This window comes from Streptomyces sp. NPDC052114 (genome assembly GCF_040680155.1).
In the GTDB taxonomy this organism is placed as follows: domain Bacteria; phylum Actinomycetota; class Actinomycetes; order Streptomycetales; family Streptomycetaceae; genus Streptomyces.
Genome location: NZ_JBFAWC010000025.1, coordinates 57672 through 104301, shown reverse-complemented (window position 1 = coordinate 104301; position 46630 = coordinate 57672). Strand labels below are relative to the sequence as shown.

40 protein-coding genes and 1 pseudogene (1 of these 41 running past the window's edge) are annotated in these 46630 nt (G+C 70.6%); 21 read left to right on the top strand and 20 right to left on the bottom strand.

The annotated features are described in order from the left end of the window. The 6 genes from AB0L89_RS37080 to AB0L89_RS37055 form a co-directional block, all read right to left on the bottom strand. Positions 1-702: hypothetical protein (locus AB0L89_RS37080; protein WP_365151610.1), on the bottom strand; the 702-nt coding region annotated here is incomplete at its 3' end. Continuing rightward, on the bottom strand, positions 696-1595 hold the full coding sequence (locus tag AB0L89_RS37075) for a helix-turn-helix domain-containing protein (RefSeq protein WP_365151616.1): 900 nt from the start codon (positions 1593-1595) through the stop codon (positions 696-698). The genes AB0L89_RS37080 and AB0L89_RS37075, both read right to left, overlap by 7 nt. Positions 1596-2137: 542 nt before the next feature. Continuing rightward, positions 2138-3334 (bottom strand): serine hydrolase domain-containing protein, encoded by a 1197-nt coding sequence (locus AB0L89_RS37070; protein ID WP_365151608.1) that lies wholly within the window; start codon positions 3332-3334, stop codon positions 2138-2140. 157 nt (positions 3335-3491) lie between these two features. Further along, positions 3492-6275 carry a hypothetical protein gene (locus AB0L89_RS37065; RefSeq protein ID WP_365151606.1) on the bottom strand — a complete coding sequence of 928 codons (2784 nt, stop codon included), beginning with the start codon at positions 6273-6275 and terminating at the stop codon, positions 3492-3494. Positions 6276-6362: 87 nt separating this feature from the next. Continuing rightward, the gene (locus AB0L89_RS37060; RefSeq protein WP_365151614.1) at positions 6363-7511 is read right to left on the bottom strand and encodes an MFS transporter; all 1149 of its coding nucleotides are present in this window, start codon (positions 7509-7511) and stop codon (positions 6363-6365) included. A 188-nt stretch (positions 7512-7699) separates the two neighbouring features. Further along, on the bottom strand, positions 7700-8260 hold the full coding sequence (locus tag AB0L89_RS37055; protein ID WP_365151604.1) for an isochorismatase family cysteine hydrolase: 561 nt from the start codon (positions 8258-8260) through the stop codon (positions 7700-7702). A 396-nt stretch (positions 8261-8656) separates the two neighbouring features. On the opposite strand from AB0L89_RS37055, the gene AB0L89_RS37050 reads away from it, so the two are divergent. Together AB0L89_RS37050 and AB0L89_RS37045 are read left to right on the top strand one after the other, a co-directional pair. Beyond that, positions 8657-10039 (top strand): MBL fold metallo-hydrolase, encoded by a 1383-nt coding sequence (locus AB0L89_RS37050; RefSeq protein ID WP_365151602.1) that lies wholly within the window; start codon positions 8657-8659, stop codon positions 10037-10039. A 296-nt stretch (positions 10040-10335) separates the two neighbouring features. Continuing rightward, positions 10336-11085, top strand: coding sequence for a sulfite exporter TauE/SafE family protein (locus AB0L89_RS37045; RefSeq protein ID WP_365151600.1), 750 nt, complete (start codon positions 10336-10338; stop codon positions 11083-11085). 60 nt (positions 11086-11145) lie between these two features. Here the strand turns inward: AB0L89_RS37045 and AB0L89_RS37040 are convergent, their stop codons facing one another. Beyond that, positions 11146-11424, bottom strand: coding sequence for a metal-sensitive transcriptional regulator (locus AB0L89_RS37040; protein WP_365151598.1), 279 nt, complete (start codon positions 11422-11424; stop codon positions 11146-11148). A gap of 107 nt (positions 11425-11531) precedes the next feature. On the opposite strand from AB0L89_RS37040, the gene AB0L89_RS37035 reads away from it, so the two are divergent. Beyond that, on the top strand, positions 11532-12128 hold the full coding sequence (locus tag AB0L89_RS37035; protein WP_365151596.1) for a rhodanese-like domain-containing protein: 597 nt from the start codon (positions 11532-11534) through the stop codon (positions 12126-12128). Positions 12129-12196: 68 nt separating this feature from the next. Then, the gene (locus tag AB0L89_RS37030) at positions 12197-12739 is read left to right on the top strand and encodes an AAA family ATPase (RefSeq protein ID WP_365151594.1); all 543 of its coding nucleotides are present in this window, start codon (positions 12197-12199) and stop codon (positions 12737-12739) included. Between the two features lie 51 nt (positions 12740-12790). On the opposite strand, the gene AB0L89_RS37025 is transcribed toward AB0L89_RS37030, so the two are convergent. Further along, on the bottom strand, positions 12791-13291 hold the full coding sequence (locus AB0L89_RS37025) for a DinB family protein (RefSeq protein ID WP_365151592.1): 501 nt from the start codon (positions 13289-13291) through the stop codon (positions 12791-12793). A 91-nt stretch (positions 13292-13382) separates the two neighbouring features. Next, complete coding sequence (locus AB0L89_RS37020) at positions 13383-14054, bottom strand: class I SAM-dependent methyltransferase (RefSeq protein WP_365151590.1); 672 nt, start codon at positions 14052-14054, stop codon at positions 13383-13385. An 89-nt stretch (positions 14055-14143) separates the two neighbouring features. On the opposite strand from AB0L89_RS37020, the gene AB0L89_RS37015 reads away from it, so the two are divergent. Then, positions 14144-14752, top strand: a complete 609-nt coding sequence (locus AB0L89_RS37015) for an XRE family transcriptional regulator (RefSeq protein WP_365151588.1) — start codon at positions 14144-14146, stop codon at positions 14750-14752. Positions 14753-14853: 101 nt separating this feature from the next. Here the strand turns inward: AB0L89_RS37015 and AB0L89_RS37010 are convergent, their stop codons facing one another. Continuing rightward, positions 14854-15723, bottom strand: coding sequence for an SDR family NAD(P)-dependent oxidoreductase (locus tag AB0L89_RS37010; protein ID WP_365151586.1), 870 nt, complete (start codon positions 15721-15723; stop codon positions 14854-14856). 58 nt (positions 15724-15781) lie between these two features. On the opposite strand from AB0L89_RS37010, the gene AB0L89_RS37005 reads away from it, so the two are divergent. Next, complete coding sequence (locus AB0L89_RS37005; RefSeq protein WP_365151584.1) at positions 15782-16528, top strand: TetR family transcriptional regulator; 747 nt, start codon at positions 15782-15784, stop codon at positions 16526-16528. A gap of 28 nt (positions 16529-16556) precedes the next feature. Here the strand turns inward: AB0L89_RS37005 and AB0L89_RS37000 are convergent, their stop codons facing one another. After that, the gene (locus tag AB0L89_RS37000; protein WP_365151582.1) at positions 16557-16991 is read right to left on the bottom strand and encodes a peptidoglycan-binding domain-containing protein; all 435 of its coding nucleotides are present in this window, start codon (positions 16989-16991) and stop codon (positions 16557-16559) included. Positions 16992-17486: 495 nt separating this feature from the next. Between AB0L89_RS37000 and AB0L89_RS36995 the strand changes: the two genes are divergently transcribed. The 3 genes from AB0L89_RS36995 to AB0L89_RS36985 all read left to right on the top strand — a co-directional run bounded on the left by AB0L89_RS36995 (position 17487) and on the right by AB0L89_RS36985 (position 20004). Next, the gene (locus tag AB0L89_RS36995) at positions 17487-18251 is read left to right on the top strand and encodes a polysaccharide deacetylase family protein (protein ID WP_365151580.1); all 765 of its coding nucleotides are present in this window, start codon (positions 17487-17489) and stop codon (positions 18249-18251) included. Between the two features lie 88 nt (positions 18252-18339). Then, the gene (locus tag AB0L89_RS36990) at positions 18340-18801 is read left to right on the top strand and encodes an NUDIX domain-containing protein (protein WP_365151578.1); all 462 of its coding nucleotides are present in this window, start codon (positions 18340-18342) and stop codon (positions 18799-18801) included. Between the two features lie 144 nt (positions 18802-18945). Next, on the top strand, positions 18946-20004 hold the full coding sequence (locus tag AB0L89_RS36985) for a vWA domain-containing protein (RefSeq protein ID WP_365151576.1): 1059 nt from the start codon (positions 18946-18948) through the stop codon (positions 20002-20004). 144 nt (positions 20005-20148) lie between these two features. On the opposite strand, the gene AB0L89_RS36980 is transcribed toward AB0L89_RS36985, so the two are convergent. After that, positions 20149-20988 carry an SDR family oxidoreductase gene (locus AB0L89_RS36980; RefSeq protein ID WP_365151574.1) on the bottom strand — a complete coding sequence of 280 codons (840 nt, stop codon included), beginning with the start codon at positions 20986-20988 and terminating at the stop codon, positions 20149-20151. A gap of 92 nt (positions 20989-21080) precedes the next feature. Between AB0L89_RS36980 and AB0L89_RS36975 the strand changes: the two genes are divergently transcribed. Together AB0L89_RS36975 and AB0L89_RS36970 are read left to right on the top strand one after the other, a co-directional pair. Continuing rightward, positions 21081-21965: a helix-turn-helix transcriptional regulator gene (locus AB0L89_RS36975; RefSeq protein WP_365151572.1), complete on the top strand. Its 885-nt coding sequence runs from the start codon at positions 21081-21083 to the stop codon at positions 21963-21965. Between the two features lie 170 nt (positions 21966-22135). Next, entirely contained in the window at positions 22136-22576 is a 441-nt protein-coding gene (locus tag AB0L89_RS36970; protein WP_365151570.1) for an OsmC family protein, read from the top strand. Between the two features lie 102 nt (positions 22577-22678). On the opposite strand, the gene AB0L89_RS36965 is transcribed toward AB0L89_RS36970, so the two are convergent. The 3 genes from AB0L89_RS36965 to AB0L89_RS36955 all read right to left on the bottom strand — a co-directional run bounded on the left by AB0L89_RS36965 (position 22679) and on the right by AB0L89_RS36955 (position 30476). Further along, a complete protein-coding gene (locus tag AB0L89_RS36965; protein ID WP_365151568.1) occupies positions 22679-25804 on the bottom strand; it encodes a family 16 glycoside hydrolase in 3126 nt (1041 codons plus the stop codon). A gap of 219 nt (positions 25805-26023) precedes the next feature. Further along, positions 26024-27055, bottom strand: a complete 1032-nt coding sequence (locus AB0L89_RS36960; protein WP_365151566.1) for a sulfotransferase — start codon at positions 27053-27055, stop codon at positions 26024-26026. 223 nt (positions 27056-27278) lie between these two features. Beyond that, positions 27279-30476 carry a BTAD domain-containing putative transcriptional regulator gene (locus AB0L89_RS36955; RefSeq protein WP_365151564.1) on the bottom strand — a complete coding sequence of 1066 codons (3198 nt, stop codon included), beginning with the start codon at positions 30474-30476 and terminating at the stop codon, positions 27279-27281. A 252-nt stretch (positions 30477-30728) separates the two neighbouring features. Here AB0L89_RS36955 and AB0L89_RS36950 point away from each other — a divergent pair, with 252 nt between their 5' ends. From AB0L89_RS36950 to AB0L89_RS36920, 7 genes are all read left to right on the top strand, one after another. After that, entirely contained in the window at positions 30729-32252 is a 1524-nt protein-coding gene (locus tag AB0L89_RS36950; RefSeq protein ID WP_365151562.1) for an FAD-dependent oxidoreductase, read from the top strand. A 79-nt stretch (positions 32253-32331) separates the two neighbouring features. Continuing rightward, entirely contained in the window at positions 32332-33000 is a 669-nt protein-coding gene (locus tag AB0L89_RS36945) for an SGNH/GDSL hydrolase family protein (protein ID WP_365151560.1), read from the top strand. Positions 33001-33178: 178 nt separating this feature from the next. Continuing rightward, the gene (locus AB0L89_RS36940) at positions 33179-34252 is read left to right on the top strand and encodes a hypothetical protein (protein ID WP_365151558.1); all 1074 of its coding nucleotides are present in this window, start codon (positions 33179-33181) and stop codon (positions 34250-34252) included. A gap of 2 nt (positions 34253-34254) precedes the next feature. Continuing rightward, positions 34255-35364 carry a hypothetical protein gene (locus AB0L89_RS36935; protein WP_365151556.1) on the top strand — a complete coding sequence of 370 codons (1110 nt, stop codon included), beginning with the start codon at positions 34255-34257 and terminating at the stop codon, positions 35362-35364. Between the two features lie 190 nt (positions 35365-35554). After that, positions 35555-35878 carry a hypothetical protein gene (locus AB0L89_RS36930; RefSeq protein ID WP_365151554.1) on the top strand — a complete coding sequence of 108 codons (324 nt, stop codon included), beginning with the start codon at positions 35555-35557 and terminating at the stop codon, positions 35876-35878. A gap of 117 nt (positions 35879-35995) precedes the next feature. Then, positions 35996-36475, top strand: a complete 480-nt coding sequence (locus AB0L89_RS36925; RefSeq protein ID WP_365151552.1) for a hypothetical protein — start codon at positions 35996-35998, stop codon at positions 36473-36475. A gap of 387 nt (positions 36476-36862) precedes the next feature. After that, entirely contained in the window at positions 36863-37690 is an 828-nt protein-coding gene (locus tag AB0L89_RS36920; RefSeq protein WP_365151550.1) for a class I SAM-dependent methyltransferase, read from the top strand. 1035 nt (positions 37691-38725) lie between these two features. Here the strand turns inward: AB0L89_RS36920 and AB0L89_RS36915 are convergent. Continuing rightward, positions 38726-39510: pseudogene (locus AB0L89_RS36915) on the bottom strand (transposase). A gap of 143 nt (positions 39511-39653) precedes the next feature. After that, positions 39654-40646, bottom strand: coding sequence for an aldo/keto reductase (locus AB0L89_RS36910; RefSeq protein ID WP_365151548.1), 993 nt, complete (start codon positions 40644-40646; stop codon positions 39654-39656). A 303-nt stretch (positions 40647-40949) separates the two neighbouring features. On the opposite strand from AB0L89_RS36910, the gene AB0L89_RS36905 reads away from it, so the two are divergent. Together AB0L89_RS36905 and AB0L89_RS36900 are read left to right on the top strand one after the other, a co-directional pair. After that, complete coding sequence (locus tag AB0L89_RS36905) at positions 40950-41429, top strand: diadenosine tetraphosphate hydrolase (protein ID WP_365151546.1); 480 nt, start codon at positions 40950-40952, stop codon at positions 41427-41429. 183 nt (positions 41430-41612) lie between these two features. Next, positions 41613-42725, top strand: coding sequence for an ABC transporter substrate-binding protein (locus AB0L89_RS36900; RefSeq protein ID WP_365151545.1), 1113 nt, complete (start codon positions 41613-41615; stop codon positions 42723-42725). A 73-nt stretch (positions 42726-42798) separates the two neighbouring features. Here AB0L89_RS36900 and AB0L89_RS36895 read toward each other — a convergent pair whose 3' ends face one another. Further along, positions 42799-44016, bottom strand: a complete 1218-nt coding sequence (locus tag AB0L89_RS36895; RefSeq protein WP_365151543.1) for an MFS transporter — start codon at positions 44014-44016, stop codon at positions 42799-42801. Positions 44017-44079: 63 nt separating this feature from the next. Beyond that, on the bottom strand, positions 44080-44835 hold the full coding sequence (locus tag AB0L89_RS36890) for a GntR family transcriptional regulator (protein ID WP_365151541.1): 756 nt from the start codon (positions 44833-44835) through the stop codon (positions 44080-44082). A gap of 450 nt (positions 44836-45285) precedes the next feature. Here AB0L89_RS36890 and AB0L89_RS36885 point away from each other — a divergent pair, with 450 nt between their 5' ends. Next, on the top strand, positions 45286-45762 hold the full coding sequence (locus AB0L89_RS36885; RefSeq protein WP_365151539.1) for a hypothetical protein: 477 nt from the start codon (positions 45286-45288) through the stop codon (positions 45760-45762). A gap of 86 nt (positions 45763-45848) precedes the next feature. Here AB0L89_RS36885 and AB0L89_RS36880 read toward each other — a convergent pair whose 3' ends face one another. After that, a protein-coding gene (locus AB0L89_RS36880) for an XRE family transcriptional regulator (protein WP_365151537.1) crosses the window boundary here: on the bottom strand, positions 45849-46630 show its 3' portion. The gene runs 181 nt beyond the window's last position; the window shows 782 of its 963 coding nt (coding positions 182-963); its start codon lies beyond the right edge, outside the window; the stop codon is at positions 45849-45851.

Sequence of the window (46630 nt, the reverse complement as noted above, 5' to 3'; positions counted from 1 at the left end):
CAGGGAGCCGGCAGCGGTCAGAGCCCGGATCCGCGCGATGAACTCGGGCCCGGGAAGCGGCAGTTCCACGTCGTCGTCCACGAACTTCACGGCGGAGACGACGTAGTCCATCACCGCGCCGATCACCGGCTGACGGGTGCGCAGCCGACGGTCGGGCCTGAGTCTGCTCAGGATCCGCAGCGTGGTCGGCAGACTCGCCGGCCGCCGGATGGGGGGAAGCCGTCCGGGCACCGCCCGCACCTGCTCGTCGGGCTCGGAGGCGCCGGGAATCTGCTCGAACCACCAGGCGGCGGCGGCCTCTTCCCCCAGCGAGCGGTGCTGGAGGGCGAGGCAGTACGAGGAAGGGTGGTCACCGGCACCCGCGGCGAACTGCCACCAGAAACGCGCCGCGTCCGGTACGTCGCCGAGGTGGAGGATGCAGCCCAGCACCCGGGCGGCGGCCGGTTCGGCGGGCAGGGTCTGGGTGAGGAAGCCACGGCTCAGCGAGTCGACGGCCGCGCGGGTGACGACGGTCTCGCACAGGGTGCGCAGATCCCAGGCGGCGTCCCTCGCCCGGCTGTCCCGTCCGCGCCGCCGGGCCGGCCCGTGGGGGCGGGGCATCGAGGCGAGCGGTGCCGAGATCTCGTCGACGGCGCGAGCGGCGGGGACGGTGTCGACGAGGCGGGCTCTGGCGAGTAGGTGATCAATGGGTGAGGTCACCATGGTCCCTCCTGGGTGGGGCGGTCGGGGAAGAGGCAGTTGGTCAGACTGCGTTTGGCGTGCCGCTCCGTGGAGCGGACCAGGCCGAGGGAGAGGCCCAGGACGTCGGCCACGTCGACGTCCCGCATGCCGCGCAGATGCATCAGGACGATGACGTCCAGCTGATCGGGCGGCAGTCGGCGGACCGCCCCGAACAGGTTCATGGACTCCTCGACCTGGTGCAGCTCGGCGGCGCTGTCGTGGGCCCGGCGCAGCGCGACGGAGTCGAACGCTGCCTCCACCAGGGCCGGATAGCCCTCCCGGTGCGGCGTGCGTTCCAGGACGGTGTCGCGCAGCATGCGCCAGGCGAAACGTTTCGGGTTCGCGCTGGACAGCGCCTCCTCCCACACGATGAAGAGCAGGGTGAACACCGCGTCGACGGCGCGGCGCGCCTCGGCCTGGCTGCGCAGGAACGTATGGGCGTAACTGAAGTAGGTGCCGTAGTAAAGATCCTGGAAGGCGCTGAGATGCACGGGCCGCTCGCTGTCCGGGATGTCCTTGGCCACGCAGCCGTTGATCCACCCGGTGCGCTTGTTCGCCTCGATCGCGGCCAGCACCCAGCGGCTGCGCAGGGTGACGACCGACTCCTCGGGCAGTCCGAGGGCGAAGAGCAGCGCGCGCAGGCACTCCCAGCGCGGGTAGCGGCCCACCGCGCGCAGCAGCTCGCTGATCTTGGAGCGGGGCCAGCCCGTGCTGCGCTCCAGTTGTTCGATGGTCATGCCGCTGGCCCGGTAGGCCTCGCGCAGCGGCTGCAGCCAGGCCCGGTGGGCCGGGGAGGCCTCCTTGGTGATCGGGCCCAGCTTGCGGCCCGGCCTGGTCTGCGCCGGGCCCCGTGGCCCGGTCGGCGGCATCGGCATCGTCACCGCGGACGCTCCTCACCGTCGCGCGGGCCGGGGGCGGCCGTGCGACCGGCTTCGGTGGTCCACTTCAGGCACAGGGTGACGAGTAACACGAGGGCCGTTGTGACAACGGCCGTTCTGCCTATCATGCGTTTCCTTTGACTGCGGTTCCGAGTCCGTGGTGGGGCGGCTCCTCGGACGTTTGCCGCGTCCCCCTGTTCGAGAAGCCAGGCCCCAGCATGGGGTGTCGGCGACCGCGCTGACCGGCCGATCGGCGATCCGGGAACAATGCGAGCGTTCAACGACCGGGCAGAGTGGGCCATTTCGGTGTCGTCTTTCGCGCGAAGCTGCACACTGTGGCCCGCAAAGGGCGATGTTCCCCGTTCCGCTTGCGCCGTCCGGCCGCCCCGGCGCCCAATGGGCGGCGAAGGGCACCTCGCCGTGCCCCGTGCGGGATCCCTGTCCGGGAGACGGCCCCCTCGTTTGCCGCGAGGGGGCCACCGGCTGTTTGCCGCGAGGGGCCACCGGCGCGTGGCGCCAGGGCCCCGGAAGTGCCGTGCCTACTCGCCCGCGCAGAGGGCGTTGTCGATGAGACCGCGCATCGCGTCCTCCTGACGGGCCGCCGCGTCGGGGTCCGCCGGGCGGCTGTGGGCGGAGACGGTGAGGGTGCGGCGCCCGTCGACCGTGACGGCGCCCCGCATGACGTACCCGAACCCGCTTCCCCCGTGCCCGAGGTACCCGCCACCGCAGGACAGCGGGGTGAGGAACAGCCCCAGCCCGTCCCCGGTGCCCGCGGGGTGACCGTGGCCCTCGGGCACCGGGACGGTGGTCCGCATCGCGGCGAGCGAGGCGGGCTTCAGCAGCCGCCCGCGGGCCAGGGCGGAGAGGAAGCGGTTCAGGTCACGCGCCGTCCCGGTCATGGAGCCGTCGGCTCCGTTGTCGAAGGGGAGGTAGGGGACCGTGGTGTCGACGAACGGCCCGCCCGGGGCGAACTGCTGATAGTCGGCCGCGTAGGGCCGGGGCAGGAGCGGCGAGACACCGGGGGCCTTCGTGTGCCGCAGCTTGAGGGGCCGCACGATGCGCTCGTGCACCTGCTGCTCCCAGGAACGACCGGTGACCTTCTCGATGATCATCCCGGCGAGTACGTAGTTCGTGTTGGAGTACGCCCAGTCCGTGCCCGGCGCGAAGTCCGGCTCGTGACGCATGGCCAGGGCGACCAGCTGCGCGGGCCGGTAGGTGCGGCCGCGGTTGGCGAAGTACGTCTCGGCGTTCTGCTCGGGGAAGACATCCCCGGTGTAGTCGTGCAGACCGCTGGTGTGGCGCAGCAGATCGCGGACGGTGATGGCGCTTCCGTCGTTCCCCGCGCCGGCGACGACCCCGGGCAACACCTCCTCCACCGTCTGATCGAGTGTCAGCCGCTTCTCGTCGACGAGCTGGAGCACGACGGTCGCGACGAACGTCTTGGTGATACTGCCGAGACGGAGATGACCGTTCTCGGGAACGGGGCGGCCGCTGTCCAGATCGCCGACTCCGGAGCGAGCGGTGAGGCTCCCGTGTGGCGTGTCCACCCGGACGGAGACACCCGTGACCCCGGCATCGCGCAACGCGTCGGCGTCACGCTGCAACGACCGTTCTGCGGGGGCGGACGGAGAGGGCGCGCCCGCGGACTCCGCGGCAGCCGCGGCGTCCCCGACCGGCAGAGCGGACACGACCAGCGCGAGAGCGGCGGAGGACAGCCAAACACGACGAATGATCATGCTCCGAGGCTAGAAAGCGCCACATCGGTCGGCGATCCGGCCGACCCCCTGACGTAGCGGGTGCTACCCGTATGGACATCACCCCACGAGCGCATGCACTCCATCCCGCGCCCCCACCGGCCGGCACCGCGGGGGCGCGCCGCGATGAAGCGTTCCCTCAGCTGCCGCGCATGACAGGGGGACGATGCGTGGGACAGTCACGCCTCGGCGAGGGCACGCGGGCGTGGTCCGGTCGGAGCGGCAGGGACCACGCCGTGCGGATGTCGTCGATCACGGGGCGGGCGCTGTAGGCGGAGATGCCGAGCTCCCGCCGGGCCTGGGCCAAGCGGTCCGGTTCGCCGTCCGGGCCTTGTTCCACCGCCAGAGCGGCGCGTTCCGTGAGGCGCTTGACCGTGAAGATGTCGAGCAGCGTGAGCGAGAAGTGGGCGTACGCGGAGGCCTCGTCGATGAGGTGCAGCGCTTCTGGCGCCAATGGCCCGGCGACGGCGGGGGAGAGGCGTTCGCTGGCGGGCCGGAACGCGAACTCCTCCAGGATCGACCGGATCTTCTCCTGGGTGCAGGGGCAGGGATCCTGTTCGCTCAGATAGGTGTCCAGCGTGCCGAACGCACGCAGGATGTCGCTGGTCTCGTGGCTCCACTGATGCCTGCTCAGCAGCGTCCTGAAACCGGCGAGGGTCTCGCACAGCTCCTCCAGGACGAGGTGCCGGGAGATGTCGGTCAGTTCGTGGCTCCGTGACTTCTCCTGCATCTCGCTGATCTGGATTCCGTAGCGCAGCAGGTCCCGCGGAATTCCGCCGGACAGGGCGTGGGCGAGCATCATGTAGGGGTCGGTGAGCCGGTCCGTACGCTTGGCGAGGATCTTCCGCGATTCCTCGAACGTGCTGGGCTGCACGTACACGATGTCGTCCAGCGAACTGTCCGTCACGCCCCGGTGCGGCAGGCCCCGGCGCACGAAGGTGGCGCCGACGTCCTCGGCCACCGAGATGAGGTAGTACACGTAGGGGACCCCGAGGACGGCCTTGATCTCGCCGAGGAAGGCCAGGGCCTCGGTGTCCGAGCCCAGCCGGTCGACCTCGTCGACGGCGATCACCACGGTCTTGTTCCTCCCGGCGTACGCGGCCCCGATCCGGGTCAGCAAGTCCCTGAGACTGTCGACCAGTTCGGGGAAATTGGGCGGAATCGTGGACACGGACGTGGCGTGGGAGCCGCCGAGGGACAGGAGCTGCGCGGTTCCCGTGGCGTTGAAGGTGTTGCTGGACGTCTGGATGGTCTGGAGCCGGTAGAGGTGGTCGCGGCAGCGGGTCACCAGCTCCGGTACGTCCGGGCGCGGCTTCCGGTCACCGAGCTTCGCCATGACCAGGCCGGCCACGAAGCCGGTCATCCGCAGCGGATTGTCCTCGTCGGCGAGCAGGGGGTGGATCTCAGGGCTGTCGACCAAGTAGAGGACCAGGCAGCAGGCGGCCCCAGCCGCGACCGGCTGGAACAGGCGCCGCAGGTCGACGCGCCGGCGGCCCAGCGAGAACCCGACCCCGGAGTCGCGGACACCGGCGCAGATCCTCCACCCGAGGAAGAGCAGGCCGCCCGTCATGAGGGTCCCGGGGCTCACGGCTGTGGTGAGCCTCGCGATCTGGTCGTCGAAGACCAGGCTGACGAGCGACACGAACATCAGGAGGAAGCCCAGGTGGACGCAGGCCTGCCGCCAGCTCGCCCCGACCATCCGGGGCAGCCAGGCCGCGTGCCGCGACCGCCACCACACCACGCCGGCCGCGGTGACGAGCAGGCTCCCCACTACGGCGTGTCCCTCCCAGATCCCCACGGCGCGCCCGCGGAGGGAGTCGCCCTGCTCGCGGGCGGTGTCGCCCAGGGAGTCGGCGTACAGCGCGTACAGAGAACGGGCCGACGCCGACACGCCGAGCACCACCAAGGCGGCGGCGGGCAGCGCGAACGCGCTCCACCGGCCCAGCCGCCGCGCGCCCGCCCGGAGACGACCCAGCATCCGCCGGGCGGGCGAGAGCCGGGTGAACTCCGGTACGTCGTACCCCTCTTCGCGTACGTACGCCTCGCACAGCCGCACCGACAGCGAGAGCAGGAAGTCGTGCGGAGCATAGGTCGCCGGAGCCTGGGCCAGCAGCCCCAAGTCGGCTTCCTCCACGCAGTGTTCGAGGAGCGTCGTCTTGCCGGAGCCGCGCGGCCCGCACACCGCGATGGTTCCGTACTCGACCTGCGCGAGCTTGCGCTGCAACTGGGACTTGGCCCGGTTGTCCACGACGTGCTCGGGCGATCGGGGCGTGCGCAGCCCCGAGGAACGGTCCGGGAGGAAGAGCGCGTCGGGCTCGTCCCCGATCAGGCGGCGGACGGTGTCCGGAACGGCGGGCAGTGTCCCCTCGACCAGCAGCGTCCTGCCCCACCGCAGCGCCTTCACCCCGACGATCGCGCGCCAGAGCACCCACGCGGCGGCGAGCGCGGCGCCCCGCAGCGCGTCCGCCCCGTGATCACTGACGGCCGAGCGGCGCAGGAACAGCACGCACCACACCGCGGCCAGGGCCGCCACCGCGCCACCCAGCCAGAGCGGACCTCCGATGAGGAGCACCACGAACATCCCGCCGACGAGCAGGGCGACGGCTGCCCGCCAGTCCCACCGGGACCCGCTCGCAAGAGTGCGCCGATCCTCCTCCAGGTCCTCCAGGAACTCGTACGCGTAGCGATACTCGGTGTACGCGCTGCCCCGGCACCGCTCGACGACGAGCTGCTTGGTGCGCGGTCGGAGCATGTCCCGCTCGGCCTCGGTCCACGACAGGTCATGCGTGGCGAGCAGCCGTTTGGTCCCGGGGTCGTACAGCGCCTCGCTCACGCACCGTTGGTAGATGTGCTCCTGGTCCGGCCGCGTGAAGTCCGCGAACTTCAGGCGCTGCAGGTCGCGCCAGACTCTGAACGGCATCATCCGCGTACGTCTCCTCAGCCCAGATTGCGGGACCTGCGGATGTTAGCGATCTTGAGGGGGGTCCGCGCAACGCGCGCCGTACATCCCTTACGCGACAGGGGAGTTGTCGGGCTGAGCGGTCCCGAGGTCCCTGCGTCGCAGCAGTCGCGCGCCGAGCTGGACGCCGCAGGCCGCGACGGTCAGCAGTCCGCCGACGAGGAACGTGCCCCGTACGTCGGCCAGTGACAGGGTGAGTGCCCCGAGCGCCGCGCCCGCCGCGATCCCCGCGTTGTACGCGCCCGAGTTCGCCGCGAGCGCGATGTCCGTGCGGCCCGGCGCGCAGTGCAGCATCGCGTTCTGCGTGGTCATGAACACCGGCCCGAGCGCACTGCCCATCACCATCAGGAACACGACCGACGCCACCGGATCGCCGCCGACCGCGTACAGGCCCAGCATGCCCACCGCCTGAGTGACCACGGCAGCGGTCAGCGCGGACTGCGGGAAACGGTCCAGGAACGCCCCGGTGACGCTCACGCCGGCCAGGCACGCGACGCCGAAGCCCACGAGGAGCGCGCTCACCGCGCCGGGCGAGAACCCGCTCACGTCCCCCAGGAACTTCACGATGTAGGTGTATCCCGTGAACGCCCCCGTCGCGGACAGCGCCCCGGCCGCCAGCACCGTCGCGAACCGCCGGATGTCGGGACGGGTTCCGTAGGCGGCGGACTCCTCCTCCGGCCGTGTCGTGGGCAGCAGGGCGGCGATCGTCACCAGAGCGGCGAGCCCGAGTGCCGCGAGCACGGCCAGGGGAACACGCCAGCCGCTGTGCTGTCCCAGCCACGTCCCGGCGGGCACCCCGAGCACCAGAGCGAGCGAACCGGCCACGGACAGCGCACCGACCACACGCCCACGGACCTCGGGCGCGAACAGGCCCACCGCGACCGGCCCCATCACCGCCCAGAACAGCGCCTGGGCGAGCGCCGTCAGCAGCCGCGCCACCAGGAGCTGCCAGTAGGAACCCGCGAGCGACGCGGCCAGACTGGAGATGACGAGTGCGGCCAGCAGCGCCGTGAGGACATGGCGCCGGGGGACGGCCCGCACGGCATGCGCGAGCGGCACGGACGCGACGGCCACGGTCACGCCGTACCCGGTCACCAGGAGGCCGACCGCGGAGAGGGACACCCGGAGGCTCTCGGAGATCAGCTCCAGGAGGCCGACAGGCAGGTTCTCCGCGGTGTTGAAGGCGAACGCGGCCAGCATCAGCGCCGCGAGCACCGCCGGCCCGCGCCATCGGGCCGGTCGCCCCGCGCTCGCACGGTCCGCTCCCGCCGTCACCCGCCGTGTCCGCTCCATGGCACCGTCCATGGAGGTACCTCACCGGCCCCGTCGGTCCCACCGCAAGCGATTTCGCGGTCGGCCGGAACCAGTTCAGGCCCCACCGCAAGCGACTACTGGGGCGCGCTCGCCTTCAGCCAGTCGTCGACGGTGACGACGTCCGCCCACTGCGGGAACAGCCGCTCGACGAGTACCCGGTGCACTTCCGGGTCGGGGTCCAGGCAGGCGTCGGCGAGGACGGTGAGGCCGAAGTCGAGGTCGTTCGCCTGGCACAGGGTGGACAGCACCACGGCGCTGGTGGCGATGCCCGTGAGGACGAGACGGTCGATGCCGCGCGCCCTCAGCACGACGTCGAGGTCGCTGCCCGAGAACGCGCTCGCCCGTCTCTTGGTGACGATCACGTCGCCCGGCAGGGGCGCGATGTCGGGGTGGATCTCGGTTCCGGGGGCGCCCTCGACGTAGAGCCCGTTCTCCGCGATGGCGGCGAGGGGCTTGTTGTGTGCGCCGACCTCCGGGAAGCCCGGACGCAGCGCGATGACCACGTAGATCACCGGCATGTCCGCCGCCCGCGCACCGTCGATCGCCCTGCGCACGCGCGGCAGGTATCCGGAGCCGTCGTCGACGGCGTCCACGATGGCCTGCTGGACGTCCATCACGAGAAGAGCGCTGCTCATGCCGCCTCCAGGGTCGATGCCAATTCGGCCTTGCGGAGGCCGGGTTGATCTGGTGTTCGGATCCTATGCGGCTCAGGCTCCGGCTCCAGTTCCGGCTCCGGCCCTGGATCCGGCCCCGGCCCTGGATCCGGCTTCCGGCCTCCCGCCCGTCCTCGTCCTCGGCCTGCCTCGGTCTGCCCTCGGCCTCGACCAGGGGGCATCAGGACAACCGTGGACGCCCCAGTTTCCCGATACCCCACCGGGTACCCGGCCGGTGGGGGAGGTGATGCCGATTCGTGCCGCGAAACCCTCTTGAATACCCCCCTGGGTATACCTGTTACTGTGGAGCACAGATACCCCCCGGGGTACACCGATTACCCCCGCGGGTAGACCGACTCAAGTGGAGGAGCCGTAGCCGTGTTCTTCGCCGACACCCTGGAACTCGAAGGCCTGGGCAACCGCAGCTACCTGGCCGGCGGCGCCCGTGGCGCGGTCGTCATCGACCCGCCGCGCGACATCGACCAGGTGATCGCCGCCGCGGCGAGGCGCGGGGTGCGCATCGCGTACGTGGCGGAGACCCATGTGCACAACGACTACGTCACCGGAGGGCTGGAGCTGGCCCGCGTCAGCGGCGCGGTCTACCTGGTGCCGGCCGCCGCCCAGGTGTCCTTCGCCCGCACTCCGGTCGCCGACGGCGACACCGTCGAGGTGGACGAGGGCCTGCTGCTGCGCGCGGTGGCCACTCCCGGTCACACCCCGCACCACACGTCCTACGTCCTGGAAGAGGACGGCCGCGGTGTGGCCGCGTTCACCGGCGGATCTCTGCTGATCGGCACGGTGGGCCGCCCCGACCTGGTGGAGCCACGGCTGACCGAGCAGCTGGCCCGCGCCCAGCACGCCTCCGCCCACCGCCTCGCGGCCGAGCTCGACGACGACGTGCCGGTGCTGCCCACGCACGGGTTCGGCAGTTTCTGCTCCTCCTCCCAGGCCGAGGGGGACGCGACCACGATCGGCAAGGAGCGCGCCACCAACGACGCGCTCACGCTGGACGTGGACACCTTCGTCGCACAGATGCTGGCCGGACTGGAGGACGTGCCCGCCTACTACGCGCACATGGGGCCCGCCAACGCCGCCGGGCCCGCGCCACTCGACCTGACCCCGCCCGAGCGGGCCGACGCGGAGCAGATCGCCCGGCGGCTCGCCGCGGGGGAGTGGGTGGTCGACCTGCGCAGCCGGGTCGCTTTCGCCGAGGGGCATGTCGCCGGGTCGTTCAACTTCGAGGGCGAGGGCAAACTCGCCACGTATCTGGCCTGGTTGATCCCGTGGGGCAAGCCGGTCACCCTGCTCGCCGACACCCCGGAACACATCGCCGACGCGCAGCGTGAACTGGCCCGGGTGGGCATCGACCGCCCGGCTGCCGCCGCTTCCGGCGATCCGGCCGCGTGGCTCCGCGAGGGCGAGGAACTCCGCTCGTTCCCCCGAGCGACCTTCGCCGACCTTGCCCGGGTGCGCGAGAGGGGTGACCGGGGAGCGCGGGGACCGCAGGTGGTGGTGCTCGACGTGCGCCGTGACTCGGAACGCGCCACGGGGTACGTCGAGGGATCCGTGCACATCCCGATCCACGAACTGCACGGCCGGACCGCCGAGGTGCCGCCCGGCACGGTGTGGGTGCACTGTGCGGGCGGGATGCGGGCGGCGATCGCCGCGTCCCTGCTGGACGCGGTGGGGCGCGACGTGGTGGCGGTGGACGACGGGTTCGACGCGGCGACGGAGGCGGGGCTGACGGTGGCTCGCGGCTGACCGTCGATCTGGTCCTGCGGCGCCTGATGGCCGCGCGCTGCCCCATGGCTGACTGGTGCCCCATCGCCGTGCGGCGCCCGATGGGCGTGTGACGCCTGAGGGCCGCGTAGCGCCTGATGGCCGTGTGGCACCCGATCACCCATCCGTTCACCCGAGTGAGAGCACGTCATGTTCCTTTTCCAGGCCTCTGCCTGTGCCCCTGCCTCTCCCTTCGCCCCCGCCCTCGGCGGTGCGAGTGCCTGGTCGAGGGCCGGTCTGCCGGTCGTCGACGAGCGCGGGCAAGAGGAGCACGCCGTATGAGCGCGCTGATCCTGGCCCTGAGCGCGGGAGCCGTGGTGGGCCTGGCGCTCGGCGCGCTCGGCGGCGGAGGCAGCGTCCTGGCGGTGCCCGCGCTGATCTACCTGCTCGGCTTCACCCCCGCGGCGGCCACCACGGCAAGCCTGATCATCGTCACCGCCACTTCGCTGACCGCCCTGTACGCCCATGCCCGTGCGGGGAACGTGCGATGGAAGGCCGGGGCGGCGTTCGCGGCGGCGGGGCTCCTTCCGGCGGCGCTTGCCGGAGCGGCGGCGGCCCGCCTGCCCCAGACCGCCCTCACCGTGGCGTTCGCGGCCATCGCCGCCCTCGCCGCGGCCAGGATGCTCCGACCGGCCCGCACGGCCGACGCCGCGAGCGACGGCGTACGCCCGGTCAAGGCGGCCGGAGCCGGGGCGGGCCTGGGCGCGCTGACCGGACTCCTGGGGGTGGGCGGCGGCTTCCTCGCCGTCCCGGCCCTGGTCACCGTTCTGGCCTTCGACATGCAGGCCGCGGTCGGCACCAGCCTGCTGGTCATCACGGCCAACTCGCTGGCCTCCCTGGCCACACGCTCCGGCTCCGCCGTCTCGCTCGACTGGGCGGTGATCGGCCCCTTCATAGCCGCTGCCGTCCTCGGCGCCTGGGACGGCAAACGCCTGTCGTCCAAGGTCTCCGGCCCACGACTGCAACGCGTCTTCGCGGTCGCGCTGCTGGCCGTGGCGGCTTTCATGCTCGCGGACGCGGTCGCATGAGACACCGGCACCGGCACCGGCACCGGCTTCGGCATCGGCGCAGGCCATCGGCGGGCAGGCTCACGCCAACGACAGGAAGAGCTTCTCCAGACGGGCCCGCATCTGATCCCGGTCGCCCGCCGCCTCCCCGCCCTCGGCCATGCAGTGCTGCAACCCCGTGGCGATGATCGCGAACCCGGCCCGGTCCAGCGCCCGCGAGACCGCCGCGAGCTGCGTGATCACGTCCTCGCAGTCCCGCCCGTCCTCGATCATCTTGATGATTCCCGCGATCTGCCCCTGCGCCCGCCGCAGCCGGTTGAGCACGCTCTTCAGCTCGTCGGCAGCCATCTCCAGCTCCACACTTCCTCCTCCGTAGATACCCCCTAGGGTATGCTATTCGGCTCGGGACGCCCCGGCCGAGGACGCGGAGGGCATCGGCACAGAGAAACGAAAGGCCACCGCCCCGAATGAACACCCCTGCCGTCACCACCGTCACCACGCCCGTCTCGATCGACCCGGCGGAGGCCGCCGAGCACCTGAGTGCCTACACCGTCATCGACGTCCGCACTCCCGGCGAGTACGCCGGCGGCCACGTCCCCGGCGCGCACAACATCCCGCTCGACCACCTGCACACCGCCCTGCCGGTCCTCAAGGCCGCGGCGGCCCGCGGCGACCTGCTGATCGTCTGCGCCTCCGGCAATCGTTCCGCCGCGGCCCGCGCCCAACTCGCCGCCGCCGACATATCCGCCGTCGACCTCGACGGCGGCACCGCCGCGTGGACCGCCGAGGGCCACCGCGTGGACCGCGACGAGACCGTCAGGCCCGTCTGGCCCATGGAGCGCCAGGTCCGCCTGGCCGCGGGGGCGCTGGTCGTCACCGGTCTGGCGCTCGGCACCCGCTACCGGACCGCGCGCTGGCTGTCCGCCGCGATCGGAAGCGGCCTGGTCTTCTCGGCCGTCACCAACACCTGCGGCATGGCGGCCGTCCTCGCCAGGCTCCCGCACAACCAGCCGCGCGCCGCCGACCTCGACGCGACCCTGCGGGCGCTGTCCGAAGAGCCGTAGGCCGTCTCGGAGCCGTGCGGCATGCTGGGGCCGACACACGGAGACGACCACGGGGTGGGGAGATCGTTTTGATCGTCTGGGTGAACGGTTCGTTCGGAAGCGGGAAGACCACGCTGGTGGACACGTTGCGTGGCCGTCGGCCGGATGCGCTGGTGTTCGACCCCGAGATGGTCGGGAGCCTGCTGGGCCGGATCGTGGAGTTCCCTACCGGCGACTTCCAGGATCTGACGCTGTGGCGGCGGCAGGTCGCCGACCTGGCGGTGGGGCTGGTAGAGGAGTATCGCCGTCCGGTTCTCGTTCCCATGACCCTGGTCGACTCCGTGTACGTCGATGAGATCTTCGGCGTACTGAAGAAGGCCGGCATCCCCGTCCACCACTTCTTCCTCAAGGTGCCCCGAGAGGTACTGGAACGGCGCATCGACGGCCGGAGCTTCTACCCCGACGCCCCCGAGAAGGACGAGGACGTCCGGCGTTGGTGCAAGGGCAGGATCGAAGCCTGCACGGCCGCCGTGGACACCCTGCCCGGTGACACCGTGTTCCTGGACGGCGAGTCGACTCCGGAGGAACTGGCCGAGCAGGTCCTGGCCCGGATCGGCGAGACTCCGGCCTGACGCCACCGAGCCCCCTCCGGGCCGCCACCGCCACCTTCACCCCCACCGCCGTCAGCGTCCTGTCGAGCCGTCGATCAGCTCACGCAGGATGTCGGCGTGACCGGCGTGGCGGCCCGTCTCCTCGATCATGTGGGTGAGCGCCCAGCGGACGGAGGGGGCGGGCTTCCCCGGCCGGGAGCGGGGGAGTTCCGCGCCGAGATCGGCGCACTCGTCGAGCACCTCGTCGGCCAGCGTGACCGCCGCCCGGTAGCGGGCCACCACGTCGGACACGGTGTCCGCCGGTGCGGCCCGGAACGTCGCCTGCCAGTCGGTGACGTTCTCCCCGAGGAACAGCGCGCGTTCGACGCAGGTGAGGTGGTGGAGCAGACCGAGCAGGTTCGTGCCCGACGGCACCGCGGCCGTGCGGACCTGCGGTTCGGGCGCACCCTCGACCTTCGCGGCGATCGAGGCGCGGAGGTAGTCGAGGAATCCGCGCAGCACCTCGGTCTCGTTGTTCGCGGTGCGGGGCGGCGGGGTGTCGCGGCGGCGGCCGGGGCGCGTGGGGGCGGGCATGACGGTCTCCTTTCAGGGGAGTCAGGTTTCAGGAGAGGTCGGGTTTCAGGGGAGGTCGGGTTTCAGGGGAGTCAGGCGACTTTCAGGGGCATCAGCCGACGCGGCGGACGACCAGGACGTGGTCGGTGACCTCGGCGGTGCGCCCGTCCGGTCCCGTCGCGGTGCGGGTCAGGGCGTCGGTCCGTTCGACCGTCCAGTCGCCCGGGTCCAGGTCCATGTCCGCCGCGACCTCCTGCGGGCTCGGGTACCGGACGTCCGTGCCCGCGGTCCACGACCACGGCGCGGTCGAGCCGTGGTCGACGACCAGCAGCCGCCCGCCCGGGCGCAGCGCGTGCGCGGCCGAGCGCAGGACGGCCGACCTGTCGAGAGCGAAGGGGGTGTGCAGATAGTGGGCGCAGACCAGGTCGAACGCGCCGTCCGGGAACGACGTACGCAGGTCGTGCCGCACGGCGGTGACCCGGCCGCCGAGCCCGTGCGAGCGCGCGAGAGCGGCGAGCCGTTCGACCGCCACGGCCGAGATGTCCGTCGCCGTGACGTGCCACCCCTGGCCGGCGAGCCACAGGGCGTCGCCGCCGTTGCCGCACCCGAGGTCGAGCGCGTCGCCGGGCGTCAGACCCGTGACGGTCTCGGTGAGGCGGACATTGGGCCGCGGTGCGTCGGCCGCGGGCCGGTCCGCGTAGACGCCGTCCCAGAACGTCGCCGGATCGTTGGTGGTCGTGTCGCCGGTGCGCGGATCGGTGATGCCGGGGCCGTCGATGCTCATCAGGAGCCTCCTTCTGTCGGTGTGCGCCAAGCCTCACCGGACCTCCCGGGATCTGGCACGGAATCTTGCGGTTATGGCAAGGTGGGCCCGTGGATCACCGGACGGACGACGAGGTGCTGGACGCGGTCGGCCCGCGGCTCCGCGCGCTGCGTCGCGACCGAGGCATCACCCTCGCCTACCTCGCGACGGCGACCGGAGTGTCGGAGAGCACGCTGTCCCGACTGGAGAGCGGCCAGCGCAGGCCGAGCCTGGAGCTGTTGCTTCCGCTGGCCCGCATCTACGACGTACCGCTCGACGACCTGGTCGGCGCGCCGCGCACCGGCGATCCCCGGATCCATCTGAAGCCGATCCGACGATTCGGGATGACCTTCGTCCCCCTGTCGCGGCGCCCCGGCGGCGTGCACGCCTTCAAGATGATCATCCCCGCGAGGCCGGAACCGCTCGATCCGACCCCGCAGACCCACGAAGGCTTCGAATGGCTCTACGTCCTGAGCGGCCGCCTGCGGCTCGTGCTCGGTGAGCGGGACCTGACCTTGTCGCCCGGCGAGGCGGCGGAGTTCGACACGTCGCTGCCGCACTGGCTGGGCAGCGCCGACGGCGGAGCGGTCGAGGTGCTGATCCTGTTCGGCCAGCAAGGGGTACGTACGCATCTGCGGACGTCGGCCGACGGGTCGTCAAACGACAGCAGCCACCAGTGAACGCGGCCTGCCGAAAGGTGACTTGAGCTCGAACGCCGTCACGACGACCGCCACTGGACCGCTGCTGGGGCTGCCGCTGAGGCCGCCACGACGGCGACGCCCTACGCGGCGTCTTCCGGGAGCTCGACGGGGTACTGCTCGCCGAAGTCGGCGGAGAGGGACACCGCCTGCCAGGCTTCGGCCTCGGCGATCTGTCGGCGCGAGTGGTCGAGCGCCATCCGGGCCGCGTTCGTGCCCAGGGGCAGGTGGGTGGGCAGGTGGTCGCGCTTTGCTACGCGTACGAGGATCTCGGCGGCGCGGTCCGGGTCGCCGGCGTTGCGGCTGTCGCGTGAGCGGTCGTTGAAGGCGCCGACGGTCTCCTTGTACTCCTGCGGGACGTCCTGGACGTCCATGGAGGAACCGGCCCAGTCGGTGGCGAAGCCGCTGGGCTCCACGACCAGGTAGCGGATGCCGAACGGCGCGGTCTCGGTGGCCAGTACGCGGGTGAGACCGTCGATGGCGAACTTGGCCGCCTGGTAGGAGCCGAGGCCGGCGCTGCCGCCGACGCGTCCTCCGATGGAGGAGAACTGCACGACGATGCCGCCGCCCTGCGCCTTGAGCAGGGGCAGCGCTGCCTTGGATACGTTGTACACGCCCCAGAAGTTGGTCTCGAACTGGCGGCGGAAGTCGTCCTCCGGGGCCGTCTCGACGGGGGCGACGTTCGCGTAGCCGGCGTTGTTGACGACCACGTCGATGCGGCCGAAGCGGTCGCGGGCGGCGTCGAGCGCGGCGGAGGCCGCGGCGGCGTCGGTCACGTCGAGCGCGACCGGCAGTACCTGGTCGCCGAATCGCTCGACCAGGTCGGCCAGCTGTTCCGGCTTGCGGGCCGTGGCGACGACCCGATCGCCCGCCGCGAGGGCGGCGATCGCGAGGGAGCGGCCGAAGCCGCGGGAGGAACCGGTGATGAACCACGTCTGAGTCTGGGTTGCCATGGCGTTAGCAAAACACGGTTGCGTTAATAGTGCAACCTGGTTGCGTTAGAATTCCGGCATGGCGAGCCGAAGTCAGTCCAGTCGGAGTGGTCAGCCCGTACGCGCCCGGAGCCCCGAGGCCAAGCGGGCCCGCGAGGCCGCCATCCTGGAGGCGGCGACGCGGCTGGCGACGGAGCGCGGCATCCGGTCGGTGACCTTGACGGACATCGCGGCGGAGGTCGGCATGCACAAGTCGGCGATGCTCCGCTACTTCGAGACGCGGGAGGAGATCTTCCTCCGCCTGGCCGCGGCCGGGTGGGTGGAGTGGTCTCGGGCGGTACGTGAGGATCTCGCCGCCGCGGATCCCGCCGAGCCCGCGGGCCGCCCAGCCGCGGAGGGTGTCGGGAGGAAACCCGGAGTGCGTGCCCTGCACGCGATCGCAGGTGTCCTCGCCCAGTCCCTGGTCGCGCGCCCCGTCTTCTGCGACCTGCTCGCCCACACGCCGATGAACCTGGAGCGCAACGTCTCCCTGGAAAGCGTCCGTTCCTTCAAAGTGACCGCCCTCGCGGAGGTCGCGGCGGTGAGCGAGGCGCTGTGCGGGGCGGCCGGGCTGAGCCCGGAGCAGGCGGGCAACGTCGTCGCCACGGCCACGTCGATGGCCGGAGCCCTGTGGCAGATGGCCGCCCCGGGAACCGAACTGCGCCGCCTCTACGAGTCGGACCCCGACCTGGCGCACGCCGTGGTCGACGTCGCCCCCCGGCTGACCGACATCCTCAGTGCCCTGCTTCAGGGTTACAGGGCCACGGGCGAAGAGGTGCTGTCGTAGAAGGCGGGGCCGGGGAGGGCGCGCTACCTCAGAAGTTGGCGCAGGCGGCCCCCTGAGGTCCCGTCACGAGCCAGTCGAAGACCTTCCGCGTCTTGGGGCCGTAGAGCCCGTCGACGGGGGAGACGCCCTTGGACCGCTGCACCTTGGCGACGGCCGCCTTGGTCTGGGGTCCGTAGATGCCGTCGACCGTGTCGAGGGGCGCCGAGTTGCAGCGCCGCAGGGAATTCTGGAGGGCCTTGACCGCGGGGCTGCTGTTGCCCACGCCCAACTGGCAGTCGAGGGAACCGTTGGCCGCGGCGGCCACGGGCCCGGAGAACCCACCGCTCGACTTGGTCACGGTCTTCGTGCAGACCGGCGCGGCGGCGTGGGCCTGACCGGCGCTCAGGGCCAGGGCCCCGGACGCGAGGAGAGCCGAGCCGACGCCGACGGCGGCGAAGCGCCGGATGCCTGTGGTGATGGACATGAGTACCCCCGTACTGGTGCGTATTGATGCGTAGGGATGTTGGTGCACTTGGTCGGTGTGCACAGAGGCGCGCCGGTATGTGCAGAGACACAAGGCGGTCGAGCCAGAGCCAGCATGGGTGACGTTCCGGGGTGTGTCGTCCAACGAGGTGGGTAGCGCGAGTAAACCCTCGTGGTAGCGGAAACCGAACGGGCGGCCACAGCTGAGGGTTCCGTTCGGCTGGCGATGGCTGCGGTCGAGTACCGGTGCCGGCTGGTGCGACGACATTCGCTGCCCAGCGCCAAGCTGCACACCAGGCTGCGCGCGCCCGCGAGTTCCTCGCGCCGGAGGCCTGACCGTCGCTGTTCCGGCCGCCGATCGCCGGGAGTTGTCCGCGAACGCTCCCGGAATTGTCCGTGATCGGTAACAGAGGGATCCCTTTGACGCCGAGCCCCGTCCTGTCAGGTGGTCACAAGGTGACCGGAGATCGGCGAGGAACTGCGCAAAGGGGCGGACATGGCACGGCACAGCGGTGGGCGGGGCTGGTACGGCAAGACGATCGGGGCGGCGGTCGGCGTGACGATGCTCGCCGTGGGTGCCTCGGTGTGGACCGCGCAGGCCGGCGACGCGTCGTCGCAGGAAGCCCCGTCGCCCGCGCCTACCAGTTCCGTCAAGCCCGTCTCGGCGACCATCGCGCACGCCTCGGACGCGGGGAAGCGCGGCGTCAACATCACCATCGACGACGGCCCCGACCCCAAGTGGACGCCCCAAGTGCTGGCCCTGCTCGAGGAGTACGAGGTGAAGGCCACGTTCTGCATGGTGGGGACGCAGGCGCAGGCCCACCCGGACCTCGTGAAGAAGGTCGTCGCGGCGGGGCACCGGCTGTGCGACCACTCCGTGTCGCACGACACCGGCATGGACAAGAAGTCCGACGCCTACCAGTCGAAGCAGATACTCGACGCCGAACGCATGATCACCAAGGCGTCCGGCGGTGTCCGGCCGATGTACTACCGGGCGCCCGGCGGCGCCTTCACCCCCCACAGCCGCAAGCTCGCCTCGTCCCGCGGCATGCGCCCGCTGGGCTGGAACGTCGACACCAAGGACTTCGAACGCCCGGGCACGGACGCCATCGTCGCCACCGTCGAGCGGGAACTGCCCAACGGACCGACCCTCCTCTTCCATGACGCCGGCGGCGACCGCACCCAGACCGTCGAGGCCCTGCGCATTCTTCTCCCTCGGCTCAAGGAGCAGGGCTACTCCTTCGGCTTCCCGGTGCGTTGAACACCTGTGTGCGGCAGGTGTTCACATGTTGCTGCCCAGGCGAGGGGCGTCCTTGGGCAGCCGAGGCGGCCGCTGCCATGATGGGGGAGTGCTGATCCCCAGGGCGGTCGCTGTTGTCGTTGACAGGCAACGGGTGTTGGTCATGAGGCGCTTCCTCAAAAGGGAGGCGTCTTCGGACTGTGTGATGTGCCAGTACGTCGGCTGGGGCGGGCCGAGCTGTCCGGGTCACCACTACTCGATCCTGCCCGGTGGACACGTCGAGGCCGGCGAGAGCACGGAGCGGGCGGCACTGCGGGAGCTCTGGGAAGAGACGACGCTGGAGGCCCGGATCGATCGCCTCCTGTGGACCGGCCGACACAACCGCCGGCCGGCCACCTACTACCTCATGAAGGACGTGCAGGGGAGCGCGCTCCTGTCCGGCGAAGAGGCCGAGGCGAACGCACCTGACAACAGCTACGCGTTGGCATGGGTGACGTCCGAACAGTTCCAAGGCCTGAACCTCATACCGGAAGACATCCGCGAGCCGCTGGCGCTGCTGCTGGGTGGCTGATCGGCCGTGCGGCCAGCCCTGCGGTGCCAGGGTGCGCAGGACGGTGGTCCCGGTGGTGCGCGGCCTCGCGGTGAGGCTCCGTTGTCAGTGCCTCCCTCTAGTGTGAATACATCACTCGGGGACCTTTGGAGGGGGAGCACAAACATGTCCGCAAACAGGATCCAGCACAAGGTGAATCACGTGGCGCTGGTGGTGGACTGCTCGGGCTCGATGCGTCCGCACCAGGAGCAACTCATACGTGTGGTGGACGAGTTCGTGGCGGGTCTGAAGGCGGAATCGGACAGCCTGGGTCACGAGACCCGGATCAGTCTCTATTCCTTCGACCACAGGGTGGAAAACCTGGTCTGGGACATGGACGTGAAGCACCTGCCGTCAATGCGGGGCCTGTATCGGGTCAACAATGGCGCGACGGCCCTCATCGAGGCTTCGGTGAAGTCCCTGGAAGACCTCGGCCACATCTGGGAGGAGTACGGCGAGCACAGCTTCCTCCAGATCGTGGTGACGGACGGCGAGGAGAACGCCTCCGGCGGGGACAGGCGGCACGACGGCGACATGACGATCCTCGGCCCCTGGCTCGACCGGATCACGGCGAAGATGGGCGGCCTTCCGGGCCACTGGACGTCCGCGATCCTCGTCCCGAACTCGCTGGCCAAGCGCACGGCTCAGAACTACGGCTTCCCGGCGGGGAACATCGCGATCTGGGACGCGGATTCCCAGAAGGGCGTCGAGGAGGCGATCGGCACGGTGCGGGCCGCGGCGACGAGCTTCCTGCGCGGCCGTGAGCAGGGCGTGCGCGGCACGAAGAACCTCTTCGCCGTCGGCCAGGACATATCGGTGGACGAGGTGCGGGCGAATCTCGAACCGATTCCGGCCGACAAGTACCGGCTCCTGAAGGTCGACCAGGAAATCGAGATCCGCCCCTTCGTCGATTCCCACCCGGGCGTCACCTATGAACGCGGATCGTGCTACTACCAGTTGGGCGCACGGGCCCAGGTGCAGCAGAACAAGGAAGTCGTCGTGGTCGAAAAGGACACCGACCGCGCCTACACCGGAGACGCGGCGCGCAGCCTTCTCTTCGGTACGGGAATTCAGGGAACGGTCTCGGTGAAGGCGGGCAACAACCCCAAGTTGGAGGTATACGTGCAGAGCCGCTCGGTGAACCGAAAGCTCAAGCCGAATACGCGGCTGCTGATCATGCTCTGACGCCGATGTGCGGGCCGTGCAGACGGCCCGCACATCCCGCTACGAGAGGAGCCGGAACCCAGGCAGGCCGGCGCGGCGCACGACTCGCCGCCTACCTGCGGAAGGTCCACGGCCGTGCCATCCGTACTGGCGCACCACGGGAACCTACGCGGTCGTGGCGATGCCGCCGTCGACGGGGATCACGGCGCCCGTCAGGTATGCGCCTGCCCGGCTGGCGAGGAACACGGCGACACCCGCCATGTCGTCGTCGCGGCCGATCCGGCGCAGTGGGGCGGACGCCGCGATCGCCTCGCCGAGCTCATCGAGGGTTGCAGCCATCATCGCCGACGGGAACGGTCCCGGCGCCACGGCGTTCACGGTGACGTGCTGCGGTCCCAGCTCCCTGGCGAGCACCCTGGTGAGTTGATGCAGTGCGGCCTTGCTGCTGGAGTACGAGTAGTTGGGCCGCTGGGGGACGTGGATGGCGGCGATGCTTCCGATGTTGATGATCCGCGCGGGATCGTCGGCGGTGCCCGCTTTGCGAAGTGCGGGCAGCAGCGCCTGGACCAGCCAGAACGGCGACTTCAGGTTGAGGTCGACGACCGTGTCCCAGGCCGCGTCCGGGAACGTGGCCAGCGGCTCGTCCCACATGGCGCCCGCGTTGTTGACGAGGATGTCGAGACGCTCCGAGTCGGCGGTGACGAGGTCGGACAGCCGCCGACACTCGTCGTGTCGGGACAGGTCGGCGGGGATGGCCCGCACCTCACCAAATCTGGACAGCCGTTCCTGCGCCTGAGCGCACGCTTCCGCGTTGCGTGAGCTGATGACCACGCGGACGCCCGCCTGGAGAAGGCCACGCGCGATCATCATCCCGATGCCTCGGGTGCCACCGGTGACGAGCGCGCGCTTTCCGCTCAGATCGAAGAGTTCTGTATGCGCTGTGAATTGGTTGTCCACGACTTGGCGCCTTTCCGCTGTGTCGCTGTGTCGCTGTGTCCCGGCCATGGAACCCGCGTCCGTGCGAGGGTGGGAGTGACTGCTCTTCCGGGTAACGGCAGTACCTCCCAGCACACCGCCGCACGACCTACGGTGGTGAGGTGACCGACAGCGAGAGGCATGAGCAGGCCGACCAGGTGCGGGAGTTCCTCAGCACCCGTCGCGCCCGCATGTCGCCCCAGCGGGCAGGGCTGCCCGTCTTCGGCGGCAATCGACGTGTGACCGGGCTGCGCCGGGAGGAGGTGGCACTGCTGGCCGGGATGAGCGTCGACTACTACATCCGCCTCGAGCGCGGGAACTTGAGGGGCGCCTCGGACTCGGTACTGGACTCCTTGTCCCACGCGCTCCAGCTCGACGATGCCGAGCGGGCCCACCTCTACGACCTGGCCCGCGCGGCCACCGCGTCCCAGCGCCGGTCACCTACTGCGCCGGGGCGGATCCGACCGGTGGTTCTGCGGGTGCTCGACGCGATGACCGACCTACCGGCCTACATCCGTAACGGCCGGTTCGACATTCTCGCCGCCAACTCTCTCGGCCAGGCTCTGTATGCCCCGGTCTACGATTCCCCGTTGTTCGCGCAGCGTGGTCCGGTCAACACCGCGCGGTTCCTGTTCCTCGACCCTGGTTCTGCCGATTTCTGGCCCGACCGGGAGAAGGCCGCCAACGACTCGGTCGCCTTCCTGCGCACCGAGACCGGCCGCTCGCCGCAAGACAAGGGGCTGATGGACCTGATCGGCGAGCTCTGCACAAAGAGCGACGAGTTCGCCCAGCGGTGGGCCAGGCATGACGTGAAGTTCCAACGCTCCGGCGTGAAGCAACTCCGCCACCCCCTCGTCGGGGACCTGGCCCTGCCCTACGAAGCCTTCGACCTGCCCGCTGACCCCGGGCTCCATATGACCGTCTACTCACCCGAGCCCGACTCGCCCGAACGCCAGGCACTCGGTCTTCTGGCCAGCTGGACCGGCTCGACCCCACTTGAGCGCTAACATTGGCACCCACACGTGTCAGCGCGCTCGGCCGCTGAGGTGATCGCGTGGGCCGGGGCGGAGAACTGTCAGGCCGCAGTCACGCAGGCACGCCAGACGCCCCGACTCACTCGACCGCCCCCGGCGCCCGCCTCCGCGGCCCCGCGCCCGTCCCGGGCTACCGTTCCGCCATGGCCGACTACCGCATCGAGACCGTACGCAATGGCGAACGCGACTGGACCGCCCGCAACGACCGCGGCGCCGAGGTCCGTATCGCCGCCGCCGACAACCCCGACGCCCAGCCCTCCTTCACCCCCGTCGAACTCCTCCTCGCCGCGCTCGGCGGCTGCGGGGGACTCGTCGTGGACCGCACGGCCCGCACCGTCGAACACGACGGACTGCGCATCGTCGTCGATTCGGTGTCCCGGCCCGAGGACGACGGCCGTGTCGGCGTCGTCCGGGTCTCCTACGAACTCGAACTGCCCGAAGACGACGACAAGGCCGCCGAGACGCTGGAGCGCGCCATCCGCCTGACCCACGAGAAGTACTGCACCGTCAGCCGCACGGTCGAACATGGCGCGCGCGTCGAGGCGCAGGGGCCCGACGGGACCACTCTCTTCGCCGGCGGATGAGCAGGCAAAGCCCCTGCCGACGACCCGCGAGTCGTCGGCAGGGGCAGAGGGAGGGGCAGAGGGAGGGGCTCACGCAAGCGCAGCGCCCCCCCCGGAAAGCCGTCAGGGCAGCGGCTTCACCCACACATCGCGGAAGCGAACCTTGTTGCCGTGGTCCTGGAGCCGAAGGGCACCGGCCGCCGCCGACTCCGGATCACCCGCACCCGTCGGACCGTCGACGGCCACGTCGTCGTGCACCTTCTTGCCGTTCCAGACGACCGTGACCCGCGCGTCCGACGTCTTCTTGCCGTCCGTGTCGAAGCGCGCGGCGCGGAAAGTGATGTCGTACGTCTGCCAGGTCTCCGGCGCCGTGGACGCGTTGAGGTCGGCGGCCTTCTTCTGGTAGATCGCCCCCGCCTCGTTGTTCGCGAGCTTCTCCACGCCGTACGAGTCCAGGATCTGCACCTCGTAGCGCTCCTGGAGATAGACCCCGCTGTTGCCGCGGTCCTGCCCGGTGACGTCGTCCGGGAGCTTCGGGACCCGGAACTCGACGTGCAGCTCGAAGTCCTTGAAGTGCTGCTTGGTGCGCAGGTCGCCGCAGCAGACCTCCATCGACTTCTCGGCGGTGTGCGGCCATGCCGCGCTGCGGCCGTCGGAGTGCTGCCACGCGGTGGAGATGCTGCCGCCCGAGAACAGGTCGATCCGGGCACCGGGCCTGCGCACGTCGATCGCGTCGAGGTTCACATGGCCGGTGTCCTCGGCCCCGACGGCGTAGGTGATCGTATTGCGGCCCTTGCGCAGGTCGAGCCGCTCGGTCTCGGTGGACCAGCGTTTCCACTCGCCGGTGGACGGCAGGCTCGTCTGCTTCGCCGCGCCGCCGTTGACGCTGACCCCGATCGTCTTGGTTCCGGGCGAGGGGTGCGGGCCGTTCGCGTACCGCAGGCCCACGTCGTACGCGCCCGCCTTGTCGACCACGACGTCGAAGCGGGCCTTCGCGCCCTTGTCGCCGAAGCCGTCGACGAAGCCGCCGCCGGTGTAGCCGGCGTGCTCGGTGTCGATGCCCGCTCCGCCGGACAGGTGGGCGGACTCCGCGTCGTACGTGGTGACGGGCTCCTGCGGACCGGGCTTGGCGTTCAGGGTGTACCAGGCCTCGGTGGACCACAGCTGCTCGCCCTCGGCGGACGAGAACGGGCGGGGCGAACGCACGTGGACCACACGGTCGGACTTCAGGCCGGGGATGGCCAGTCGCACCTTGCGCCGGTCCTCGGAGAGCGTCGCCGAGGACACCGGCAGCGACTCCTCGTCGACCTTCGGGCCGCCGTACGCGGGCGTCGGTACGTAACGCCACTGCTCGACGGAGTACGCACCCTTGGTCAGCTTGGCCGCGGTCTCCTCCGACAGGGGCTTGGTGTAGGTGAGTTCGAAACCGTCGCGGGTGGCACGCATCGTCTTGATGTCGAAGGCCGTCTTGCCGCTCGGTGTCAGTTTCTGCAGACCGAAGCGGAGCTTGCCCGCCTGGCCCCAGTTCCCGTCGGCACCCAGGCCCCCGGTGTAGATCGCGCCGTCGGGACCCTCGCTGATGCGCGTGATCCCCGACTCCAGGCCCTGCGTGTGCCGGAACACCGCGCCCTGGTACTCGCCGCCGACCTTCTCCAGGTCGGCACGTTGCAGACCGCCGTAGGTCACGTCGCCGAAGACCATCTGACCGGCGAACGGCCCCTTCTTCAGCTGCATGGGCGTGCTCGGTGAGTTGGCGATCTCGTTCTGCGGCAGCCAGAGCGCCGGTTTGGTGACCGGCTGGTCGTCGTACGGTCCGTCCGGATTCATGTAGTGGTTGAAGAACCGGTCCTGCTTGATGTGGACCAGCTTGGACGCGGGCAGCCAGCCCCCCTGGTTGTCCGCCACGAACAGGTCACCGCCAGGACCGCGCCCGATGCCGTTCGGGGTGCGCAGCCCCCCGGCGAGATAACTGACCTTGCCCGTCGCCTTGTTGACCTTGATGGTCGTGCCGCGGTTCGGCGCCGGCTGCGGATCGGTGGTGGCGCCGCCGTAGTTGATCGCGACCGACAGGTTCAGATAGAAGTCGCCCTTGTCGTAGAGCAGACCGAAGGCGAACTCGTGGAAGTTCCCGCCATAGGGCCACTCGGCGATCTTGCGCTTCTCGTCGGTGACGTCGTCGCCGTTCTTGTCGTTCAACTCGGTCAGTTGGTGCTTCTCCGACACATACAGCTTCCCGTCCACGTACTTGATGCCCATGGGCTCCTTGAGCCCGTCGGCGATCTTCTTGTACGTGACCTTGTCGGGTCCGGTATCGCCGGTGACGTTGTCGAGGAGGTACACCTCACCCTTCGTCTCCGTGCTGCCGCCCCACGTGGAGATCGCCAGCCGCCCGTCGGGCAGCCAGTCCATGGCGGACACCTGCGGCTCGAATCCCTTGGGGCGCAGGTCGGTCAGCTTGTAGCCGGGGTTCACCTCGGTGAGCGGCAGGCCGTCCCCCGGGGTGTCGAGCGTCCCTTCGCACTCCTTGCGGCCGGGCGCCGTGACCCGTACGACATCGGCGTCCGTGCTGAGCACGGAGTCGGGCACCGTGGTGAATCCGTCGGCTCCCGGCGGCTTCCACTGGAGGGTGACCTGCTGGTCGCCGCCCGCGTCGAAGTGGTCGATGCGCAGCGGTTGGTAGCCGGCGTTGAGCGTGACCGAGCCGTCCTTGGGCTCGGCGCCGTGCAGCCCGTCGTGGTCGATGACCCGCCGGTCGCCGAGGAACAGCCGGGAGCCGTCGTCGCTGATCAGCCGGAAGTCGTACGAGCCGGCCTCGGGCACGTTCAGGTTGCCGATGATCTGCGAGACGAAGTTGTCGCTGAACCCGAAGCCGTCGGTGGACTTCCAGTCGGCCGTCGGGATCAGCTTGTCGACATTGGGGGTCTGCGCGGGCTTGAGGTCGCACAGCTTCTTGAGCGGGGTCTGGACGTCGAACACCCGTAAGGTGACGCCGGGTTCCTGCGGCGGCAGGTCCGCGAACGGCCGCGGATCGTCCTTGGCGGCCGCGGCGGGGGAGAGCAGTCCGCCGGTGAGCAGTCCACAGCCGAGGACGGCGGTGAAAAGCGCGCCTGCGGATCTCCTGCCTCTGCCGAATCCGGTGGCTTTCCGAGTTCCGCCGAATCCGGCGGCCCTTCGGGTCCCGCTGGACCCGGTGGCTCTTCGAGTTCTGCGGCGGGGGGAGCCGGACATCGGCCCGGGACGTGGCTTCACTCTTCCTCCTGCGTGGTTCCGGTGTTCCGGCATGGGTTACGCAGATCTCTGTGGCAAAGCGACGCTCAGCGTAGGGACGACTTCGGAGCGCGTCCATACTTTGTCCACAGAAAGGAAGAACTGGGTTGCGTCGAAGGCGGGCCGGGGCCGACGGGCTACGGCACGGCACCGGCCGGACCGGCGTACGGAGCCGCCCTGGCCCTGGTCACGAGGCGGAAGCTACCTCCCCAGCGCGCGCGTGCCCGGAGCGCAGCTCTGCCTCAGCTCCTCGAACTCGGCGCCCGTCAGCTGCTTCGCCGCGGCACCACGACGGCTGTCGTCCAGTTGGGCGCACGCGCCGTCCAGCCACCGCGGGGACGGCTCGACCCCGACGAACGAGGCGAGGCGGGCGAGTTCCTCGCGGGGAGCGTCGAGGAGGTCCTCGTACGCGAGCGACATGCGCTGATCGCCCGGCAGGCCGTCGATGAACCGGGTGCCCTGGACGACGAGTTCGGACCACAGGTCGCCGAACCGCCGCAGGGGGAAGTCCCGGTCGCGTACGAGAGCGGGGTCGAAGCGGTCGGCGAGCAGCGCCGCCAACTCCGGCGGCAGCGACAGCACCTGTTTCTCCGTCAGGTCGCCGAAGCTCTCGACACCCGTCCGCTCCCTGATCTCCCGCATCGACGTGATCACGCGATAGCCGATGTGACGGCTCATGGACAGGGCGCAGTCCGGCCCGTCACGGAAGAGGTGCACGAACTTCGCGTAGGGGAAGGTCTCGCGCAGCCCCGGCGCCCAGCCCGTCGAGTACCCGGAACGCTCCACGACGGCGGTGCGCCCGAACCGCGCGCCGAGCAGCGCGAAGAGCGCCGTGTGATGCTCGGCGGCGGCACGCGCGGGCCAGCCGACGACCGCCGCGCGGATCTCGTCGAGGAGGCCGTCGGGGTCGTCGGTGAGATGGGGCAGCACCATGAGCGAGAGCGCGGGGATGCCGGTGGCCTCGGCCGTGTACCGGCCCGGACGGCGGGTGTAGAGGAACTCCGGCATCAGCAGCCCATTGCGGATCATGCTCGCGAAGTACGGGGTGGGCCTGAAGAGGACCTCCCAGAACTCCGCGCCCGACATCCGCCCCTCGGGGAAGGCGGTGTCACCGACCGAGGCCATGTACTCGTTGAGGCTGAGCACGTCCGGGTGGGCGTTGAGGATGCGGGACAGCGCGGTGGACCCGCTGCGGCCCGTACCGATGACGAAGGTCAAGCTGCGCAAGGTCACTCTCCGAGGGCACAGGGCGGGTGTTCCGGGGCTCCGTGCACCTCAGCACACTCGCGCCGAGCGCACCAGGTGGCACCAGGACACGCATGCCCCGATGCATCCCTGATGCTCTTCGAACCGCTCGACCGCTCGACCGCTCGACCGCTCGACCGCTCGACCGCTCGTGCCACTCATGCCGTTCGTGCCGCTCGACCGCTCATGCCGTGCGCGAGCGCCATCCATCTCATGCCTCGCCGCGCAGCCGCCCCGGATCGGTCAGCTCCAGCGCCGCCGTCGCCTCCAGCCGCCGGCCCGTCTCGTACGCCTCGGCGAAGCACGCGTCGCCGAGCGCGGCCCTGGCGCCGGCGCTCAGCGCAAGGACCTGCGGATCGGTACGGTCGTGGGCGCCGCGCAGACGGGCCGCCGCGCCAAGGACCGACGCGACGTCCCGGTGCCGCCCGTGCAGCGCGGCGAGGCCGGCCACGGTCACCGCCACCGTCGCCACGAACGGCAGGTCCCCGCTGGCGACCGCCGCCGTGTACGCCCGGACCAGCGCTTCCTCGGCGCCCGGCCCGTCGCCGAGTTCGAGACAGAGCGCACCGCGCACCGCGGCGACCAGCGCGTGCCCGTGCTCGTTCCCGGACGACAGCGGGCGCCCGGACAGCCAGGCCTCGGCCGACTCGACCAGGGCGCGCGCCCGGTTCGTCTCACCGGTCCGGATCCGCAGCGCGGCCTCCCGCGCGTCGAGCAGAACCGCCATCTCCGGCGACGCCGAGCCCAGCGCGTGCTCCCGGGCCGCGGTGATCGTCTCGACCGCCCGTGCGGTCTCGTCGAGCCGCACGTGTACGTCGATCCGGCGCAGGTCGATGTAGACCTCGTCGCTGGGGCCGAGCGACCCGAACGCGCGCGCCAGCCGTTTGGCCTCGTCCAGGTCGGCCAGCGCGCCCCCGAGGTCGCCGTCGTACTGCCGGAGCAGCGCGCGCAGCGGCAGGACCTTGGCCAGGCCCCATCGGTCGCCCACCCGCTCGTAGCAGTCCAGGGAGGCGATCAAGTGGCCTCGTGCACGGTCGAGATCGCCCTCGTTCTCGGCGAAGTGGGCCAGGAACATGCGGGCGAGCCCCGCCAGCCACACGTCCGGCCCGTCGGCAAGGCGCTGGATGGCCGTCGACGACGCGTCGTTCTGCTCCAGGGTGGCCAGCCTGATCGCGATCAGCGCGCCGCCGAAGCCCGGCAGCTCCGGATGCCTCCGCAGCCGGTCGAGGAGTATCCGCACCTCCGTGCACCGTGCCTCGGCCGAGAGATCGGGGGGCGTGCTCGGGATGGGCAGGATGCCGAGCAGCAGCGCCCCCTCGGCGATGTCACGTTCCACGCTCGGCCGCACGGCGGGCAGGGCGACCGTCTCGCCGAGCCAGTGGGCCGAGTCGACGTCCCGGCCCAGCATGTGCCAGTACCAGATCAGGTTCACCGCGAGCGCGAGCGCGGCGTCGGTGTCGCCGGTCTCGTGGTGGTGGCGCAGCGCGGCCAGCACGTTGTCGTACTCGGTGCGCAGCACGTGGAGTGCGTCGAGCTGCCCTGAGCCGCGGAGCAACGGGTCCTGGCGGGCGACCAGTTCGGCGAAATGGCGCGCGGCGAGCTCCCGTACGCCGGTCAGGGCGCCCCGCTCGGCCAGGCGCTCCAGGCCGTACGCGCGGATGGTCTCCAGCATCCGATACCGGCCGGAATCCGGCGCGAGCTGGAGCAACGACCGGTCGACCAGGTCCGCGAGCAGTTCCCGGACCTCAGCGGCCGATACCTCGGTCCCGGCACAGACGGCGGCGGCCGAGGCCGGCGTGACGCCGCCCGGCAGCACGGCGATCCGCTCCGCGACCGCGCGCTGGTCCGCGCCGAGCAGGTCCCAGCTCCAGGCGATGACCGCGTGCAGCGTGCGGTGCCGGGAGAAGGCGGTCCGGCTGCCGTTGGTGAGCAGGCGGAACCGGTCCGAGAGGCCGGTGGCCAGATCGGGCAGCGAGAAGGTGCGCAGACGGGCCGCGGCGAGTTCGAGCGCGAGCGGCAGGCCGTCCAGGCTGCGCACGATGCGCAGGACGTCACCGAGGTTGTGCCCGCCGACGTCGAACCCGGGCCGCACGGCCGCCGCCCGTTCGATGAACAGCAGCGTCGACGGCGCTCTGCGCGCCTGGTCGACGTCCGCGTGCGGTGGGGGCAGGGGGAGCGGCCCGAGCGGGACGAGCGTCTCGCCGTCGATCGCCAGCGGCTCCCGGCTGGTGGCCAGCACCCGCAGTCCGGCGCAGCGGGCCAGCAGTGCCGCGACCAGATGGGCCACGGCGTCGATGAGGTGCTCGCAGTTGTCGACCACGAGCAGGGCCTCGCGACCCTCCAACTCCGCGGCCAAAGCGTCCAGTTCATCGGTCGAATTGCCGCGGGGCCGCCCGGCCGAGGCCTCGAACAGTGCCGAGCCGCGCAGCCCGATCGCGGCCGGCAGCGCCGCGCCGATCTTGGCGGGATCGGTGACCGATGCGAGGTCGATCAGCCAGGCGCCGTCGCGGTACGCGTGCCGGTGGCGGCGGGCGGCCTCGACGGCGAGTCGCGTCTTCCCCGCGCCGCCGGGGCCGAGCACGGTCACCAGGCGCGCGGAGGCGAGCAGGGTCTCGATGCGGGCGAGGTCGTCGGCACGGCCGATGAGCCTGGTCAGCGGCGCGGGCAGGTTGCTCGACCTCGCCCGTGGGGTCGACGGTGCGGGCTGGTCGGCGCGCAGCAGGCGCAGATGGCGCTCGCGCAGGGCGGCGCCCGGATCGGCGCCGAGGCCGTCGGCCAGGGCTTCGCGGACCTGCTCGTACCGGGCGAGGGCCTCGGCCTGGCGCCCTTGGGCGGCGAGCGCGTCCATGTGCAGCGCGGCGGCATGCTCGTGGGCGGGGTGCTCGGCGAGGAGCGCGGACAGGCGTGCGGCGGCCATGTCCGCCTGCCCCAGGGCCAGTTCGGCATCGGCGAGGTCGACGACGGTCTGTACGCGGACGTGGGCCAGCCGGGTCGCGACGGCGGGCGCCACTGCGGCGACGACCGGGGGTTCGGCGCCGGGGCTCTCGCCCCACAGCGCCACGGCCTCGCCGAGTGCGGCCACTGCGGCAGTCGGGTCGCCCGTACGCAAGCGGTGACGGCCGTCGGCGGCGAGCCCCTCGAACCGTGACGCGTCCACGTCGACGGTCTCCACGGCCATCCGGTAACCGCCCGCGCACCGCGTGACGGCGTCGGCCGAGCCGAGGGCCCGGCGAAGCCGTGAGACGAGGGCCTGGAGAGCGTGGGCGGGGTCGGCCGGCGGATCCTCGGCCCAGATCGCGTCGACGAGGCCGCTCTGCTCGACCGCGTGCCCGCCGGCGAGGGCGAGGCGTACGACCAGGGCCCGCAACCGGACGCCCGGTACGGGCAGGGCCGTGTCACCACGAGACACCTGAAAGGCGCCGAGCAGTGTGACACGAAGCGGCGCACTCCCGTCCATCTCCCGAGCTTCGCACACGTATGGCGGGCGCCTCACACCAGGGGATCACCGGTGCGCCCCCGTGTCAGTGTCGACGAGCTCCGTGTCAGCGCCGTGTGCGTGCCGTGTGAGGGGGCCTCGGCACTGTGGGCGCATCGCGGAGAACCGGCTCCTGGCACGCCGCCGGGAACCGGCTTCGGAACGGTTACTCATGAAGGGGTTCTCATGCACGACGTAGTGATCGTGGGCGCAGGCCCGGTCGGTCTCTTCCTCGCCTGCGAGCTCGGCCTCGCGGGCAGCTCGGTCCTGGTGCTGGAGCGGGAGGCCGAACCCGGCTCACCGTGGCGGGCGGCACCGTTCGGCATGCGGGGCCTGTTCGCGGCTTCGCTCGGGGCGTTCCACCGCCGAGGCATGCTCCATCCGCTGCTCACCGCGTCGGGGGTCCACGACGAGCCCGGCGCGGATCTCGACGCCGACGGGCCGCAGACCCTGCGTGGTGGCGTGGGGCATTTCGCGGGCATGGTGCTCGACCCGGCCAAGGTCGACGTCGCCGCACTGCCGTACCGCCTTCCCACGGCGTCCCCGGACGCGCTGTTGACCTACCTCGCCGTGATCGAGTCGGTGTTGTCCGAGCGGGCCGCCAAGCTCGGCGTGGAGATCAGGCGTGGCGTCACGGTCACCGACGTCACTCAGGACGACGACGGCGTGGTCGTGCGAGCGGGCGAGGAAGCGTACGCGGCGCGCTGGGCCGTCGGCTGCGACGGCGGACGCAGCCAGGTGCGGCGGCTTGCAGGCTTCGCATTCGTCGGCTCGGAGCCGCAGTTCACCGGATACCTCATGCTCGCGGACCTCGCCGACCCCGAGAAGCTGAGCCCGGGGATCAATCCGACGCCGACCGGCACGTACATCCAGATGCAGGCCGAAGGGCACATCGGCGTGATGGACTTCGACGGCGGCGCGTTCGATCGCACGCGGCAGCCGACCCGCGAGCACCTCCAGGCGGTGCTGCGCCGCGTGTCCGGCACCGACGTGACGCTGAGCGACGTCCGCCTCGCGTCGACCTTCACCGACCGGGCGATGCAGGCGACGACCTACCGGAAGGGCCGTGTCCTGCTCGCGGGCGACGCCGCGCACATCCACTCGCCGCTGGGCGGCCAGGGACTCAACACCGGACTGGGCGACGCCCTGAATCTGGGGTGGAAGCTCGCGGCGACCGTGCGGGGCCACGCGCCTGACGGGCTTTTGGACACGTACACCCGCGAACGCCACCCCGTCGGTGCGCGGGTCCTGGACTGGACGCGCGTCCAGTCGGCGGTCATGCGGCCGAGCCCGCACGGCCGGGCGCTCCAGGCCCTGATCGGCGACCTGATCGACACCCAGGACGTGACGACCTACATGTTCGGAATGATCTCCGGATCGGCGGTCCGCTACGACCTCGGGGACGAGCATCCCCTGGTCGGCCGCGTCGCCCCCGACTTCCGCCTCACGGACGGCACATGCCTCGCCGACCTGATGCAGGACGGCCGGGGTGTCGTCCTCGACTTCGGCACCGGCGGCCGCCTGCGGGACGCGGCGACGCTCCGGCAGAGCGTGCTGCGGTACGCGAACGGGGCGGCGCGGAACGACCTCGGCCTGGGCGCCGCACTCGTACGGCCGGACGGAGTCGTCGCCTGGGTGGGTGAGCGAGACGCGGACCTGAAGGCGTTCGAGCGCGCGGCCGACCAGTGGTTCGGCCACACCGAGATCTGAGCCGCCCAACGGTGCCTCGACGAACCACTCCTTGCCCCACCTCACCTATGAAGGAGCACCTATGACTGAAGGAGCACCTATGACGATCACCCTCCGTCCGGGAACCACCGTCATGTTCACCGGCGACTCGATCACCGACAGCCAGCGGCTGCGCAGCGAGGACGGCCTCGGGTTCGGCTATCCGCTGCGTATCGCGGGGGAGTGGGCCTTCCGGCACCCGGACCGACCCGTGACCTGGCTGAACACCGGAGTCGGAGGCCACAAGGTGAGTGACCTGGAGGCCCGTTGGCAGACGGACGTGCTCGACGCGCGTCCGGACGTGGTGTCGATCCTCGTCGGCGTCAACGACATGGGCTGGCACACGTTGTCCCCGGACGGCCGCGTGATCCCCGCGGAAGAATTCGCGGCAGGCTACGACCGCCTGCTCGCGCCGCTGGCCGAGGCGGGCACGGAACTGATCCTCGTCGAGCCGTTCCTTCTCCCGATCAGCGGCACCATCGAGGCGGGCGCCGGCCACGCGCTGATCGACACGCAAGTACGGAAGGAATGGCGGGCCGACCTCGATCCGAAGATCCAGGTCGTGCGCGACCTCGCCCGGACGTACGGCGCACTCCTGCTGGCCGCGGACGACATGTTCGCCGGACTCGCCGCGACGACCGGGCCGGAGCACTGGTCCGAGGACGGCGTACACCCCACACCGGCGGGCCATGCCGCGCTCGCGGCGGCCTGGCTGGACCTGGTCGAATGACGCGGCCGCACGGCGAGGGGCATCGGACCGCTCCAGGGGCGTCACGTGGCTTGAGGAACCCGGCACGGTGTGAGCAACACCAGCGGGGCCGAGGTGCCTCGGACTGGTCGTGTGCTGTCTGTTCACGGTTGGAGGAAACGCCCATAAGCTGAGCGGCCTTCACGTCCTGGGGGGTCTCGTGAACGGTCTCCGTGCGGTCCTCGTCTGCCTTGTGCTCGCCTGTGCCGCGGTGCTGTCGCCGACCGCGGCGGCAGCACCGTCCGATGCGGCCAAGCCGCCGCGGTGGTCGGCGCTCCCGGTGCCACCGACGACCTCTCCGGCGACGGTCTCCGATCTCGCCGCCCGCGGACCGCGCGAGGCCTGGGCGACCGGCTACGAGCAGGCCGCCGACGGACCGCGGCCGATGCTGTACCGATGGGACGGCACGGCGTGGAGCCGGGACACGACCTTCCCCGGCGCCGGGGAACCGGGCCGGCTCGGCAAGGTGCAGTTCGTCGGCGACGAGGTGTGGATCTTCCACAACCGCGAGGGGAAGGGAGAGATCCTGCGCCGGTCGTCGGCCGGTTGGACAGTCATCCCCCTGCCCCGAACCCTCTGGGTCTACCAGGACTTCGCGGCGGTGCCGGGCGCCGCCTGGGTGGTCGGTGAGGACGACACCGGACTCACGGTGTTGCACTACGACGGATCCGGCTGGACCACCCAGGCGCCCCCGGACGGCGTGCTGTTCCTGATGGGGATCACCGCGCGTACGGCCACCGACGCCTGGGCCTGGGCGGACCGGAGCACCGGTGGGACCGCGATCCTGCGCTGGGACGGCACGGCGTGGCGGGACGCGGAGGTGCCGCTGCCGCCGAACAGCAACGTACACACGACTCTGCTCGAACCCTCCGGGCGGGTCACGATCGGCGGCAGCCAGTACGTCGACGGCGTCGCAGGCACCTACCTGATGACCTTCAACGGACACACCTGGCGCACCACTCACCCACCGTTGGGCGATACCTACACCGAAGGCATGGTGCGCGGACCCGACGGCGCGCTGTGGCTGCCGATGGTCAGCGACCACGCGTTCCAGTCGAAGTACGCGCGCGTGGACGGCTCCCGCACCACTTTCTCCTACGGCCCGGAACGTACGCACGCGATCGACGTCGGACCGACCGCGCTGACGAGGACCGGTTCCTCACTGCTCTCCTTCGGGACCGTCGAGATCTACGGCTCGAAACCCCACCTCATGAGCGAGCGGCGGGGAGGCTGATCATGGCGCGCAGACTTCTCGTCGCGGCCATCGCCGCCGTTCTGACCCTCATGACCGTCGTGGCTTCCACGGCGGCGGAACCCCGGTCCTGGGACCACGTTCCGGTCCCGTCACAGGTGCGCCCGCAGGCCGGGCTGAACGACGCCGTGGCGTTCGGGCCGGACCGGGCCTGGGCGGTGGGCACCGACGCCGTCGGCCGCCAAGCGCCGGGCTTCCCGCTGCTGCTGCGCTGGGACGGAACCGCGTGGAAGCGCCACGACCTGGCCGGCATCCGCTGGCAGGGAGAGCTGCTGTCCGTCGCCGCGACCTCACCGACCGCGGTCTGGGCGGTCGGCCACGACGCGGCCGGTGGTTCCCACCTGCTGCGCTACGACGGCACCGCCTGGCGCGAGAGCAAGGTGCCGCGCGATGTCGTGCTGGACAAGGCAGTCACCGGCGGCGGTGAGACCTGGCTGATCGGGGCACGGGACGGCGGTCAGGCACTGCTGCGCCGGAACGGGCAGGGCTGGCAGGACATGCCGGTGCCGCCGGGAGCCGTGTACGGCCTGCACGTCCTGTCGGCCGACGACGTCTGGGCCGCGGGCGCGGCCCACTCCAGCGCGGCGGTGTCGCACTGGAACGGCCAGGAGTGGCAGCAGACGAACGTGGACGGTTTCCCGAGGTCGTCCGTGAGCAGCGTGCTGGCGGTCTCGCCGACGGAGGTGTGGGCGGGCGGCTCGGCCGGTTTCGTCGGCGGACCTCCGGGCCGGCCGATCCCGCCCCTGCTCGTCCGCTTCGACGGCCTGTCCTGGAACAAGGTGAGCGTGCCCGCGGACTTCGGCGCGGTCACCTCACTGGCGCCCGGCACCTCCGGTGAGCTGGCCTGGGTCTCGGTGGCCCGCTCCCTGAAGTGGGCCCCACCGGGCGGCAACCCACCGCTCGTCCCCGGCCCGGACTTCCTCGCCTGGAACGGCCGGTCGTTCACCGAGTACAGCGAACCGGCGGTGGCAGGGGAGGGCGACTCCAGGACGCTGCGGCTGATTCCGGTTCCGGGGACGCCGACGGTGTGGTCGGTCGGCCGGGCCGACGGCCCAGAGGGCACGTTCGCGCCGCGCATTCTGCGCTATGGCTGAGTGGCGGGCTTGCTGAGCTCCTGAGGGGATGCGCCCCCGCTCCGACCTCTACGCCTTTACGCCCCTTCGCGCCGGTGACGCGCGCTCTTTACTCCCTCTTTTGGATACGCAGAGTGACTAATATTGCACGCACAGTGCGTATCGGGGCGGTGTGGGCTGGACATCGCCCGGGCGAAGGGAGACCCCACAAGTGGCGTTCATCAAGGCACAGCGCGCGGTATGGGCGGCGGCTCTGGCCGTCTGTGCCGCACTCGGCACCTCGGAGGCGGCGAGCGCCGCGCCTCCCCGAGAGGACTCCATCCAGTGCAACCCGCCGTCGGTGACCGAGGACGGGCATCGGTTCACGATCCGCTGCTACCGAGGCCCGGGCAGCGGCTTCTACGCGAGCGTGAGCGTCTGCGGCCCCGGGAGCTGCACCCGGCAGGGAACCAACGTCGTCCCCTACGGCGAGTACTCGACCGCATGGTCTCCCGGCTACTTCAGTGACCGTCACTACCAGTTGTTCTCCGTGTAGTCACGGCGCTCTCCGCGCAGTTCGAGCCCATCGCAGTTCGAGCCCCATCGCGGTGCGAGTCCTGTCGCGCTGCGAGCCCTGTCGCGGTGCGAAACCCATCCCGGAAGAGAGACCCTCATGATCGGCAAGAAGACGCTCGGCCTGAGCGCCGCGGCCGCCTCGGCGCTGCTGGTGGTCACCAGCGGTACGGCACACGCCGAAGGCGCGTTCATCGCGAAGGCGTACAACCAGAGCATCGTGAACGTGCACTGGGGCGACAGCTGCGACAACGAAGAACTGGCCATCGACATCCCGAACGACGCGCTTCAGGCGACCTTCGAGGGGAATTGGGACGGCCCGAGCGCCCACGTCGACAGAGTCACGTTCATCAACAACACGGACTTCAACCACGGGTTCACCCGCGGCGAGTTCTCCATCGAGGACAACGGCCAGACCCCGACATGGCGCGTCGCGGACATGCCCGGCCACTCCACCCAGACGATCGAACTCAACTACACGTCGGCGGGCACCAAGACGCTCGGATTCACCTACCCCTACATCGGCGCGATGGGCGAGATCGGCAGCTGCAACCTTACGTATGTGGGGGTGGAGCAATGAGCCTGTGCGGTGGCGCGCGCTGACTACGTGATCGCCTCGACGTGGAGGAGCGTCGCGTACGCCGGGTGGTTCCGTTCACCTGCTCAGCGCCGTACTGACGAGGCAGCGCGCTCCCCCCGGTCTCGCTAGCAGGACCCGACTAGCAGGTTCCGTCGGCCTGTTCGGCGCTTGACCGCCTCCCGAGCGAGCGGAAAGCTGACCCGCGCTCTCCTGCGGCAGACCACGATTCTGGGGGCACCGCCGCAGCCTCGCGAGGCAGCGCCGCGGTGAGTGGATCAAGCCGGCAGGGCGACTACGGGCCCGCCACGAGGCGGGTCGTCCGTGACGCGATGCCGTCTCTGGCCGGACCCTCCAGCGGCATGGCGCCTGCTTATGAAGGAGAACCCCATGGGTTCGACGATCGCGGGTCCACAGGCTTCCGGTCGTGACAGCCACGCGCAGTTCGACGATCCGTCCTTCGCGGCCGACTATGCCGCTTCGTATCAGGGCTCGGGGCCCGCTGAACGGTACTTCTCCTCCAGACTCCACGCGGTGGGCGAGATCCTGGATAGCTGCCCCGGTGGCGATCTTCTCGACGTCGGCTGCGGGCCGGGGATGTTCGTCCGGCGTGTGCTCGACACACGCCCCGGCGATTTCCGGATTACCGCCGTCGACCGGGCGCCCGCCATGATCGCGGAGGTATCGGGCCGTACGGCGGACGCCGAGGTCGCCAAGGTCGTCGGGGAGGCGGAGGCGCTGCCGTTCCCGGAGGCGAGTTTCGACGTCGTGGTCGCGATGGGACTGCTGGAGTACTGCGACGCTTCTGTGGTGCTGCGGGAACTCGAACGCGTCGTGCGTCGGGGCGGGCTCGTTCTCGTCACGATGCTGAACCCGCTGAGCCCGTACCGCCTGTTCGAATGGGGGGTGTACTGGCCGTTGCTTCGACTGCTCGGCCACGTCGAGGGCCTGCTCGGCCGGCCCCCGGAGCGCAGGCACGGCGCGCCGAAGTCCGGCATCCGGGCGCTCTCGTCCAGACGGTTGCGGCGACGGATGCGGGAATCCGGGCTCATTCCCGTCGATGTCGTCCACTACGACCTGACGCCCTGCGTCCCGCCGTTCGACCGGCTCGTGAGCCGCTGGACACGTCGGCACGAACGACCGGCGGACACGGCCAGCCAAGGCCGCTGCCGCTGGCCGGGGACGGCCTACGTGGTCGCCGCCACCCGCATCCGATGACCACGTCGCCCAGGTGGGGCGGGGGTCGGACGGCCGCTCCGGCCTCGTTGGGGAGGCTCTGAGCCTACGAACGGCCTCGAGACCCTCATCACTTGGCCAGCCGCCACCCTCATGACCCGTTGCATCACCCGCTGGCCAAGGGCTCTCCGTCACCGCACCAATCGCCCAACGGTGCTCCGAAGAAGGGGAGATCAGAAGGAACTTCTTACCGGTGCCGAAGCAGACCCCGCCATCCCCTCGGGCGGGTCTGCGGGTTTGAATCCGTCGGACCGTTTCGCCGACGTAGCAGCCCAGACCGAACAGGCGAGGTCCGAGGTCAACAGCCAATAGGCCACCATCCACCGCAGTACCAGACCGGCTGTGCTCGGTCATGAATCGCTCGACATCCTGCAGACTGCCAGGGGAGAAGCCCGCTTGGTATGCCGACTGGCTGAGAGCAGAAGCGATCCAATCCGCACTCGCACGCACGTCATCCAGTAGTGAAGTCACCGACAGATCATGCCTACTGCCACTGACAACACCTTGGTCTTCCGCATCCAGTAGTCCCATGGCTTGCGCACAGACAGTCGTGAGGACTCCCGGGACGGGCAGAAGGCGCCGGTTGACGGTAGCGATGCCGAAAGTCGGGAAGAAGCGCGATCCAGGTGCTGTCAGGGATCTCACGGGCGCTGACGAGTTCAATCAGGTCGGCGGCGTCGAAGAACTCGGTGCTGCGCCCGCTGTACTCGAAGCCGACGCAGGGGCTGGAAGCCCCGTCTGGCGCAAAATCCGGCTGGCCATCGAGAAGGACACTCGGACGGCCCGCCTGGTCGTGGCTGTATACGCTGCAACGGTCACCGCGTTGTGCGGGCCTGGGCGACGTGGGTCGATAGCCGTCCGGGACCGGAAGGCGCGTGGGCGTCGGTGGGACCTCCCGCCCGGAGAACTCCCACAGGTCATCCAGAGCCATCCGCTCAGCGAGGAAGTCATCGCCCGGACTGCCGCAAGATCACACCAAACGAAATGGGCTCGAGTACTCCAGTGCGGTTTCGTGATCTATCCAGCGGGCTCGTCGGTGGCCCGTCGTCGGCAGTGGCTGCGTCGGGCTGTTGCCTGGTGGTGTCTGCGCCAGGTGGACCAGCGCAGCAACTTGGCCACTGACAGGGCCGGTGGGTGGAAAGCGGCGGCAAGCAGGTGGCGGTGCCGGTGCCAAGAGGTCCAGTTGCGGACCTGGTAGTGGTCGAGTCCGATCTGGCCCTTGGCGGCCTGGAAGCATTCCTCCACGCTCCACCGGATGCCGGCGACGCGGACCAGTTCGGACAGGGGCACCTGGGCGGGTGACCAGCACAGGTAGAAGGCGAGTTCGCCGGTGGTCCGGCAGCCCGGCGGTGCTCGGGATCGGTGCATCAGGAGTGCTCGGGCAGGTAGAGCCGACGGTCGATCAACGCCCGTCCCCGGCGGGTGGCATAGGCGAGGAACACACCGACCTGGCTGTTCTCGATGCGTCCGGCGGTGCCGGTGTACTGCCGTTGCACGCCCGCCGAGGCGGACCCCTTCTTCACGAAGCCGGTCTCGTCCACGACCAGGACACCGCCGTCGGTGCCGAGGTGTTCGGCGGCATAGGCGCGCAGGTCGTCGCGGACGGCATCGGCGTCCCAGCGGGCGTAGCGCAGCAGGCGCTGCATCGGCCCGGGCCGGGCGTGACCGGCTTGTTCGGCCGGCTGCCAGCAGTTCTTCCGCTCAACGCCCGACAGCAGCCCGAGCAGATAGGCGCGGGCCGTCCTCCGCGGCCCAACCCGCTCGAACCGGCCCGCGATCCGGGCCGTGACCCGGTCGAACATCGCCCACCAGCGGACAGGGTCTACGCTATGGCCCGCAGCCACCGCACGATCTTCAGGAGTCCACACAACCCCCGATGATCACGCGGTGGCCGTACCCGTTCCCGGCCGGGTCCGCGACAAGATCGCGAAGCCAGACTGGAGTCCTAACCCCGAGCGACCTCAGCGGTGTGTGCGGGGGTGTAGCGCTCGCCCTTCACCTGGTCGCCCAGCGGGTCCAGCGCGGCCAGTGCCTCGGCGTCCAGGGTGAGTTCCAGCGCGGTCGCGTTCTGCTCCAGCCGGGCAGGGCTGCGGGTGCCCGGAATGGTCGCCACCGCCACCCCGAGCCGCTCGGTCTGGGCGTACACCCAGGCCAGCGCCACCTGGGCCGGGGTGGCACCCAGCCGGTCGGCCACCTCGCGCACGGTCTGCGCGATCTTCTCGTTGGCCTCGCCCGCCTCGCCGGCGAAGCGGGGGTTGGTGCGCCGGAAGTCCTTCTCGCCCAGTGCGGAGCGGTCCAGGGTGCCGGTCAGGAACCCCCGCCCCAGCGGCGAGTACGGCACCAGCCCGACCCCCAGCTCGGCCATCACCGGGGTGACCGCCTCGACGTCGCGGGTCCACAGCGAGTACTCGCTCTGCACCGCGGTGATCGGGTGCACCGCGTGCGCCCGGCGCAGCAGCTCGCCGTCGACCTCGGACAGGCCCAGATGGCGGACCTTGCCCGCCTCGACCAGCTCGGCCATCGCCCCGACGGTCTCCTCGATCTCCACGTCCTGGGGCGGGCGGTGGGCGTAGTACAGGTCGATCACCTCGACGCCCAGCCGCAGCAGCGAGGCGTCGCAGGAGCGCAGTACGTAGTCCCGGGCACCGCGGATGCGGCGTGCCCGGTCGCCGGCGCTGCGGTCGATGCCGAACTTGGTGGCCAGCTGCACCTGGTCCCGGCGGCCGTGGATGGCCCGGCCCACCAGCACCTCGTTGTGCCCGGTGCCGTAGGCGTCGGCGGTGTCCAGGAACGTGATGCCCAGCTCCAGGGCCCGGTCGATGGTGGCCAGTCCGCCGTCCCAGTCGGCGGCGCCGTAGCTCTCGCTCATCCCCATGCACCCCAGGCCCATCGCGCTGACGGTGAGACCGGGCGAGCCAAGCGTGGTTCGGGTGATCATGCGCTGATACTCCTCCTGCCCGGCGGACCGGGCGGCACCTCGAGGGCTGACGAATGCCTCCGACGCTAGGACTTGGAGCGCGCTCCAAGTCAAGCCGGAGGTCCGGCCCCCGCCGGCGGGTCAGGCGCGGCGGGAGCGGGTGAGGGCGAAGCGGTCCACCGGCAGCAGGTCGCCACAGGGCCCGGACACCGCGTATTTCCCGGCTGTCTTCACCAGTGGGTGCAGCGGCCCAGCGGCCGAACCCGTTCCCAGCAGGGTCAGCGACAAGATCGCGAAGTCAGACTGGAGTACTAGGTTGGGTGCGTGACAGATGACTGGAAGACGGACCGTATAGGAGCCGCGCTGCGCGGTGAGAACCCGACCGTCATGCGGCGTCTCGCCTCGGGCTTCGCGGCGATCGGTGACGTGCAGTTCTTGCCGGGGTACTCGGTTCTCCTGGCGGACGATCCGCGTGCGCGGCGGCTGTCGGATCTTCCGAGGTCGAATCGGCTGACGTTCCTGTCCGACATGGATCTGCTGGGAGAGGCGGTCGAGCGGGCCTGCCGACGCCTCGACCCGGAATTCCGGCGCGTCAACCTGGAGATCCTGGGAAACACGGACCCGTTCCTGCACGCGCATGTCTGGCCTCGATTCGAGTGGGAGCCGACTGAGTTGGTGGGGAAACCTGTGTGGCTGTACCCGCAGGACCGGTGGCGTGACGAGCGGTTCGGGCTGGGGCCGAAGCATGGCCTGATACGGGAGGCGATCGGGAACGAGCTGGATCGGTTGCGGTCAAGGTCCTGACGGAACGGAGAGCGGCGATCAGATATTCGGTTGCCTTCCCGCGCCGGTGGCGGATGCAATGTCCCGCGTGATCACTCAGGCGTGTCCGTCGCGGCGGGACAAGACGAACGGCTGCGGCCGGTCCCAGCCGCTGTGCGCCCCGGGCACGCCGCAGCCGACTCGCCACAGGGGAGACGCCACCGCATGAAGACGCCACCACCGTCCTCTGAAGCGGGGCCGACTGACGGCCCGTCCGTCCGCATCGGCGCTCTCGTCCCGTTGACCCGACCGGGCTGGACCGAGGCCGGTCGGCACCTCCTCGCCGGCCTCGAGCTGGCCGTTCGCGATGTCAACGACACCGGCGGGATCGGCGGGAGGCCCCTCGAACTGGTGGTCCGGGACACCGCGGCCGATCCGCGGAAGGCCGAGGCGGCCGTCGACGAACTGGCCGGCCTGGGCGTGGCCGCGCTGGCGGGGGAGTACCACAGTGTCGTCGCCCGCGCCGCAGCCGCCAGGGCCGACAACTTGAACCTGCCGTTCCTGTGCTCGTCAGCGGTTCTCGACGCGCTCACCGAGCAGCCGACCGACTGGGTCGCGCGCCTGGCCCCGCCGCAGTCCCGCGGCTGGCGGCTCTACGCCGACTTCCTCCGCACGTCAGGCCACAGCCGCATCGCCGTGGCAGCCCAGCCGAGCGTGTACTGGGCGACGGGCACCCGCATCCTGCGGGACCACCTCACGCCTCACGGCGCCACCGTCACCGAACTCGACATGAGCACACTCACGCCCGAGGCCGTGTGCGACGCCCTCGTCGAGCATCGTGCGACCGCTCTGCTCCTTCTGGTCGGCCATCCGGAGCCGGCGGTACCGCTCGTCCGGTCCGTCCGCCGCGACCCGCGCCTCGCCGAAATCCTGATCGGTGCTCCCGCAGGGCAGCCGGAGTTCACCGAATGGGCGACGCTGCTCGGCGCGGACGGCGCGGCGGTCCCGTTCCTGCGTTACCTGCCCCCGCGCTTCACCCCCCTCGGCGCCCGCGTCGAGACCGCCCTCCACGAACGGCTGGACCAGGCCCCCTCCTTCGTCGCCTTCGAGGGCTACGACACGATCACGGTCCTCGCCGACGTACTGCGTACCCACGGCACGACCTGGGCCCGCATCGCCCGGTCCTGGCCGCAGGTGTCCGTCGAAGGGACGCGCGGACAGATCCAGTTCTCCCGCGTGCCGGGCATCGGCGTATGGCAGTGGGGTGCACCACCCCTCCAGATCGTCGACCGCGATCCGGCGGAGCCCGATCGCTTCCGGGTCCTCCACGTCGGCTGAGAGCACACCGCGCCGCGAAGCCCGGACACGATGCTGTGCACCGGCCGGCCTTCGCGTCCCTGCCAACCCGCTGTCAATCCCGAAGCGGCGACAGGAAGTTGGGGAGAAAACTCAGCGTCATCCCTGCCGCGCCGATCCACAGCGTGGTCGTCGCTCCGAGTACGGAACCCAACGCCCCGCCCAGAAGTCCGCCGAGGGGGATCCCGCCCCAGGAGACGAACCGGGCGGTCGCGCTCATACGCCCGAGGAGCCCATCCGGCGTGAGCGCCTGTTGCAGGCTCGACTGAGCCACGACCCGGATGACTCCTCCCAGGGACAGGGCGGCCAGCCCGGCGGCGGCCACGTACATGCTCCATCCCGGTGCGGCCAAGGGCATCAGGGCGGTCAGCGGGCAGGTCGTCAGGGAAGCGAGCCAGATGACCGGGCCCTGCCCGATCCGCCGCGCGACCGCGCCCGCCACCAGCGCCCCGAGCAAGGCGCCACAGCCCATCCCCGACAGAACGAGACCGATACCGAAGGGCTGGAGGCCCATCTCCCGTTCCAGGAAGACCAGGAGCATGGCTTGATACGTCGCCAGGGACACGCTGAAGATGGCGTCGGCCAGCATGATTCCCCTGAGCGCGGGATGCCGGAGGACGAACTGGAGCCCCTCCTTGATCTCCCGCCCCAGCTGCGGGCGCCCGCTCGGCTCCGGCTTCGCCTCGTGCTTGCGGATCGAGAGCGCGAGCAGCCCCGACAGGGCCATCCCGCCCGAACTCGCCAGGAGTGTCGTCGGGGCTCCGACCAGCCCGACCAGCGGACCGGCCGCCGCGGGCCCGCCGATGCTGGTCACCGAGCGTATCGCCGAGAGTTTCGAGTTCCCCTCCACGAGGCTGCCGCGCCCCACCAGATGCGGCAGGTAACTGACGTAGGCGACATCGAAGAAGACCGTCAGGACCCCATGGATCAAGGCGGCGGCGTAGAGCCACCAGATGGTGAGACGGTCCGCCCACCAGGCCAGCGGTATGGCCATCAGGACCAGCGCACGGACAAGATCAGCGGGGACCATGACCGGTCGCTTCCGCATGCGGTCCACCCAGGCACCTGCCGGCAGGCCGACCAGGAGCGATCCGGCCGTGGTCATCGCGGCCAGCAGCCCGACCTGGAACTCGTCACCGTGCAGGGCGGCGATGGCGACGAGGGGCAGGGCCAGAAAGATAATGCGGTCGCCCAGCTGCCCCAGGGCGGTAGCGGCGAACAACAGCCCGAAGTCCCGTTCCTTCAGGAGTCCGAGCCGGGAGGATGAGGACATGAGTGCGGTGACTCCCGATACTGAAGTGACAAAGGGGCGAAACGGCCGTTGGGGCTGAGGGCTCTAGCGGCGGTCGACGCCGAATTCGTAGACCACTTCCCGGCGCGCATCGGGAATGACCATGTCGGCGGTTTCCACGGGGCGTCCGCTCGCGTCATGGATCGTGCGCTCGATCTGCAGGACGAGGTCTCCGACGCTGATGCCCAGAAGGTTGGCCTGTGCCTGAGTGGCGCGGGCCGGGCGGGGCACCTCGACGACGGTCTCGACGATCACGCCGATGGAGCGCATGCGCTCGACGACTCCCGTCCCGGCCAAGGGGCCCTCCTCGGGCAGCACGATCAGCGTGCCCTCCGTGATGGCCATGGGTTCCCACGACGCGGACAACTGGACCGGCTGCCCGTCGGCGAGGAACTCGTAGTGCGTATGGACGCAGAGTTCGCCGGGTGCGATGCCCAGCCGCTGCGCTATCGCGTCAGGGGCCGGGACACGTACGCGACTGTCCGCATCCCAGGCGTCGGCCCTGCCCCGCTCCCTCAACACGGCCTCGGTAGGAGGACCACTGCGTTCGCGGTGCCGTGAACGGACCAGTCGGAGGCGCTCGCGAGGTGTGCGGACGTAGGTCCCCGAGCCGGCGCGCCCTTCGAGGAGGCCGTCGACGATGAGCCGCTCCACGGCTCGCTGTACGACGTTGCGCCCGACCTCGTACTCCTCGGCGAGCCGTGCCCGGGACGGGAGGCGCTGTCCGATCTCCCATTCACCGGCGAGGATCCGGGCGCGCAGCAGCTCGGCCACTGCGAGATACGGCGCCTCTCGGGGCATGGGCGGTCCTCCGGTGTTCGTGCTGCGTACAGGCCTCAGCCGGGCGGCTGTCGACTGGCGTTGGCAAGCTACTGCACCGGGCGAAAGCTGCTGGATTAGCTGCAGTCCGGCCTCCGCGCCCTTACGAGACATCGCACGGCCCGACGGTGCGGCGACATACCGCCGCCTGGCGCATGCTATGTTTGATCATGAGCAGCCCGCCGGACTACCGGTGGCTGAACGCGCGTTGGTGGTCCAAGGAAAGACGCCCCGCTTCCTGCGGGGAAATGCAGGTGCAAGGCCTGCCCGGCGCTCTGAAACGAGTCCCACCCCATGGAGACGGGGTGGGACTCGTGCGTTATGCCCGCAGGGTGTTTCCTGCGATTCGCATTCGGGCCTTGGCACGGTGTGCATACAGGCCTCGGCCAAGCAAGATACGGAACAGCAGATGATGCCCGGGGTGGTTGGACCATGTCCGTCGAAACCGAACCGCGCAAGGTATGGCGAGTGGCCATGCCCGTCAGAGTGGCCGCCGCCTGTGTGGCATCGGGGTTTCTTGTCCTGGCCGTATGCATCGTCTGGCCATTGCTGAGAGGCGCACCCGCAGCCGGATATATGCAGGCGTCCCTCTTCTTCTTCGGTGGAGCGATCGTGGGCTTCTTGTATGCCTTCGCAACGTCGGTCGCGATGACTGACGACAAGCTGGTCGTGCGAAATCTGGGACTTGTCGACTGGATTCCGCTCCAGGACATCAAGGCCGTCGAGGGTGGATACAGCGGGCTGACGATCACGGCGCACGACGGGAGAGTGCTGCGCGGGCGCGCGGTGGAGGAGCCGAACTATGCGCTTTGGCTGGGCCGGCGGACGCGTTCGGACCGTGTCGTGGCCGACATCCGGGCCGCTTCCCGTCGCGCGGCCGAGGACGCGGAGGGCTTCGTCTCCAGGTAGTTCCGGTCCAGGATTCGCGGAAGCCGGGTGGGACCGGCGCCACATGACGGAGGCCGGGCGGGGCCGGTGCCACATGTACGGGGTCGTCAGTCCGCCCGGATCACGAACCGCTGATCCGCCGCGCCGGAGCAGCGTTCCTCGATCGCCTCGGTGCCCACGGCGGTGTCGTTGTCGACCATGCCGATGCACCCGTCGCTGGTGGCCGGGCGCAGCCGGAAGGCCCCGGCAGCGGGTTCCAGGCGGAAGAGGGTGCCCTGCGCGCAATTCCTGCGGGGTTCGAGCATGCCCTTGATCTGGTCCTCGCCCATGACCGTCAGACACCCTTTCCCCATCTGGGGATGGTGCCACTGGATGCGGTAGAGCCCCTCGCCCGTCGGTTCGAGGTAGGTGCGCGGCACAGGCGCCTGGGCGCAGGGGAGTTGGACGGCGACGGCGCTGTCGTAGGCGCGGTCGCGGTCGCGGCCGTCGGTCAGGCAGAGATCGGGCGTGCGGGCGGGGCGGATGGTGACCCAGCCGTGGTCGGGAGAAGCCGGTTCCCCCGGCTCGGCGGAGTCGCCGGAGAGCACCCACCAGGTGGCCAGGGTCAGGAGCGCGACCGCGAGCGCCGCGCCGACGACTGCGGGGCCCTTGGACCGGCGGCGCAGCGCGATCGCGGCCGATCCGGTCTGCGGTTGAAGCTCGGTTGCGTCGTGCGCCAGGGCGGGTGGCGCTGGGACGGGTGGCACCGGGACGGGTGGCACCACGACCGCGCGTGCGGCGGCGAGCCGCTCTCTGGTGGCCAGCCAGACGTCGACCCGCTCACCGTCCCCGCAGGCGCGGACGAACGTGGCCAGGACGTCGGGGCGCGGCAGGCTCGTCCGGCGCAGTA

Excerpts from the sequence above, each read along its gene's own strand:
- AB0L89_RS37075 (WP_365151616.1), bottom strand. The coding sequence starts at position 1,595 with ATGCCGATGCCGCCGACCGGGCCACGGGGCCCGGCGCAGACCAGGCCG.
- AB0L89_RS37070 (WP_365151608.1), bottom strand. The coding sequence starts at position 3,334 with ATGATCATTCGTCGTGTTTGGCTGTCCTCCGCCGCTCTCGCGCTGGTC.
- AB0L89_RS37065 (WP_365151606.1), bottom strand. The coding sequence starts at position 6,275 with ATGATGCCGTTCAGAGTCTGGCGCGACCTGCAGCGCCTGAAGTTCGCG.
- AB0L89_RS37060 (WP_365151614.1), bottom strand. The coding sequence starts at position 7,511 with ATGCTGGCCGCGTTCGCCTTCAACACCGCGGAGAACCTGCCTGTCGGC.
- AB0L89_RS37055 (WP_365151604.1), bottom strand. The coding sequence starts at position 8,260 with ATGAGCAGCGCTCTTCTCGTGATGGACGTCCAGCAGGCCATCGTGGAC.
- AB0L89_RS37045 (WP_365151600.1), top strand. The coding sequence starts at position 10,336 with ATGAGCGCGCTGATCCTGGCCCTGAGCGCGGGAGCCGTGGTGGGCCTG.
- AB0L89_RS37035 (WP_365151596.1), top strand. The coding sequence starts at position 11,532 with ATGAACACCCCTGCCGTCACCACCGTCACCACGCCCGTCTCGATCGAC.
- AB0L89_RS37025 (WP_365151592.1), bottom strand. The coding sequence starts at position 13,291 with ATGCCCGCCCCCACGCGCCCCGGCCGCCGCCGCGACACCCCGCCGCCC.
- AB0L89_RS37020 (WP_365151590.1), bottom strand. The coding sequence starts at position 14,054 with ATGAGCATCGACGGCCCCGGCATCACCGATCCGCGCACCGGCGACACG.
- AB0L89_RS37010 (WP_365151586.1), bottom strand. The coding sequence starts at position 15,723 with ATGGCAACCCAGACTCAGACGTGGTTCATCACCGGTTCCTCCCGCGGC.
- AB0L89_RS37005 (WP_365151584.1), top strand. The coding sequence starts at position 15,782 with ATGGCGAGCCGAAGTCAGTCCAGTCGGAGTGGTCAGCCCGTACGCGCC.
- AB0L89_RS37000 (WP_365151582.1), bottom strand. The coding sequence starts at position 16,991 with ATGTCCATCACCACAGGCATCCGGCGCTTCGCCGCCGTCGGCGTCGGC.
- AB0L89_RS36995 (WP_365151580.1), top strand. The coding sequence starts at position 17,487 with ATGGCACGGCACAGCGGTGGGCGGGGCTGGTACGGCAAGACGATCGGG.
- AB0L89_RS36985 (WP_365151576.1), top strand. The coding sequence starts at position 18,946 with ATGTCCGCAAACAGGATCCAGCACAAGGTGAATCACGTGGCGCTGGTG.
- AB0L89_RS36980 (WP_365151574.1), bottom strand. The coding sequence starts at position 20,988 with ATGGCCGGGACACAGCGACACAGCGACACAGCGGAAAGGCGCCAAGTC.
- AB0L89_RS36970 (WP_365151570.1), top strand. The coding sequence starts at position 22,136 with ATGGCCGACTACCGCATCGAGACCGTACGCAATGGCGAACGCGACTGG.
- AB0L89_RS36950 (WP_365151562.1), top strand. The coding sequence starts at position 30,729 with ATGCACGACGTAGTGATCGTGGGCGCAGGCCCGGTCGGTCTCTTCCTC.
- AB0L89_RS36945 (WP_365151560.1), top strand. The coding sequence starts at position 32,332 with ATGACGATCACCCTCCGTCCGGGAACCACCGTCATGTTCACCGGCGAC.
- AB0L89_RS36935 (WP_365151556.1), top strand. The coding sequence starts at position 34,255 with ATGGCGCGCAGACTTCTCGTCGCGGCCATCGCCGCCGTTCTGACCCTC.
- AB0L89_RS36925 (WP_365151552.1), top strand. The coding sequence starts at position 35,996 with ATGATCGGCAAGAAGACGCTCGGCCTGAGCGCCGCGGCCGCCTCGGCG.
- AB0L89_RS36920 (WP_365151550.1), top strand. The coding sequence starts at position 36,863 with ATGGGTTCGACGATCGCGGGTCCACAGGCTTCCGGTCGTGACAGCCAC.
- AB0L89_RS36910 (WP_365151548.1), bottom strand. The coding sequence starts at position 40,646 with ATGATCACCCGAACCACGCTTGGCTCGCCCGGTCTCACCGTCAGCGCG.
- AB0L89_RS36900 (WP_365151545.1), top strand. The coding sequence starts at position 41,613 with ATGAAGACGCCACCACCGTCCTCTGAAGCGGGGCCGACTGACGGCCCG.
- AB0L89_RS36895 (WP_365151543.1), bottom strand. The coding sequence starts at position 44,016 with ATGTCCTCATCCTCCCGGCTCGGACTCCTGAAGGAACGGGACTTCGGG.
- AB0L89_RS36890 (WP_365151541.1), bottom strand. The coding sequence starts at position 44,835 with ATGCCCCGAGAGGCGCCGTATCTCGCAGTGGCCGAGCTGCTGCGCGCC.
- AB0L89_RS36885 (WP_365151539.1), top strand. The coding sequence starts at position 45,286 with ATGTCCGTCGAAACCGAACCGCGCAAGGTATGGCGAGTGGCCATGCCC.